Here is a 55,416-nt window from a genome sequence, read left to right on the forward strand (position 1 = left end):
GAAACGTCAGACCAGCATCATCCTACTCACGACCGGTTTCGAAGAAACCGGCCCGCAGGGACGACGCCGTCCACGCTTCTCTTTCTCGTATGAACTTATCAAAGAGCTGATCGGGCCGGAGCCAGATCTCGTACCCTTAGAGAACAGAAAGCAGCGCCGGGTTGCCCTGGCCCTTGCTTTATCTTCTCTGAGGAAGTCCGGTGGGGCTGGCCGTTCGTCTCGGCGCCCCGTCGGTGAGCGGCTGTCTAAGGGTAGCCGGCTCGCCTGTCAACTCGCCCGAGCCGGGAACCGTGCATCGGATCCGCATCGGTGGCGATCGACGCTTCGGAGCCGGGCCTGTTCGGCGGAGAGACCTGCCGTGAAGCCCCCTCCCCTGCGGTCGCGCCGAATGGCTTTCAGGCAGCGACGCCAGGGTCGCTGAATGCAGGAAGCCCGCGCTCCGGGTGGAGCGCGGGCTTCCGATCAGTCGAAGTGGATCAGGCCGTCAGCGCGGGGCGCGGTCGAGCCAGCCGATCGCGCGGCCGTCGCGGTTGCCGCCGCCGCCCGCCGGGCGCTGCTGGCGGTTGCCGTCGGCGCGCTGGCCGCCTTGGGGACGGTTCTGCTGGCCCTGCGGGCGACCCTGCCGGCCCTCGTGCCCGCCGCGGGCGTCCTGGCCGCCGCGGCCGTCATGAGCCCGCGGCTCGCGGTGCTCCTGCGGCCGGCCGGCGCCGTGGCGCGGCTGACCCTGGCCGCCGCCGGGACGGCCCTGGCGCTGGCCGGGCTGCTGGCCCTGGCGGCCGCCGCCGGGACGCTGGCCGCGCGGGCCGGGCTGGCGCCGGTCACGCTCGGCCTCGGCCACGGCCTGGGCGGCTTCCTCGCGGCTCGGGGGCACGAAGCCCTCGGGGATCGCCATCACCGGCACCTTCTGGCGGGTCAGGCGCTCGATATCGCGGAGGTAGGCCTTCTCCTCGTCGTTGCAGAACGAGATCGCCAGACCGTCCTTGCCGGCGCGCGCGGTGCGGCCGATGCGGTGGACGTAGGCCTCCGGCACGTTCGGCAGGTCGAAGTTGACGACGTGCGAGACGCCATCGACGTCGATCCCGCGGGCGGCGATGTCGGTCGCAACCAGCACCCGGCAGGTGCCGGCCCGGAAGGCGGCGAGCGCCCGCTCGCGCTGCGGCTGCGACTTGTTGCCGTGGATCGCCGCCGAGCCGATGCCGTCGCGCTCCAGGCCGCGCACCACGCGGTCGGCGCCGTGCTTGGTGCGGGTGAAGACCAGCACCCGGTCGATCGTCTCATCGCGCAGGATCGTGGCGAGCAGCGACTGCTTCGAGCCGGTCGGCACGAAGACGACCTTCTGGTCGACCCGCTCGGCGGTGGTGGCGACCGGGGTCACCGCCACCTGAACCGGGTTCTTCAGGTACTGGTCGGCGAGGCCGGCGATGTTCTTCGGCATGGTGGCCGAGAAGAACAGGCTCTGGCGCTGGGCCGGCAGCAGCTTCACGATGCGCTTCAGGGCATGGATGAAGCCGAGGTCGAGCATCTGGTCGGCCTCGTCGAGGACCAGGTACTCGACGCCATCGAGGGTGAGCGAGCGGCGGTCGATCAGGTCGAGGAGCCGGCCCGGGGTGGCGACGAGGACATCGACGCCGTTGGCGAGCGCCCGCTCCTGACGGCCGATGGTGACGCCGCCGAACACCACCGTGGTGGTGAGCTTCAGGAACTGGCCGTACTCCTTGAAGCTGTCGGCGATCTGGCTGGCGAGCTCGCGGGTCGGGGCGAGCACCAGCACGCGGCAGCTGCGGCGCGGCGCCGGCTTGGCCGCACCCTCGGTGGCGAGACGGTGCAGGATCGGCAGCGCGAAGGAGGCGGTCTTGCCGGTGCCGGTCTGGGCGATGCCGCACAGGTCCTTGCCCTGCATGGCCGGCGGGATCGCCTGCGCCTGGATCGGGGTCGGCGTGACGTAGCCGGCCTGGGCGAGCGCCTTCAGGAGCGGCGCCGCGAGGCCGAAATCGGTGAACTGGGTCAAGGGAATCTTCTTGGAATTTGGCAGCGGGATCGCCGCAAGGCGCGCGCCATGCGCAGCCCTCATCGCGATCCTATGTCGGGAGACCGCCCGCGTGATGGAGCGATCCGAAGGGATCAGCGATTAAGAGAGGGCCGGGCCTGCCGCGCAGGTGCCGCGGCGAAATCCGTCACGCAGCCCTCTCGAGCGGACCACGATCGGCCGCTGACGCTGCAATCCGCCATATGGCGTTGTGCGGGTGCGAAGTCAATCGGCGGACGCTGCGTCGCTCGCGCGGCAGCTTTGCGGCAGGCGCTTGCCCTGTGGTCCCGCGCGGTGATTGATACGCCCGGAGAGTTCTCTCGGCCGGAGCCGCCGTCATGTCCGCCCGCCACCCCGCCCTCGCCCGTGCGGAGTCCTTCGCCGCCGCTCACGGCCTGCGCCGGCCGCTGCTCCTCGCCCCGATGGCCGGGGCCTGCCCGCCGGCGCTCTCGCTCGCGGTGATGCGGGCGGGCGGGCTCGGGGCCTGCGGCGCCTTGCTCATGCAGCCGGCGGCGATCCTGGCCTGGGCCGATGCGGTGCGGGAGGCGGGCCCGTTCCAGATCAACCTGTGGATCCCCGATCCCGCCCCGGCGCGCGATCCCGCTTGGGAGGACGCCCTGCGCGCCTTCCTCGGCCGCTTCGGACCGGCGGTATCGCCGGAGGCCGGCGACGCGGCACCCCCCGACTTCGCTGCCCAATGCGAGGCGCTGATCGCGGCCCGGCCGCGCATCGTCTCCTCGATCATGGGGCTCTACCCCCCGGCCTTCGTCGCCCGGTTGAAGGCGCACGGCATCGCCTGGTGGGCCACCGTCACGACGGTGGCGGAGGCGCTGGCGGCCGAGGAGGCCGGGGCCGACGCTGTCATGGTGCAGGGTGCGGAGGCCGGCGGCCATCGTGGCGCCTTCGATGCAAGCAGGGCCGAGACCGGAGCGGTCGGCCTGATGGCCTTGCTGCCGGCGGTCGTCGATGCGGTGAGCGTTCCGGTCGTCGCCACCGGCGGCATCGCCGAGGCCCGCGGGGCTGCGGCTGCATTGCTCCTGGGGGCCAGCGCCGTGCAGATCGGCACCGGCTTCCTGCGCAGCCCCGAGGCCGGGATCCCGTCGGCCTGGGCCGACGGTCTCGGACGAGCGCGCCCGGAGGAGACCCGCCTCACCCGCGCCTTCAGCGGCCGCACCGGCCGCAGCCTCGCGACCGCCTACGTGGCGGCTGCGGCCGGGTCGGACGTGCCGGCCCCCGCCCCTTACCCGGTCCAGCGCGGCCTGACGCAGGCGATGCGCGAGGCCGCGGTGAAAGAGGGCGACCTCGCCCGGATGCAGGCCTGGGCCGGGCAGGCGGCGGGCCTGGCGCGGGCGGTGCCGGCGGGCGAGGTGGTCGGGGAGATCTGGGAGGGGGTCGAGGGGCTGTTGTGCTGAGCGGCAGCCCGGCTCGTCCCTATTCTTGCTCCAGGCAGGATTGGAAGGCCCGGATCGCGGCCTCCACGGCCTCGTCGTCGATGTGGCGATGGGTGACGAGGCGCAGCGTCCACAATCCAAGAGGTCTCGCCAGGACTCCCCGCGCCTCCAGCTTCCCGAGCCAGGCCGCGCTGTCGTGCCCGCTGCGCGACAGATCGACCTGCACGATGTTGGTCTGCGGGGCCGAGGCGCTCAAGGTCGGGCCGAGGCGGTTCAAGCCGGCGCCGAGCCGGTGCGCCCGGGCGTGATCCTCGGCGAGTCGATCCCCCATCGTCGCCAGGGCGTCCAGGCCATGGGCGGCGGCGATGCCGACTTGCCGCTAGGTGCCGCCACGTCGCAGCCGCAGGTGAGCCGGCTGATCGGGCAGCTCGAAGCGATCACCGGGCTGCCGCTGTTCGAGCGCAGCGGCAGCCGCCTCTCCCCCACCGTCGAGGCGGAGCGCTTCCATCACGAGGTCGAGCGGGCCTGCATCGGCCTGGCCAGCCTCGAAGCCGCGGCGGCCGATATCCGCCTGTTCGGGGCCGGCCGCCTGAGCGTCGCGGCCATGCCGCGCTTGGCCGGCGGGCTGCTCGCCCGCTCCGTCGCCCGGTTCAAGCTGGAGAATCCAGGGGTGACGGTCTCGATCCATGCCGGCGACGAGGGCACGGTGGGCAAGTGGATCGCCGAAGGCTTCTGCGATGCCGGCCTCACCATGCTGTACGGCGCGCAGGGCAGCGTGCAGGCGGATCCGCTGCTGAGCCTCGATTGCGTGGCGGTGCTTCCCCGGGGCCACCGGCTGGCGCGCCAGGCCGTCCTCGGCCCGGCCGATCTCGCCGGGGAGCCCTTCATCGAGCCGCCGGTCGGCAATCCCCTGCGCGTGCGGATCGACGCGGTGTTCGAGGCGGCCGGGATCCGGCGCTCGGTCGCGGCCGAGGCCGGTCTCGGCTCGGCGGTCTGTACCCTTGTCGCGGCCGGCATTGGCGTCAGCCTGATGAATCCCCTGGCGGCCTACGAGGAGGCGAAGGTCTCGCCGATCGAGATCCGCCGCTTCGCGCCCGCCCTGCCGGTGGTCTTCGCCCTCGTCTTTCCGCCCTTGCGGACGCAGGACCGCCTCGTGGCGGCCTTCAGCGCCTGCGCGCGGGCGACCCTGGTGAGCGAGCTGGCCGTGTTGCAGCCCGATCCCGGCGGACCGCCCTGACCCCGCCTCACTCCGCGGCCGCCAGCGGCTTCGCCACATCCTCCAGCGATTTCCGCTCCGCCGCCACGCCCCAGATCCCCGCCACCGCTCCGGCGGCGATCATCAGACCGGAGGCCAGGAGATACCCGCCGAGGATGGCGTTACGGGACTGGCCCTCGATCAGCACCCCGAACAAGGCCGGTCCCACCGCCCCGACCGAGGTGCCGACGGCGTAGAACAGCGCGATGGCGAGCGCCCGGATCTCCAGCGGAAACACCTCGCTCACCGTGAGATAGGCCGAGCTCGCCGCCGCGGAGGCGAAGAAGAACACCGCCATCCAGCATAAGGTCAGGGTCGTGGCCGTCACGATCTCCTGCTGGAACGCCCACCCGCTCAGGGCCAGCAGCACGCCCGACATCCCGTAGGTGAAGGCGATCATCGGCTTGCGGCCGACCGTGTCGAACAGCCGCCCGAGCAGCACCGGCCCGAAGAAATTGCCGGCGGCGAAGGGCAGGATGTACCAGCCGACGCCGTCCGCCGGCACGCGGTAGAAGTCGATCAGGATCAGCGCGTAGGTGAAGAAGATCGCGTTGTAGAAGAAGGCCTGGGCCGACATCAGCGCCAGCCCGACCCAGGCCCGCTGCCGGTAGGTCTTGAGGGCCGAGAACACCTCGGCGAGCGGGGTGTGGCTGCGCTGGCGCAGGCGCGCCTTCGGGAACGGGCCGTCGCTCAAGGTGTGGCCCTCGGCGCGGAAGCGCGCCTCGATCCCGGCCACCAGCGCCTCGGCCTCCTCGTGCCGCCCGTGGGTCATCAGCCAGCGCGGGCTCTCGGGGATCCAGGTCCGCAGGAACAGGATGACGAGGCCGAGGAAGGCGCCGAGCCCGAAGGCGACGCGCCAGCCGGTATCCGGCCCGAACAGGGCGGGATCGAGCACGACCAGCGAGGTGCCGGCGCCGAGCACCGCGCCGAGCCAGAAGCTGCCGTTGATGACGAGGTCGGTCCAGCCCCGGGCCCGGGCCGGGATCAGCTCCTGGATCGTCGAGTTGATCGCCGTGTACTCGCCGCCGATGCCGGCCCCGGTGAGGAAGCGGAAGAGGCAGAAGCTCCACAGGTTCCAGGACAGGCCGGTGGCGGCGGTGGCCGCGAGGTACACCGCCAGGGTGATGAAGAAGAGCTTTTTGCGCCCCCACCGGTCGGTGAGCCAGCCGAAGCCGACCGCCCCGAGCACCGCGCCGGCGAGGTAGCTCGACGTCGCGAGCCCGATCTCGGCGTTGGAGAAGTGCAGCGTCGGGCTCGCCTTGAGGGCGCCGGCGAGCGCCCCGGCCAGCGTCACCTCCAGCCCGTCGAGCACCCAGGTGATGCCGAGCGCCAGCACCACCAGGGTGTGGAACCGGCCCCAGGGCAGCCGGTCGAGCCGGGCCGAGACGTCCGTCTCGATCACGCCGCCGGGCGCGGTGCGAGGGCTGAGGGAACGCGTCATCGGGGCCTTTTTCGCGGGCGGGGCTCGTCCCGACAAGATGGCTCCCGGCGGCGCGATGGGAACCCGCAACAGGCCGGAAACATGGCCCGGCCGCCGAAGCCCTGCGGCGAGGCCCGGGCCCCGGCGCCCCTACCCTTTGGCGCCGACCGGCTTGAACACGCCCGTCGATGTCGCCACCACCCGCCCGGCCTCGTCGCGGATCTCGGCGTCGCAGAACAGGATCGACTGCCCGGCCCGCGCCACCCGGCCTTCCGCCAGGAGCACGCCGTGGCCGGGCGAGAGGAAGCGGGTCTGCATGTCGAGGGTCACCACCGGCCGGCCGGCGGTGAGCCGGGCCACCGTGCCCATGGCGATGTCGAGCAGCGTGCAGAGGATGCCGCCATGGGCGATGCCGAGATTGTTGCCGTGCCGCGGCCCCAGCTCCAGGCGCAGGCGGGTGCGCCCCTCGACGATCTCCAGCGCCTCGATGCCGCAGAGCCGGGCGAACGGAATGTCCGCTCCGTAGATCAAGCTGGTATCCGCCTCGTCCATCGATCCGCTCCGGTCCTCGCGTGCCGCACCTATGCGGAGAGTTCGCCGGCCTGGCAAATCGCGCTATGCTCCCGCCGCAGGGGCGGACGGCGTCGTCCGCCCAGGCAGGGCGAGCCCGCAAGGCCGCCCCCCTTTCGTGCGCCGGCGCCGACGCGCCGAACGCCCCGGCCTCCCGCGGCCGAGGCGCGATGCAAAGAGAATCCATGAGCGCTTCGCCCCCCTCCTCCTTCGTCCGCACCCGCTGGTGGTGGGTGCGTCACGCCCCCGTGCGGGGCGATGGCGGCCGCATCTATGGCGGCCAGGACATCGCGTGCGATTGCGGCGACGCCCATGTCTTCTCCGGCCTCGCCCCGGTGCTGCCCCGCGGCGCGGTCTGGGTTGCGAGCCATCTCGGCCGCACCCGCCAGACCGCCGAGGCCCTGTGGCAGGCCGGCGACTTCACGGTGGACGGCCGGGTGCCGCGCCTCACCGTCCTGCCGGCCCTCGCCGAGCAGGATCTCGGCGAATGGCAGGGCCGGGACCGGGCGCGCTTCTTCGCCGAGCGCCAGCCCGACGCCGCGAGCTACTGGTTCGCCCCCGCCGAGGAGCGCCCGCCGGGCGGCGAGAGCTTCTCGGAGCTGTACGCCCGGGTGACGGCGGCGGTCGACGAGCTCACCGCCGAGCATCGCGGCCGCGACATCGTGGCGGTGGCCCATGGCGGTACGATCCGGGCGGCGATCGCGCAGGCGCTGAACCTGTCGCCCCAGGGCGGCCTCGCCTTCGCGATCGAGAATTGCTCGCTCACCCGCCTCGACCATTACGCTAGCCCGGACGGGACTGGCTGGCGCGTCGGCATGGTGAACGCCCAGCCCTGGCTCGGGGCGGCGGAGGGGGCCGGGCCGGCGGCCTGAAGCGCGGCCATACCGGTTTTTCAGCGCCGGCCTGCCTGGGCGGCGGTTGACAACCGGGTCCCCTTGTCCGGACCATGCACCCGGGCGCCCTCGACGGCGTACCGCACGAACGAACGTCTTTGAATGAAGGACGGACCGGGTGAGGACAACGCGTCAGGCGGCGGCTCCGGCCGTGGTGGTGCCGAGCATGGCTCGGCAGGGGGCGGCCTGCGCGCAGCGGGCACCCGCGGGCAATCCGCACGGGCCCGGCCGCACCGCGGCGGCCCGCAGGGCGGCTGAGGATCTCGGCGGCACGGTCGCCGTCCGTCGGTACGAGCCGGCCCTCGCGGCGACGACCGCTCGGCCCCGGGCCCGGTCCCAGCCGCGAGGGCCGCACGCATGACGCTCCGCTGGCGCCGCCGCCCGGAGGGCTCGACCTGGGGCGATTTCGGCCCCGACGACGAGCTCGGCCGGCTCAACCTGCTGACCGCCGAGAAGGTGCGCCAGGGTGCGGCCGAGGTGCGGGAGGGTCTGACCTTCTGCCTCAGCCTGCCCCTCGACTATCCGGGCGGCAACGTCCTCAACCCGCGCCGTCACCCGCCGCAGATCCGCCCGACCATGCGGGCGAGCGGCCGGCCGAACATGAACTTCCTGGTCTGCGAGGAGGTGCCCGACGCCACCGACGTGATCAGCGACGACCTCGCGGTGCTCCACCTGCAATACTCGACGCAGTGGGACAGCCTCGCCCATGTCGGCTCGCTGTTCGACGTCGAGGGCGACGGCACCCCGCGGCCGGTCTACTACAACGGCTTCCGCGCCGGCTCCGACATCACCGGGCCGACGACGCCGGAAGAAGCGGGCGCGCCGTCCCGCGCCCAGGCCCTCGGCATCGAGCGGCTGGCCGAGCGCGGCATGCAGGGCCGCGGAGTGATGATCGATCTCCACGCGCATCTCGGCGACGCGCGGGTGGCGGTCGGCTACGACGGGTTGCGCCGCATCCTCGACGCGGACGGCGTCACGGTCGAGCCCGGCGACATGGTCTGCCTGCATACGGGCTTTTCCGAGCGGCTGCTCGGCATGAACCGCAACCCCGATCCGGCCGTGGTCCACGACCTCTGCGCCGGGCTCGACGGGCGCGACCGCAAGCTCCTGAACTGGATCACCGATTCGGGATTGGCCGCCCTCATCGCCGACAATTACGCCGTCGAGGTCCACCCGGCGATGCCGGCGGAGGGGTGCTGCGCCACCCTGCCGCTCCACGAGCACTGCCTGTTCCGCCTCGGGGTCAATCTCGGCGAATTGTGGCACCTCACCCCGCTCGCCACCTGGCTGCGGGCGCATGGCCGCCACCGCTTCCTCCTCACCGCGCCGCCCCTGCGGTTGCCCGGCGCGGTCGGCTCGCCGACGACGCCGATCGCGACCGTGTGATCGGGACACCATGAGGATCGGATGACCGTGCGGCTCTTCACGCCTGGGAGGCGGGATGGCGGTGGGAGCGGAACGTCGCACAGCCGGGGCGTGGTGGCGGGTATGAGCCGCGCCACGATGTTCTTCCCACCCACGACCTCATCCTGAGGTGTGGAGCGATCGAAGATCGCGGAGCCTCGAAGGAGGCCTCCAGAAATCGCGGAGGTTGCTGGAGGCCTCCTTCGAGGCTCCCTGCGGTCGCACCTCAGGATGAGGTCGCGGGTGGGACGAGGCGGTGATGCGCATCGCCGTCGATCCAGGCTGTTCTGGCACAATCACAACGAACCAACACGGGAGGACGATCATGAGCGAGATCGCGGTCATCGGGGCCGGGCTGATGGGGCACGGCATCGCCCTGGTCCTGGCGCTGGGCGGGCACCGGGTGCGGCTGACCGACAGCCGGCCGGAGACCCTGGAGCGGGTGCCGGGCCTGATCGCCTCCGCCCTCGACACCCTGCGCGAGGCCGGCGCCGTCTCGGCCGACTGGACGCCGGAGCGGGCGGCGGACGCCATCCGCCTCGAACCCGACCTCGGCGCCACCGTCGCCGGGGCACACCTCGTCATCGAGGCGATCACCGAGAACCCGGAGGCGAAGCGCGCGCTGTTTTCCGAGCTCGACCGGCTCTGCGGTCCCGAGACGCGGATCGCCAGCAACACCAGCTACCTCGACGTCTTCCCGCTGATCCCGGAAGGCCGGCAGGCGCGCGCCCTGGTGATGCACTGGTATACCCCGCCCTACATCGTCGACCTCGTCGACGTGGTGCCGGGCCCCCACACCGACCCGGCGGTGATCGAGGAGGCGCGCCAGCTCGTCCTCGGCCTGGGCCAGGTGCCGATCGTGCTCAAGCGCTTCATCCCGGGCTACGTCGCCAACCGGATCCAGTCGGCGATCTCGGCCGAGGTCTACCACCTGCTCGACGAGGGCGTGGCCTCGGCGCGCGAGATCGACGACGCGATCATCCACGGCTTGGCGCTCCGCATCCCGATCCTCGGCCACCTCGCCAAGGCGGATTTCACCGGCATCGAACTCTTACGCCACGCGCTTGCCAATGCGAGCTACAGCCCGCCGCCTTCGCGCACCCGCTCGGAGGCGATCGACGACTTGGTGGCCCAGGGGCGCACCGGCGTGATGGCCGGCAAGGGCTTCTTCGACTGGGGCGGGCGTGACCCGGCCGAGCTGTTTCGCGACCGCGACCGCCGCCTGCTCGCCCTCAAGCAGGCGATGAAGCAGGTCGGCCGGATGGAAGGCGAGTAGGTGCACCTCATACGACTCCCGACGCGGTCGGGAGTCGTATGAGAGACACTCAGCCCGTCGACCGGGGCCGCGGCGGCGCTATAACCGGGGTGTGTGAGTGCTCCGGAGGCGAGGCGGCGGCCATGTTCGAGTTCCCGGTCCTGTTCGGCGACATCGGTGGCACCAACGCGCGCTTCGCCGTGCAGGAGAAGCCGGGGGTCGAGCCCGTCGTGCTCGCCCATGAGAAGACCGCTGCCTATCCCGATCCGAGCGCGGCGATCCGCGCGGCCCTGGCGCAGAGCACGGTCGCCCCGCCCCGCTCCGCCATCCTGGCGGTGGCCGCCCGGGTCGACGGACCGGCGGTCCACCTCACCAACGCCCATTGGGTGATCGAGGGCGAGCGGATCGGCCGCGATTTCGGCCTCGCCAGCTGCCGGATCGTCAACGACTACGTGCCGGTGGCGGCCGGCGCCGCCGCCCTCGACCCGGCCGGGCGTGACCGCTCGATCCTTGAGCAGATCGGCCCGACCCTCTGCCCCGACGGTGGCGCGCGCCTGGTGCTGGGTCCGGGCACCGGATTCGGCGCCGCCGGCCTCGTGCCCTACGGTAACCAGCTCGCCATCGTGTCGACCGAGGCCGGCCACACCGATTTCGGGCCGAGCAATGCGGAAGAGTTCGAATTCTGGCCGCGCCTCGCCCGGATCGAAGGCCGCATCACCGTCGAGTCCCTGCTCTCCGGCCCCGGCCTGTCCCGGCTCCATGCCGGCCTCGGCGGCGGCGAGAGGGACGCGAAGGACATCACCGAGCGCGGGATGTCGGGCGAGGATCCGGCGGCGCGGCGGACGCTCCGGGTGTTCTCCAGGCTGCTCGGGCGCGTCTGCGGCGACCTCGCCCTCACCTTCCTGGCGACCGGCGGCGTCTATATCGGCGGCGGCATCGTGCCCCGGATCCTCGACCTGCTCAACGAGGGGGACTTCCGGCAGGCCTTCGAGCACAAGCCGCCCTTCTCCGACCGGATGAAACAGATCCCGACCTGCGTCATCACCATCGCCGACCCGGCGCTCGCCGGCCTCTCGGCGCTCGCCTGCCAGCCGGACCGGTTCGCGTATGACGGGCAGCATTGGACGGCGTGAGGAAAGCTCATCGGCAGTTCTCGCTCTGCCTCGGGGAGCCTGTTCGGTGAACTCGACAGGATTCATGCCCTCCTCGTCATTCCGGGGCCACGAATGCAGAGCCCGGAATCCAGAACCTCAGTTCGATGCGAGAGGGGCGAATAGCGTCCCACTCTATTCTGAACCATCCGCGGTTATGGATTCCGGGCTCCGCTGCGCGGCCCCGGAATGACGAGGAGGATGAACGATCTGTGATTCTGGCACCTCTCGCTGCTGATGCGCCCACGGGCCGGCCGGAGAGATCCCTCAATACCCCTTCCACAATCCCGGCGTCGCCAGCTCCACCAGATGCCCGTCCGGATCGCGGAAATACAGGCTGATGCCGCCGCGCGGCCAAGTCGTCCGTCCCTCGATCGGGATGCCGTGCGCGGTCAGGTGCCGCTCCCACGCCTCCAGCGCGCCGGCCGGGATCGAGAGCGCGAGGTGCAGCGGACCCGAGCCGTCATGCGGCGGGATGGTGCCCCCGGGTGTCGCGATCGGGTGGAGCGAGCCGCCGCGGGGAAACAGCAGCAGGACGCCGCGCCCGGCGACGTCGTAGGCCCGCATCCGGTGGTCCTCGTGGAGGCAGGGCAGGCCGATCGGCCCACCCCAGAACGCGGCCGCCCGCGCGAGGTCGTCGACGTAGAGGACCGTCTCGAGGATCCCGGCGATCTCCGGCATGGCGCCACCTCCCGACCGGGTGAACGCGCGGGCGGTCCCGGCGGTTACGCGGCGGCCGGGTTGACGGCCTCCTCCGCGAGCTCCGACAGGAGCTCGTCGGTGTTCTCCTCCTCGACCAGGGTCTCCTTGATCAGGCCCTCGGCCTCACCCAGGCCCAGCTGCTTGGCCCAGGCCAGAAGGGTGCCGTAGCGGGTGATCTCGTAATGCTCCACCGCCTGCGCGGCGGCGATCAGCCCGGCATCGAGCGCCTCGCTGCCGGAGAATTCCTGCATCACCTCCTCGCCCTCGGCGATGATGCCCTGGATCGCCTGGCAGGTGACGCCCTCCGGCTTCTCTCCGACGCTCCGGAACACCTGATCGAGACGCTTCACCTGCTCGCGGGTCTCCTCAACATGGACGCTGAGCGCGCCGCGCAGTTCCTCCGAGCGGGCGGCCTGCGCCATCTTCGGCAGCGCCTTCAGGATCGCGTTCTCGGCGAAGTAGGTGTCCTTCAGCTGGTGCAGGAAGAGCGCCCGAAGGTTCTTGTCGTCGGCCATGAGATGCTCCCGTGGGGTACCGATGTGCCCCGGCAACTCGCGGGCGGCCCGCTTCGTTCCTGATGGGATCACGGCCTTGCGACGGGCCCTGGTTCCGGGAACCGATCGTCGCCATTGTCATAGGTGAGGGGCGTGGATCCGAGGGAGACGACGCCATGACCACGATGTTCGAGGAGCGGGAACGGGCCGCCGAGGCGTTGTTCGCCCTGGACGAGGAATTGCGCTTCCTCGCTCTCGCCCGGCGCAACAAGATGCTCGGCGCCTGGATGTGCGAACGCCTGAACCTCGGCGGACGCGAGGCCGAGGCCTACAAGAGCCGGCTGGTCGAGGCGGGCTCGGTCCCCCCCGCCCCCGGCCGCACCGCGGACGAGGCCCTGGCCGAGCGGCTGCGCGCCGACCTCGCCGCCGGGGGCGTCGAGGCCGAGGCCGACGAACTGCCGGGGCTGATCGCCCGCTACGGTGCCGAGGCGGCCCGGACCGTGCGCGAGCAGGCCAGGGCGAGCTGATCGAGAGAGTTGATCAGAAGAAGGTCGGCCGCGCGCTGGCGGTGTGCTCCTTGAGCACGGCGCCGGTCGCGGTGTCGACCTCCTTCATCAGGACGTCGTAGCCCCACAGGTCGGCGAGGTGCTGGAGCACCCGCATCGCATCGTCCTTGTTGAGCAGGACGCGGTTGAGCACCTTGTGGTGCAGGATCAGCTTGCGGTCGCCCTCGAGGTCGACGTCGACCACCTCGATGTCGGGGTCGAGCCAGGCGACGTCGTATTGCCGGGCGAAGGCCCGGCGCAACTTCCGATAGCCGCGCTCGTCGTGGATCGCCTCGACCCGCAATTCCGGCTTGTCCGGATCGTCGGTGACGTGGAACAGCCGCAGCTGGCGCATCAGCTTCGGGCTGAGGAACTGCGCGATGAAGCTCTCGTCGCGATAGTTGGCCCAGACGTCGCGCAGCACGCCCATCGGGTCGCCGCTGCCGGCGATGTCGGGGAACCAGGCCCGGTCCTCCTCCGTCGGCTCGGTGCAGATGCGGGCGATGTCCGTCATCATGGCGAAGCCGATGGCATAAGGGTTGTGCCCGCCGTAATGCCGGTCGTCGTAGGTCGGCTGACGGATCACGTTGGTGTGCGATTGCAGGAATTCGAGGTAGGCCGCCTCGTCGATCTGCCCGGTCTCGGACAGCCGGGTCATGATCCGGTAGTGGTTGTAGGTGGCGCAGCCCTCGTTCATCACCTTGGTCTGGCGCTGCGGGTAGAAGTACTGCGCCACGTGTCGGACGATGCGCAGGATCTCGCGCTGCCACGGCTGGAGCCGCGGCGCTGCCTTCTCCAGGAAGTAAAGGATGTTCTCCTGCGGCAGCTCCAGCAGTGCCCGGCGGCGCTCGGCCTGCGGGTCCGGCCGGCCGGCCTGGGTCTTGGCCGGCAGGGTGCGCCAGAGGTCGTTGTACATCCTCTCCTGGTGCTCCTGGCGCTCGCGCTCGCGGCGCTGCTCGGAGGAGAGGTCGGGCCGCTTCTTGCGCGGATAGCGGTGGACGCCCTGGTTCATCAGCGCGTGGGCGGCGTCGAGCACCGATTCGACGGCGTTGTGGCCGTAGCGCTCCTCGCAGCGGGTGATGAAGGTCTTGGCGAAGTCCAGGTAATCGAGGATGCCTTCCGCGTCGGTCCACTGGCGGAAGAGGTAGTTGTTCTTGAAGAAGTGGTTGTGGCCGAAGGCGGCGTGGGCGATGACCAGCGTCTGCATCGTCGCCGTGTTCTCCTCCATGATGTAGGAGATGCACGGGTCGGAATTGATAACGATCTCGTAGGCCAGGCCCATCAGGCCGCGGCGGTAACCGGCCTCGTGCTGGGCGAAGTGCTTGCCGAACGACCAGTGCTTGTAGAACAAAGGCATGCCGATCGACGCGTAGGCGTCCAGCATCTGCTCGGCGGTGATGATCTCGATCTGGTTCGGGTACCAGCTCAGGCCGAGCTCCGGCCCGGCGATCGCCTCGCAGGCGTCGTGGATGCGCCGGATCGTGTCGAAGTCCCAGTCGTTGCCGGTGAAGAGCGGGGTGTTCTTGGTGATCACGGCCGGGCCGGCGGGCCGCGCGCCGAAGGTGGCGGAACTCATCGGGCGTCGAACCTCCCGGTGTCTCTCGAGCATTTTCCGACGAAGTGGGTACCGGTTCGTCGAAGAAAATGCGGCTGAACTGACTCTGGAGCATCCCCCGGCGGGATGCGAACCCTGAACCTGACCGGCGCGGCCCGCGCGGGGCCGCGCCTCGCTTACGGTGACGCCGTTTCCTGCCCGGCCTTGTTGCGGGCGAACAGCTCGCGGAAGACCGGGTAGATGTCGCGGCGGTGGTTGACCTTGCGCATCGCCAGCACCGAGTTGGTCTTCGCGACCGGCTCGTAGGTGCGCCACAGGGTGGTGCGGTGCTCGACGAAGCCCGCCCGCGGCCCGCCCTCGTCGCCGACCTCGAGATAGGCGAAGTACTGGCAGGCCGGCAGGATCGCGGAGCGCAGCAGATCCTGCGAGGTGGGGCCGTCGCTCGACACGTTGTCGCCGTCCGAGGCTTGCGCGGCGTAGATGTTCCAGTCCTCGGGGTTGTAGCGCTCGGCGATGATCCGCTTCATCTCGACCAGAGCCGAGGAGACGAGGGTGCCGCCGGTCTCGCGCGAGCCGAAGAACGTCTCCTCGTCGACCTCCTTGGCGTGGTCGGTGTGGCGAATGAAGACGATCTCGACGTGCTTGTAGCGCCGGGTGAGAAAGATATGGAGCAGGATGTAGAACCGCTTGGCGAGGTCCTTCATGTGCTCGGTCATCGAGCCCGAGACGTCCATCAGGCAGAACATCACCGCCTGGGCGACGGGGCGCGGATAGGGCTCGAAGCGCCGGTAGCGCAGGTCGATCGGATCGACGTAGGGAATGCGCTGCGAGCGGGTGCGCAGCCGCTCCAGCTCCGCCTTCAGCTCGTCGAGGATCACCGCGTCCGGCTGGCTCTCCTCCAGCGCCCGGATCTCCGCCTCCAGCGCCTCCATCTCGGCGGCCTTCGGCCGCTTGAGGGCGATGCGCCGCGACAGCGAGTTGCGCAGGGTACGCCCGAGCGCGAGGTTGGCGGGCGAGCCGGACACCGTGTAGCCGGCCCGGCGCAGGGTGGCGGTCTCGACCACCGCGAGGCGGCGCTTGGCGAGGTCGGGCAGCTCCAGGTCTTCGAGGAAGAGCTCCAGGAATTCCTCGCGGGTGAGGACGAAGCGGAACGTGTCCTCGCCGTCCGCCCCGCCGTCGCTGCCCTCGCCGCTGCCGCCGCCTCCCCCGCCGCCGCCCGGCGGGCGCTCGATCAGGTCACCCTCGATGTAGGTCTTGTTGCCGGGCAGGATGTGGTCGTTGATCCCGGTCGAGGGGTTGCGGGTGAATTTCGGCTCGCGCACGCCGTCGACCGGAACGGTGACGTTGCCGTCCTTGCCGAGGTCCTTGATGTCCTTCTCCCGGGCCGCCTCGCGCACGGCGCGCTGAGCCACGTCCCGGACCCGGCGCAGGAAACGCTGCCGGTTCGCCAGGCTCTTGCCGCCGGGATTGAGGCGTCGATCGATGATGTGCATCCGCTTCGCGCTCTCCGATCACGCCATCATACCGTATCGGGGCCGTCCCCCGCCACCGCTCCACTCGGGGGAGGCCGGACGGCCCGCGGGACACTTTTTCCCGCGGGCCGCGATGGTCTGCCTACGTTTTAGCCAGCCTGCTTGACGCGCATGTACCACTCGACCAGGCGGCGGACCTGGCGCTCGGTGTAGCCGCGGTCCCTCATCCGCTCGACGAACTCGCCGTGCTTCTTCTCGGTCTCGCTGTCCTTCTTCGAGCCGAAGGAGATCACCGGCAGCAGCTCCTCGACCTGGCTGAACATCCGCCGCTCGATCACCTCGCGGATCTTCTCGTAGGAGGTCCAGGACGGGTTGCGTCCGCCATGCTGGGCCCGCGAGCGCAGAGCGAACTTCACCACCTCGTTACGAAAATCCTTCGGGTTGGCGATGCCCGCCGGCTTCTCGATCTTGGTCAGCTCCTGGTTCAGGAGCTCGCGGTTGAGCAGCTGCCCGGTCTCCGGGTCCTTGAAGTCCTGGTCCTCGATCCAGGCATCCGCATAGTCGATGTAGCGGTCGAACAGGTTCTGGCCGTAATCGTGGTAGGATTCGAGGTAGGCCTTTTGGATCTCGTGACCGATGAACTCCGCGTAGCGCGGCGCCAGCTCACCCTTGATGAATTCCAGGTAGCGCTTCTCGGTCTCGGGCGGCAGCTGCTCGCGGCGCAGCGACTGCTCGAGGACGTACATCAGGTGGACCGGGTCGGCCGAGACCTCGGTGGTGTCGTGGTTGAAGGTGGCGGCCATCACCTTGAAGGCGAAGCGGGTGGAGATCCCGTCCATGCCCTCGTCGACGCCGGCGGTGTCCTTGTATTCCTGCATCGAGCGGGCGCGGGGATCGACCTCGCGCAGGGACTCGCCGTCATAGACCCGCATCTTGGAGAAGACGTTCGAGTTCGCGTGCTCGCGCAGGCGCGAGAGCACCGAGAACCGGGCCAGCATCTCCAGCGTGCCGGGGGCGCAGCGGGCGTTGGCGAGCTCGGACCCCGAAACCAGCTTCTCGTAGATCCGCTGCTCCTCGGTCACCCGCAGGCAGTACGGCACCTTGATGACGTAGATGCGGTCGATGAAGGCTTCGTTGTTCTTGTTGGTCTTGAAGCTCTGCCACTCGGCCTCGTTCGAGTGGGCGAGGATGATGCCGGTGAACGGGATCGCCCCGATATTCTCGGTGCCGACGTAGTTGCCCTCCTGCGTCGCGGTGAGCAGGGGGTGCAGCATCTTGATCGGCGCCTTGAACATCTCGACGAATTCGAGGATGCCCTGGTTCGCCCGGTTGAGGCCGCCTGAGTAGGAATAAGCGTCGGGATCGGCCTGGCTGAGGGTTTCGAGCTTGCGGATGTCGACCTTGCCGACGAGGGACGAGATGTCCTGGTTGTTCTCGTCGCCCGGCTCGGTCTTGGCGATACCGATCTGGCGCAGGCGCGACGGGTTGACCTTGACGACCTTGAACTTCGAGATGTCGCCGCCGAACTCGTCGAGGCGCTTGAGGCACCACGGGCTCATCAGGCCGGTGAGGCGCCGCCGCGGCACGCCGTAGCGCTCCTCGATCATCGCCCCCATCGTCTCGGGGTCGAACAGCACCAGCGGGCTCTCGAAGACCGGGCTCATCTCGTTGCCGGCCTTGAGCACGTAGATGGGATGGACCTCCATCAGGGCCTTGAGCCGCTCGGCCAGGGACGACTTGCCGCCGCCCACGGGACCCAGCAGGTAGAGGATCTGCTTGCGCTCTTCGAGCCCCTGCGCGGCATGGCGGAAGAACGAGACGATGCGCTCGATCGTCTCCTCCATGCCGTAGAACTCGGAGAAGGCAGGATAGGTCCGAATGGTCCGGTTCATGAAGATCCGGCCCAGGCGCGGATCCCGCGCCGTATCGATGAACTCCGGCTTCCCGATCGCGTCGAGAATGCGCTCCGGCGCACTCGCGTACATCAGGGGATTGTCACGGCAGGCTTCGAGATATTCGGACAGGGACAGCTCCGCGTCCCGGCGGGACTCGTAGCTGCGCGCGAAAGTTTGAAAGAGGTCGCTCGCTGACGGCATTGGCATTCCGGACCCTCACGACATCGCCAGGATCATCCTGTCCCGCCTCGGATGCAATCGATATCCCCATGTTTGTCGCAGCGCGGCGACGGAAGGAGGGGTGCGGAGGCGGCCAGGAGCCTGTATGCAGGCCGGCTGCGGGCAAGGCGCGTGCCGCGGCGGCCGGTAAAGTTGCAGATCCGCCAAGGCGAAAGCCGGTGACCCAACGGCTCTGTGCCGTAAAGGACACGCCTGTTCCGGTTTTTCCACACCCCCCGGAGCGCCGTCGGCAGCCCCGCGGGACTGAAGGAGGAACGCCGGCCGCGAGGTCAGCGTTCCCGCTTCGTTTCGCCCTACGGCAGGGTCCTGCGCACAGGGTGCCGGGCCGGGGCTCAGAGGTCGACGGAATCCTTCTTCGCGCCGTCCTTACCGTCCTTTGGGCCTTCCTTGGTGCCGGCGGCCCCGACCGTGAGCTTGATGGTCTGGGTGCTCAGGGCGCCGTCGGTGCCCTTGATCTCGACGGTGACCTCGTCGGTGCCGGTGAAGCCGGCCTTGCTCTCGTAGAACAGGGCCTGGACGTTGGCCTCGACGTTCGGGCAGCGATAGGTGGCCGGCGTCTTCACCTTGCCGGCGCGCTGGATCGTGGCGCCGTTCTTGGGCGCGCCCGTCACCTTCAGTTCGGGCTGCGGCCCGAGCGAGCAATCCTTCTTCAGGTTCGGCACCATCACGAGCCGGACCTGCTTGCCGGAGGCGACGGAGTGCTCGCGCACCTTGGCGGCCTGCGCCAGAGCGGGGCCTGCGGCCAGCACGGGCCCGGCGGCCATCAGGACGGCGAGCGCCAGGGTCGGGGGATAAGGGCTGGTCATGTGGCTCTCAAGCTCTCCGAGGGGATGCCGGCCGCATGTGGGGAGCGGCCCGGCCGCCGTCGAGGCCCGGAGCGCGGGTTCCGGAGCGGAAACCGTCCTGGTGCCTCTCGCGAAACTCCCGGTCACCGCCATGTCCCGCTGTGGCAGCGTCGGCGCGACGGGAGTTTCGTCTGCTGCTCTCAATGCAGGACCAGCATCACGAACAGGTTGAACAGCCCGAGCAGGGCCACGCCGCCGAGCCAGATCCAGTAGCCCCTGCCCTCGACCGGATAGTCGCCGATCATTTCAGTCCCCCCCAGGCCCGTCGCCGGCCGCCGCCTGCAGCACCGCCAGGGTCGCGCCGGTCACCCGGGCGATCTGGGCCGGCGTGAACTCGCCCGCAAGGGCCGAGGCGAGCCCGCGCTCGATCCGCGCCCGCTCGCCGGCATCGCCGATCGGGTCGGCCGGGATATCGCTCTCGCGCAGGCGGCAGGCGTCGCGAATCGTGTCGGCGGCGCGGGCCAGCACCTTGCGCTGATCGGGCGTCATGTCCCAGAGCGGCTGGCGCAGCCGCGCGATCACCCTCTTCGCGTCGCGGTAGTCGCGGTCGACGACCGGGATCGCCTCGATCTGGCTCACCAGCAGCACCAGTTCGAGCACGTCGGCGGTCGCTTCCGGGCAGGTGCGTACGACGCGCATCAGCCGCGCGATCAACTCGGTCGTCGGGGAAACGTGGCGGCGGGGCTCGGCCATGTGCCCGTAACGCCGGTCCGGGCGTTCGGTTCTGAAACGGAACAGAAAATAAAGCCGGTGGGACGAGGTGCGGAGCGATGCGGCTGCGACGCCGACCGTTGCAACGACGCATCTGACATCCTCCGGGTCATTCCGGGCTCCGCTTCGCGGCCCCGGAATGACCCGGAGGATGCGGTTTTCCGTCGAGCGGAAGCGGAGAAGACCGGAGAGATCGTGATGCGTTCCGGACTGCCGAACGATCGGCGCTGCCGTCACTCGCACGCGCCGGCGTCAAACCTGATCCGCTCTCCGCAACCTGGCCAACGACCGCCGGCACGCCCGCAACTCGTCCAGCACCGCGGTGAGGCTCGCCCGGTCCGCGCGCCCGAGCGGCGGCGGAGCGGTCTCGGGCTCCGGCTCGTGGTCTGATTCGACGAAGGCGGGGGCGACCTGCTCGCCGCGGCCGACCGCCTGGACGAAGCGCATGCCGCGCTCGCGCAGCACCCGCTGGGCGCCGCGGATCGTGTAGCCCTGGCCATAGAGCAGGCGGCGGATGCCGCGCAGGAGGTCGACGTCGTCGGGGCGGTAGTAGCGCCGGTTGCCGCCGCGCTTGAGCGGGCGGACCTGGGTGAAGCGGGTCTCCCAGAAGCGCAGCACGTGCTGGGGCAGGTCGAGGTCCTCGGCGACCTCGCTGATGGTGCGGAAGGCGCCAGGTTCTTTCTCAGGCAAAAGTTCTTTCTCGGGCAAAAGTCCCTTCTCGGGCAGAAGGGCGCGGCCGGGGGTGTCGGCTCCGCCGGACTCCGAGAGATCCTCGTCCTCGATCGGCGTCCCGGTCATCGGCCCGATCCTGAATCAGCCCGTGCGGCGCCCGGGCGGGCTCAACTGTCGTCGTCCTCCGGGGCGGCCTCGCCGTTGATCCGGGCCTTGAGGACGTTCGAGGGCTTGAACACCATCACCCGGCGCGGCTCGATCGCCACCTCGACGCCGGTCTTCGGGTTGCGGCCGACGCGCTTGCCCTTGTCGCGCACCACGAAGGAGCCGAACGAGGACAGCTTCACGGTCTCGCCGGAGGAGAGGCAGCCGCAGATCTCCGACAGCACGGTCTCCACCAGGGCGGCGGATTCCGTCCGCGACAGGCCGACCCGCTGGTAGACGGCCTCGCTCAGATCGGCCCGCGTGACCGTCTTGCCTGCCATCGTGCTGCTCCCCCGGGCGGCTGATTCACGAACAACGTATGTCTATGATCGCGCACGCTAATCGGCGATGCGCGCCGGGTCAACCGGGCGCCGGGCGGCTTCCCGTGTCCTTTGCCGGCCTCGCGCGGCCGTTCGCCCCGGTGGACCTACCAGCGGATCAACGCGCTGCCCCAGGTGAAGCCGCCGCCGATCGCCTCGATCATCACGAGGTCGCCGCGCTTGATCCGGCCGTCGCGGCAGGCGGCGTCGAGGGCCAGCGGGATCGAGGCGGCCGAGGTGTTGCCGTGGCGGTCGACGGTGAGCACCACCTTCTCGCGGGCGATGCCGAGCTTGTCGGCCGAGGCCTCGATGATGCGGCGGTTGGCCTGGTGTGGCACGAACCAGTCGAGATCGTCTGCGGTGGTGCCGGTGGCCTCGAAGGCCTGCGCGATCACGTCGGTGACCGAGCCGACGGCGAAGCGAAAAACCTCCTTGCCGACCATGCGCAGCTTGCCGGTCGTGCCGGTCGAGCCCGGGCCTCCGTCGACGTAGAGTTTTTCCCGGTGGCGGCCGTCGGCCCGGAGCTGGCTCGTCAGCACGCCGCGATCGCCCGAATGGCCCTCGCCGGGCTGGGCTTCCAGCACCAGGGCGCCGGCGCCGTCGCCGAACAGCACGCAGGTGGTGCGGTCCTCCCAGTCGAGCAGGCGTGAAAAGGTCTCGGCGCCGACGACGAGGGCGCGGGTGGCCGCACCCGTGGTCAGGAACTTGTCGGCGGTGGCGACCGCGTAGACGAAGCCGGCGCAGACCGCCTGGAGGTCGAAGGCGGCGCCCGTCTGGATGCCGAGCCCGGCCTGGATCTGCGTCGCCGTCGCCGGGAACGTGTGGTCCGGCGTCGAGGTGGCGCAGATCACGAGGTCGATCGTCGACGGATCGATGTCGGCGTCGCGCAACGCGGCCTCGGCCGCCTTGATGCCGAGCACCGAGGTGGTCTCGTCGGGCTCGGAAATGTGGCGCTGGCGGATCCCGGTGCGCTGGATGATCCAGTCGTCCGAGGTCTCGACCCGGGCGGCGAGGTCGTCGTTGGTGACGATGGTCCGCGGCAGGTAGGAGCCGCAGCCCCGCACCACCGAGCGAAGGCGGGTCATGGTGCGTCCTCCCTTAGGCCGAGGCGGTCTTCATGCTGAGGCTTGCGCCGGGGTCGCGTCGAGGCGCTCCCGGATCGTCCGCATCAGGTCGTGGCGGGCCATGTCGTAGGCGAGGTCGACGGCCGCGGCGAAGCCCTCGGCGTCGGCGGCGCCGTGGCTCTTGATGACGATGCCCTCGAGGCCGAGGAACACGCCGCCATTGGCCCGGCTCGGGTTCATCTTCTCGCGCAGCGCCCGGAAGGCGCCGCGGGCGAACAGGTAGCCGATCTTCGCCATCAGGGTCCGGCCCATCGCCCCTTTCAGGTACGCGGCGATCTGCTTGGCGGTTCCCTCGGCGGTCTTGAGCGCGATGTTGCCGGTGAACCCTTCCGTCACCACCACGTCGACGGTGCCGCGGCCGAGATCGGTGCCCTCGACGAAGCCGTGATAGGCGAGCCCCGCCAGGTCGCCCTCGCGCAGCATGCGCGCGGCCTCCTTGACCGCCTCGTTGCCTTTCATCTCCTCGGTGCCGACGTTGAGGAGCCCGACCGTCGGCCGGTCGAGGTCGAACACGATGCGGGCCATCGCGGCGCCCATCACCGCCATGTCGACGAGGTGGTTGGCGTCGGTGCCGATGGTGGCGCCGACGTCGAGCACCACGCTCTCGCCGCGCACCGTCGGCCACAGGCAGGCGATCGCCGGGCGCTCGATATGCGACATCGTCTTGAGGCAGATCTTCGACATCGCCATGAGCGCGCCGGTATTGCCGGCCGACACCGCGGCGTCGGCCTCGCCGTCGCGCACGGCCTGGATCGCCTTCCACATCGACGACTTGCCGCGGCCCGAGCGCACCGCTTGGCTCGGCTTCTCGTCCATGGCGACCGCCACGGTGGTGTGGCGGATCTCGACCGCGCCCTTCAGGCGCGGCTCGGCCGCGACCAGGGGAGTGAGCACCGCCTCGTCGCCGAACATCAGGAAGGTCGTCTCGGGGTGGCGCTCGCGGGCGAGCCCCGCACCGGGCACGACCGTCGAGGGGCCGTGATCGCCGCCCATCGCGTCGAGCGAGATGCGCACTCTCTGGGACATGGGGGTGTCGAACAGCCTCTCGGATCCGCCGGGGACGCGCGAACGAGGGGTCCGCGGCGCGGCGGAAAATAGCGACCCGGGCCCAGGCCGCAAACGAATTCTGAAGTCTTTTCGCGATGCGGCGGCTTCCGGGCGCCGTCAGTCGTCCTTGCCCTTCAAGCCTTGCAGCGCGGCAAAGGGCGTCTCTTCCGCCTCGGCCGCCGGCTCCTCGAAGGCGACGCCGTCTTTTCGCGGATACGGATCGAGGCCGAGCGCCAGGAACTCGGCGGCCAGGCTCCCGAGGTCGATACGGCCGTTGACGATCGGGTCGGGGATGTCGGCATCCTCGGCCGGCGTGCCCGCGAAGGCGTCCTGGGCGGCGAAATCGACGTCGACCTCCTCGCTCACGGTGCCGTCGAACGGCTCCAGCGTCACGACGCAGGTCTGGGTGACGGCCGCCTCGACGGTGCCGGTGACCTGGAGCCGGTGCAGCGAGCCCGAGAGCCGGAAGGTCCCGGTGAGCCGCGCGATTCCGGGCAAGCCGAAATCGCGGGCCAGAGCCGCGCGCTCCTCCTCGTTCGCCTCGACGGTGACGGGTTGGCCGGTCTTCAGGGTGCGCTCGACCAGGATCGGGCGGGAGAACGGGCCGACGCTGTCGGGGGTCATCAAGGGCTCCTTCTCGGATCCTGGGATTGGGAGGGGACGGGCGTGGCAGCCTGGACGGGCGCTCGCGCAGGCCGCCGGGCCCTCGTCAGCTGGAGATGCGTCGCGGCCCGCCCCGGTGCAAGAGCCGCCATGGGGCGACGGGCCTCTCCGGAGCGGGATGCGTCAGGCCGGGCCCGCGGCGAAGCCCGCCGGATCGGGCAGGACCGGGCCCGTCGCCATCAGGGCGTCGAGGTCGGTCGCGGCTAGCCCCGCATCGGCCGCCGCCACGTAGGAAGCGAGCCCTCGCGCCGCCTCCGGCTCCTCGCGCGCCAGCACGTTGCGGGCGAGCGCCGCCGCGAGCGCGTCGCGGTCGCCGGCATCGAGGGCGGCATCGTAGGCGCTCGCGCGGCCGTAGAAGGCCTGGGCCAGCTTCTTCATCCGCTTCGAGACGCCCATGTCGCCGACGCCGAGCTCGCGCAGGGACGAATCGAGCTGCGCGAACACCGAGTTGACGAGGTCCTGGGCGATGTCCGCCGCCGGGGCCGGCAGGCGGCGCAGGTGGCGCAGCACCAGCACGACGTGCAGGCACAGGGCCTCGAACCGGCCCTCCACCGTGTCGGGCACGCCGAGATCGAGGTAGAGCGCCGGCACCCGGGCCCCGGCATTGATCCGGACGTGCAGCGCCTCAATGGCGCGCCGGCGGGCATCCTCGCGGCGGAAGGGGTTTCGCATCATCGTGAGGTGTCTCGCCTTCCGCCATCGCCCCGCGCCGGCGGGGCCTCACTCGCATCCATCGTCGAACATCGGCGGCGCCAACCTTGGCCGTGCCTTGCCAACGCCACAACCCCGGGGTACGGCAGCGGTCGCTTCTCGCGCAAGGCCGCCATCCGGCCGGCCGACACACTGTCCCGCACCTGTTTCCCGAGGTCTCGATGCCGCGCCGCTTCACACCGTCGCTCCTCCGCCTCGCCGCGGCCGGCCTGATCGGTCTGTCGGCCGCGGGCTGCGTGATCGGCGAGGAATTCCGGCACGGCTACATCATCGACGATGCCGCCGTCGCCCAGGTGCGGCCCGGCGCCAGCGCCGAGCAGGTGCTCCAGCTCCTCGGCACGCCGACCACCGTCTCGACGGTCGGCAACAAGTCCTGGTACTACATCAGCCAGAACACCCAGCGCCCGGTGATGTTCATCGGCGAGCGCCCGAAGGACCAGCGCGTCCTGGCGGTGTACTTCAACGCCGGCTTCAAGGTCGAGCGCGTCGCGCTCTACGGCGAGCAGGACGGCAAGGTGTTCGACTTCATCTCCCGCACCACGCCGACCAGCGGCGGCGAGCAGGCCTTCCTCGGCCAGCTGATGCGCGGCCTGACCAAGTTCGAGCCGTTCGGCAACGCGCGGTAAGGGAGCGCGGGGCGCGCCCCGCCTCCCGGAATTCCAAAACTTGAACGACCGGCGGAGAAGGTCCGCCGGTCGCGATCGTGCGTCCGTCTGCGAGCGGATCGGCGCTCAGGAACGTGTCACGGCCGCCCGGTGAGCTAAGGTCTTCCGGTCAGCCAGGTCTTCGCCCGCACGAGGTCCGCCTGCGACAGGCCGTGGCCGGCGGGCAGCACCTCGTGGGTGACGGCGGCGCCGGCCTCCTTCAGCATCGCGGCGAGGCGTGCGGCGTTGTCGGCGGGCACGATCGGGTCCATCCGGCCCGACAGGATCAGCACCGGCTCCCCCGCGAGGCGCGCCGTCGGCGGGGCCGAGAGCGGCACCATCGCCCGCAGCAGCACGGCGCCGGCGAGCACGCCCGGATGCAGCAGCATCATTGCGGCGGCGATGTTGGCGCCGTTCGAGAAGCCGACGGCGAGCGGCGCGGCGATGCCGTATTCCGCCCGCGCCCCCGCCACGAAGCCGGCGAGGTCGCCGGCCCGGCGCACCAGGTCGTCCTCGTCGAACACGCCCTCGGCGAGGCGGCGGAAGAAGCGCGGCGCGCCGCCCTCCAGCACCTGGCCCCGGGGCGAGAGCAGGGCCGCCCCGGGCGACAGCGCCCGGCCGAGGGGCAGGAGGTCGTCCTCGTCGCCCCCGGTGCCGTGCAGGAGCAGGAGCGGCACCGCCTCCGGATCGGCGGCGGGCTCGAAGCGGTGCTGGAACGACAGGGCGGCCATCGGTCTCCTCCGAAAGCGGGGTTTCAGGTGAAGAGCTTCGCGACCCGCTGGGTCTCGCGGGCGAGGAGATGCGCGTCGCCGGCCACCGCCACGAAGCCGAACCCGGCCTCGAAATCGGCCCTGGCGCCGGCCTCGTTGAAGTTGAGCAGGCCCGCGGCCTTGCCGGCCCCGCGGATCCGCGGCAGGGCGGCGGCGATCGCCGCGCGGACCGGGGCCGCATTGGGCTGTCCGAGATGGCCCATGCTGGCGGCGAGATCGTTGGGGCCGATGAACACGCCGTCGACGCCCTCGACCGCGGCGATCTCGCCGGCGGCCTCCAGCGCCTCCCTGGTCTCGACCTGCACCACGACGCAGACCTCGTCGCCCGAACGGGCGTGGTAGTCCGGCCGCAGCCCGTAGCCGGTGGCCCGGGAGGTGCCGGCAAAGCCCCGGATGCCGTGCGGTGGGTAGCGCGTCGCGGCCACCGCCCGGCGCGCCTCCTCGGCGCTCTGCACGAAGGGGAACATCAGCGAGCGGGCGCCCTGGTCGAGCAGGCGCTTGACCATGACCGGCTCGTTCCACGGCACCCGCACCACCGGCTCGGCGGTGCCGCCCTCGGCCGCCCGCAGGTGGTCGACGACCTGGATCAGGTCGTTGGGCGAATGCTCCATGTCGATCAGCATCCAGGCGAAGCCGGCGCCGGCGGCGAGCTCCGTGATGCCGGGCGAGCCGGTGGTCATCCACAGGCCGGCCTGGCGGCGTCCCTCGGCGAGGCCGCGCTTGAACGGGTTGTCGAAGGATCTCATGGCGTGTTCTCCCCTCTCTCGACTGGTTTCATAGCCTCCATGTCATTCCGGGGCCGCGCAGCGGAGCCCGGAATCCAGACACTAAGGTGCCTCCGAAGAGAGCGGCCTCGTTCCGCCCCTTCCTGCACACTCAGCGCTTCTGGATCCCGGGCTCTCGCCAAGGCTCGCCCCGGGATGACCCTGTGAGGCGGAGACGGATGTGGAATTTTCTCTTGGTACCGTCGACTCTCACGCCGCCGGCGTCAGGTGCTTGAACATGTGCCCGCGCGCCTCGGCATCCAGCTCGGCCTTGAACGCGAAGCGGTCCTTGAGCGCGACCGCCTTGGCGGCGGCGGGACGCGCGGTGATCGCGTCGTGGTGGCGTTTCACGTTCGGGAAGCCCTCGAAGGCGCCCTCCCCCAGCACGAACGGCAGCATCCGGGCCCAGCCCCAGACCGCCATGTCGACGATGCCGTAGGCCTCGCCCACCATCCACTCGCGCCCGGCGAGGTGGCCGTCGAGCACGCCGTAATGGCGCTTCACCTCGTACTGGTAGCGGTCGTTCGCATAGGCCACCTTTTCGGGGGCGAAATGGCGGAAATGCACCGCCTGGCCCGAGAACGGCCCGATCCCGGTCGCCACGAACATCAGCCAGGACAGGAGCGCGCCGCGCTCCGCAGGCGGCGCCAGGAAGCGGCCGGTCTTCTCGGCGAGGTAGAGCAGGATCGCGTTCGAATCGAACACCACCGTGCCGTCGTCGACGATCGCCGGCACCTTGCCGTTCGGGTTGAGCTTTAGGAACTCGGGCGCGAATTGCTCGCCCTTGCGGGTATCGACCGCCACCGGCTCGTAGGGGAGCCCCGCCTCTTCCAGGAAGAGCGCGACCTTGGTCGGGTTGGGCGAGCCGTTGAAGTAGAAGGTGATCATCCGGGCCTCCGGGGAGCGGCGTCGAGCCGCGTGCCACAGGGCCCCAGATCCGGGCGCGGATCAATCGGACGACCTGAAACCCAGCGTTGCCGCGCAGGGCCTGGACTCCGGGCGCCGATCCGCCATGGTGCGGGATCGGATCCTCGGGAAGCCCCCATCCTGTTCCTCACCCCCGACGAATGGAGCGCGCTCCGGCTCAGCCTGCTGGTGGCGAGCGTGGCGACGCTGGCGAGCTTGGCCCCGGGCCTCGCCGTCGCCTATCTCCTCGCCCGCCTGGAGTTCCGCGGCCGGGCGCTCCTCGACGGGCTGGTCCACCTGCCGCTGATCCTGCCGCCGGTGGTGACCGGCTACCTGCTGCTCCTCGCCTTCGGGCGCCGCGGCTGGTTCGGGGCGGCGCTCGCCGAAATCGGCATCGTGTTCTCGTTCCGCTGGACCGGGGCGGCGCTCGCCTGCGCGGTGATGGGCTTCCCGCTGATGGTGCGGGCGATGCGGCTCTCCCTCGAGGCGGTCGATCGTAAGCTCGAACAGGCCGCCGGGACCCTCGGGGCCTCGCCCGCTTCGGTGTTCCTCGTCGTCACGCTGCCGCTCGCCCTGCCGGGGATCCTGGCCGGCGCGGTGCTCGCCTTCGCCAAGGCGATGGGGGAGTTCGGCGCCACCATCACCTTCGTGTCGAACATCCCGGGCGAGACCCAGACCCTTCCCTCCGCGATCTACACCCTGACCCAGGTGCCGGGGGGCGAGGCCGGGGCGCTCCGCCTCACCCTGGTCTCGGTCGCCCTGTCGATGGCGGCGCTCCTCACCTCGGAGTGGCTGGCCCGGCGGGCGCGGCGCAGGCTCGGGGCATGATCGGACATCCGGCATGATCGAGGTCGCGGTCCGGCACGTCCGCGGCGCCTTCGCGCTCGACGCGGCCTTCACCGCCGAGGGGCGGGTCACCGCCCTGTTCGGCCGCTCCGGCTCCGGGAAGTCGACCCTTGTCGACGTGATCGCCGGGCTCGTGCGGCCCGATTCCGGGCGGGTGGTGGTCGACGGCGTCACCCTCCTCGACACGGAGCGCGGCGTGCGGGTGCCGGTGCACCGGCGCCGGATCGGCTACGTGTTCCAGGAGGCGCGGCTGCTGCCGCATCTGAGCGTGCGCCAGAACCTGCTGTTCGGGCGCTGGTTCGCGCGCCATCGCTCCGGCGGTCCCAGCCTGGAGGCGGTGGCCGATCTCCTGGGCATCGCCCCCCTGCTCGACCGGCGGCCGGCCGGGCTGTCGGGCGGGGAGCGCCAGAGGGTGGCGATCGGCCGGGCGCTCCTCGCGCGTCCGCGGCTCCTCCTGATGGACGAGCCGCTCTCGGCCCTCGACGAGGCGCGCAAGGCCGAGATCCTGCCCTACGTGGCGCGCCTGCGCGACGAGGCGCGGGTGCCGATCGTCTATGTCAGCCACGCGATCGCCGAGGTGGCGCGCCTCGCCGACACGGTGGTGGTGCTCGATCGGGGCAGGGTCGCGGCCTGCGGCCCCACCACCGAGGTCCTGCGCCGGAGCGCCCTCTTCCCGGGCCGCGAGACGGCCGAGACCGGTGCGCTCCTGCACCTGCGGGTCGTCGCCCACGACGACGCCTTCGGGCTCACCCGCCTCGACGGTTCGCCCGGCCGCCTGACGGTGCCGCGCCTCGGCCTGCCGGTGGGAGCCGGCGTGCGGGTGCGGGTGCGCGCCCGCGACGTCTTGGTGGCCCGTGAGGCGCCGCGCGCCTTGAGCGCCCGCAACGTGCTGTCCGGCACCGTCACCGCGGTGACGCCGGGCGACGGGCCCCATGCCCGGGTTGAGATCGCCTGCGGCGATGCGAGCCTGGTCGCCGAGGTGACGCGGCTGGCCGTCCACGAGCTCGCCCTGGCGCCGGGCCTGCCGGTGGTGGCGATCGTCAAGAGCGTCGCTTTCGACGAGGAGACGATCGGGGCGGTGGAGATTTGACCGGAGGCCGCGAGCGTCGGGAGCAGGCACGGCTGGGAAGGAGGTGAAGGATGTGATCGGCTTCCCGATGCTCACAGTCACCACCGCGAAAAGCCCGACCGGATGGTTTCTGACCATCGCAATCGGGCTCATGTAGCGAGCAAGGTCACCTGATAAGAGGACCCGCGGGCGGCCACCCGCTGGCCCTCGCTCGCGACTGTAAGGTCGATAGGGCCACGGATCAATCGACGCTAGAGCACTTCACGATCGCGTTGCAATCGCGAAGCTCTCTAGGTCCTTGATTGTGCCGCATTTTCTTCGACGAACCGGCATCCACTTCGTCGGAAAATGCTCTAGTCGATCTCTCCCAGAGGACGCAGCTGCCAAAACGGAAGCGGCGGGCCTCTCGGCCCGCCGCTCCGTCACGTCAGTATGTCGTGCCGCTTAGCGGGCGCCCGGCAGGCGCTGGGCCATCGCCAGGTGCTGCTGCATCACCGGCAGGGCCTGCTGGACGTAAGCCCGCAGGGCCGGGTTCGGGCCCGACTGGGCGTAGGCCTGGTAGCTGGCGACGGTCATGCCATGGGCCTGCACCTGCATGCGGGCGTAGGTGCGGTCGAAGGCCGGGCCGGCCGGGGTGTCGGCGAGCTCGGCGAGCATCGCCTGCTGCTGCGGGCCGAGCGGGATGGCGCCGGTGGCCGCCGTGGTGGTCACGTCACCGTCGAAATCGACCGCGTTGGCGCCGACCTGGGCGCCGCGGGCCGCGCCGGTGCCGAGGCCCTGGAGGCCGCCGACCGGGCCGCCCTGAAGGGTGCCGCCGACCACGCCGGCCGCCGCCCCGGTGGCCGCGCCGACCGCGCCGCCCGCGATGGCGAAGGGCGCCTCGATCAGGCCGCCGATGCCGCCGCCATTGCCGCGGGCCACGTTCTCACGGCCGCCGAGCAGGGCGACGTTGGCGGCGCGGTGATCGCGGATCATCTCGCGGGCGTACTCGCGGATGCGCGGGTTGCGCGACTTGTCGAGGGCGATCTGGCTCGACTTGACCTCGAACGCGTTCGACATCAGCGCCATCGAGCGGAACTCGTTGAAGCCACCGACCTGCGCGAAGGCGGGGGTCGCGAGAGCAACGGCAAGGCCGGTCAGGGCAACGAGCTTCTTCATGTCTGATCTCCTGGAATTCTGTTCTTGAGCGTCACGTCCGGTCGTCGACCGAACATCGAGCCATGTGAGGGAAACGCCTCGGCAAGATCATTCTTGGCAAGGCGCATTCTTGGCAGGACGCTTTCGGGCTGGACAACGAGCGTTCGTGGATATTGTTCCAGCCGTTACGGCATCATTCGAGGCGCTCTCCCCTGGCCGGGAGGCGCCCGCCTCCGGTAAGACGGCGCCACGATGCCCCGGACGGTCCGGGGCGGACGCGATGCGGCCTCCCGTGACAAGCCCCACCTCCCTGCCGCTGATCCAGGTCCTGCGCGCGCTCGCTGCCCTGATGGTCGCGGCCGGCCACGCGCAGTTCGAGGTCGCGGGCGTCGCGGCCCGGGCGGGGGTGTCGTACGCGCCGGCGGCCTGGCTGCCCTGGCCGGCCGGGGTCGACGTGTTCTTCGTCATCTCCGGCTTCATCATCGTGCACGCGGCGGCGCCCCTGCACGGGCGATTGGGCGCGCGAAAAATCTTCCTCGCGCACCGGGTCGCCCGCGTGGTGCCGCTCTACTGGCTCGCCACCACGCTCTACCTCGCTCTCGCCTGGGCGAGGCCCGGCCTCCTCGGCGCGGATGCGGGAGGCCTGGCCTACCTCGCCGCCTCCTACCTGTTCTGGCCGATGGCCCGGGCCGACGGGGCGGTGCAGCCGCTCTACTCCCTCGGCTGGACGCTCAACTACGAGATGGCGTTCTACGCACTCTTCGCCCTCGCGCTGCCCCTGGGGCCGCGCCGCGCGGTGTTCGGGGTGCTCGCGCTCCTCGCCGGTCTCGTCGTCCTGGGGCAGGCGGCGGGACCGCTGCCGGTGGCGCCTGCCTTCTGGAGCGATCCGATCGTGCTCGAATTCGCCTGCGGGGCGACGCTCGCCCTCGCACGGCAGGAGGGCCGGCGCCTGCCAGGTCCGTTACGCCTGGCGCTGGCGGTCGCCGGCCTCGCCCTCCTGGCGCTGGCCGGCGAGGATCCCGCCCTGCCCCGCTGCCTCGCCTGGGGCGGGCCGGCCGCCTTGCTGGTCGCGGCCGCGGCTCTCGGGCCGTCGGGGACCGCCGGCGCCGGCTTGCGCCCGTTCGTCCTCCTCCGCCCGTTCGTCCTCCTGGGAGACGCGTCCTACGCGCTCTATCTCGCTCATCCCTTCGTCGTACGAGGCGTGCGCGTGGTCGCCGAGGCCGCCGGCCTCGCAGGCCCGCTCGGGCCCGCCACGCTGGCGGTCCTGATGCTGGTCCTCGCCGGCCTCGCCGCGCTCTTGCTGCACCGCATCGTCGAGCGGCCTCTCACCCGGGCGGCGCGGGCACTGCTCGAACCGGCATCCAAGCCGGAGCCGGCCGTGAATAAGGCCTGACAAGCCCAGTTCTCCCCTTGCGGGGGCGGCCTGAACCCGTTGACACTCCATCGGCGGCATGCTGTTTCGCTATGCGATACGCGCATAAGCGCGAGTGAGGAAACGCAGGGGTGACGCGCCGACATGGCCCAACCGACCACCCACGTTGAGGAGCGGCCCCGCGCCGGTGCCAAGGGCCAGGACATCGTCCTGTCCACCGAGGGGCTGACCAAGGAGTTCAAGGGCTTTCGCGCCGTCAACGGCGTGACGCTCGAGGTGACGCGCGGCACCATCCACGCGCTGATCGGCCCGAACGGCGCCGGCAAGACCACCTGCTTCAACCTGCTGACCAAGTTCCTGACGCCGTCGGCGGGCTCGATCCGGTACAACGGCCGCGACATCACCGGCATGAAGCCGGCGGACGTGGCGCGGCTCGGCCTGGTGCGCTCGTTCCAGATCTCGGCGGTCTTCCCGCACCTGACCGTCAAGGAGAACGTCCGCATCGCGCTGCAGCGGCGCAAGCGCGGCGACTCGTTCGACTTCTGGCGCTCCGAGACGGTGCTGCGGGCGCTCAACCAGGAGGCGCTGCAGCTGGTCGAGGCGGTCGGTCTCTCCGACTTCGCCGACATTCCGGCGGTGGAGCTCTCCTACGGCCGCAAGCGGGCGCTCGAGATCGCCACCACGCTCGCGCTCGAACCCGAGATGCTGCTCCTCGACGAGCCGATGGCCGGCATGGGCCACGAGGACGTCGACCGGACCGCGGCGCTGATCCGCCGGGTCTCGGCCAACCGCACCATCCTGATGGTCGAGCACAACCTCTCGGTCGTCGCCTCGCTCTCCGACCGCATCACCGTGCTGGCGCGCGGGCAGGTGCTGGCCGAGGGCAATTACGCCACCGTGTCGAAGGATCCCCGCGTGATTGAGGCCTATATCGGAGCCGGTCATGGCTGAGGCGGTGATGACGAAGCCGGTCGCGGCTGCTGCTGGCGCCGCCCCCCTCCTGTCGATCCAGGGGCTCGAAGGCTGGTACGGCGAGAGCCACGTGCTGCACGGCATCAGCTTCGACGTGAAGCCCGGCGAGGTGGTGACCCTGCTCGGCCGCAACGGCGCCGGCAAGACCACGACCCTGCGCGCCATCATCGGCATCCTGGGCAAGCGCAAGGGCTCGATCCGCTACGACGGCACCGAGACCATCGGCATGGCCTCGCGCAACATCGCGAAGCTCGGCCTCGGCTACGTGCCGGAGGAGCGCGGCATCTTCTCGAGCCTGTCGGTCTACGAGAACCTGATGCTGCCGCCGCGGGTGAAGCCGGGCGGGATGACGGTCGAGCAGATCTACACCCTGTTCCCGAACCTCAAGGAGCGCTCGGGCAGCCAGGGCACCAAGCTCTCGGGCGGCGAGCAGCAGATGCTCGCCATCGGCCGCATCCTGCGCACCGGCGCCAAGCTGATCCTGCTCGACGAGCCGACCGAGGGCCTCGCCCCGGTCATCGTGCAGCAGATCGGCCGCACGATCGCCCGGCTGAAGACCGAGGGCTACACGATCGTCCTGGTGGAGCAGAACTTCCGCTTCGCCCAGACCGTGGCCGACCGGCACTTCGTGGTCGAGCAGGGCCGGGTGATCGACATGATCCCGAACGCCGAGCTCGACGCCAACATCGACAAGCTGCACACCTATCTCGGCGTGTGATGCGGGCGCGGGTCCTCCTCACGGCCCTGCTGGCGGGCCTCGCCTCGATCGGCGTCGCGTCGGCCGGAACGCCGGTGAAGATCGGCGTGCTGAACGACCGCTCGGGCGTCTACGCCGACATCTCGGGCGAGGGCTCGGTCGTCGCCGCCCGCATGGCGGTGGAGGATTTCCGTTCCCTCGGCCACGATCTCGCGGTGGAGATCGTGGCCGGCGACCACCAGAACAAGCCCGCCGTCGGTGCGGCTCTCGCCCGTGCCTGGTACGACCGGGAGGGGGTGGACGCGATCTTCGACGTGCCGACCTCCTCGGTGGCGCTCGCCGTCCACCAGGTCACCCGCGAGCGCAACAAGGTCTTCGTCGATTCCGGCGCCGGCACCGCCGACCTCACCGGGCCGGATTGCTCGCCCAACACCGTGCACTGGACCTTCGACACCGTGGCGCTGGCGAACGGCACCGGCGGCGCCATGGTCAAGCGCGGCGGCGACACCTGGTTCTTCGTCACCGCCGACTACGCCTTCGGCGAGGCGGTGCAGCGCGACACCACGGCCTTGATCCTGCGCAACGGCGGCAAGGTGCTGGGCAGCGTCAAGATGCCGTTCCCGGCCTCGGACTTCGCGCCGTATCTCCGGCAGGCGCAGGCGTCGGGCGCCAAGGTGATCGGGCTGGCGAATGCCGGCGGCGACACGATCGGGGCGGTGCGCGAGGCGGCGCGGCTGAAGGTGACGGAGGGCGGCCAGGCGCTGGCCGGCCTCCTGATCTTCTCCTCCGACATCCACTCGCTCACCCCGAAGGTGGCGCAAGGCCTGGTCCTGACCGAGCCGTTCTACTGGGATCTCAACGACGGCACCCGCACCTTCTCCGACCGGTTCGCCCGCCGGTTCGCCGGTCGCAAGCCCACCGCCGCCCAGGCCGGGGTCTATGCCGGCGTGCTGCACTACCTGAAAGCCGTGGCGGCCCTGCGCGCCGTCGATGACGGCCGCCGGGTAGTGGCGAAGATGAAGGAACTGCCGACCGACGACCCGCTCTTCGGCAAGGGCAATATCCGGCCCGACGGCCGCAAGATCCACGACATGTACCTGTTCGAGGTCAAGAAGCCGGCCGAGTCGAAGGGCGAGTGGGACCTCTACCGGGTGCTCGCGACGATCCCCGGCAACGAGGCGTTCCGGCCCCTCGACCAGGGCGGCTGCCCGCTCGTCGTCAAGGCGGCGCAGGCGGAGGGGACGAGGCCCTGAAGCGTGGTCGCCGGCCCCGGCCGCGACCGTGATGCGGGAATGGACGAAGCCGCGCCTCGCGGTTTCGTCGAAGAAGGGGTCGACAAGGCCCCGAGCGAGAAGCGGGCGCAGCGCTCTTCGAGCGACGCGAAGCCCGCCCGTACAGCCGAAAAGTCGCTTCGCCGCCGCGTGCGGGCGGTGCCATCAGGGAGGATGTTTGATGCTGAAACGGTTGTTGCTCGCCAGCGCGCTCTGCGCCGCAGCCAGTGTCCAGGCGCTGGCGCAGACGCCGGTGAAGATCGGCGTGCTGAACGACCGCTCGGGCGTCTATGCCGACATCTCCGGCGAGGGCTCCGTCGCCGCCGCCCGCATGGCGGTGGAGGACTTCAAGGCCGCCGAGAAGGGCCTGAAGGTCGAGATCGTCGCCGCGGACCACCAGAACAAGCCGGATGTCGGCGCCTCCATCGCCCGGCAATGGTACGACCGCGACGGCGTCGACGCGATCTTCGACGTGCCGACCTCCTCGGTGGCGCTCGCCATCAACCAGGTCACGCGCGAGAAGAACAAGGCCTTCGTCAATTCGGGGGCCGGCACCGCCGACCTGACCGGGCCGCAATGCTCGCCCAACACCGTGCATTGGACCTACGACACGGCGGCCCTGGCGAACGGCACCGGCGGCGCCATGGTCAAGCGCGGCGGCAACACCTGGTTCTTCCTCACCGCTGACTACGCCTTCGGCCAGGCCTTGCAGCGCGATACCACCGAGGTCGTGACCAAGAACGGCGGCAAGGTGATCGGCGCGGTCAAGACCCCGTTCCCGACCGCCGACTTCTCGTCCTTCCTGCTCCAGGCCCAAGGCTCGGGCGCCAAGGTGATCGGGCTGGCCAATGCCGGCGGCGACACCATCAACGCCATCAAGCAGGCGGCGGAGTTCGGCATCACTGAGGGCGGCCAGGCCATCGCCGGCCTGCTGATCTTCTCCTCCGATATCCACGCCCTGACGACGAAGACCGCGCAGGGGCTGGTCCTGACCGAGCCGTTCTACTGGGACCTCAACGACGGCACCCGCACCTTCTCCGACCGCTTCGCCAAGCAGGCCGGCGGCAAGAAGCCGACCGCGGTGCAGGCCGGCGTCTATGCCAGCGTGCTGCACTATCTCAAGGCGGTCGAGGCACTGAAATCGGCCTCCGACGGGGCTAAGGTCGTGGCGAAGATGAAGGAGATCCCGACCGAGGATCCGCTCTTCGGCAAGGGTACGATTCGGCCCGACGGCCGCAAGATCCACGACATGTACCTGTTCGAGGTCAAGAAGCCGGCGGAGTCGAAGGGCCCCTGGGACCTCTACAAGACGCTGGCGACGATCCCCGGCAACGAGGCGTTCCGCCCGCTCAACCAGGGCAACTGCCCGCTGGTGAACAAGAGCTAGTTTTTTAAGTTTGGGCCGGCGGCGCGAGGGCGCCGCCGGCCTCCCCGAACCCGGCCCGGTCCCCACGTGAGTCGCCAGACCCCATGCCCACGATCCTCGGCGTCCCCATGCAGGCGCTCTTCGGCCAGCTCCTGCTCGGCCTCATCAACGGCTCGTTCTACGCCATCCTGTCGCTCGGGCTGGCGATCATCTTCGGGCTGTTGAACATCATCAACTTCACCCACGGCGCCCAGTACATGATGGGCGCCTTCGTCGCCTGGATGCTGCTGAACTACGCCGGCCTCGGCTACTGGTGGGCGCTGCTGCTGGCCCCGATCGTGGTCGGCATCTTCGGGGTGATCCTGGAGCGGCTCCTGATCTCGCGGCTCTACAAGCTCGATCACCTCTACGGCCTGCTCCTCACCTTCGGCCTGGCGCTGATCATCCAGGGCCTGTTCCGCAACGAGTACGGCGTGTCGGGCCTGCCCTACGCGATCCCCTCCGAGCTGTCGGGCGGCCAGCGCCTGCCCTTCATGTTCCTGCCGAACTACCGCGGCTGGGTCGTCGTCGCCTCGCTCGTCGTCTGCATCGCCACCTGGCTGGTGATCGAGAAGACCAAGCTCGGCGCGTACCTCCGGGCCGCGACCGAGAACCCGACCCTGGTCCAGGCCTTCGGGGTGAACGTGCCGCTGCTCCTCACGCTGACCTACGGCTTCGGCGTCGCGCTCGCCGCCTTCGCGGGCGTGCTCGCCGCGCCCGTCTATTCGGTGAACCCGAACATGGGCGCCGACATCATCATCGTGGTGTTCGCGGTCGTGGTGATCGGCGGCATGGGGTCGATCCTCGGCTCGATCGTCACCGGCTTCACCCTCGGGCTGATCGAGGGCCTGACCAAGGTGTTCTACCCGGAAGCCTCCTCGACCGTGATCTTCGTCATCATGGTGCTGGTGCTGCTGGTGAAGCCCGCCGGCCTGTTCGGCCGCACCGCCTGACCCGCCTCGCCTGAAGGAACGCGCCCATGTCCTCCGCCGCGGCGTCCACCGACGCCACCCCGATCGCCACCGCCCTGCCCGAGGGCCGGGACGCCAAGGCGTTCCACCGCCTCGTCTTCGTCATCATCGCGGTCCTGCTCGCGGTGCTGCCCTTCGTCTTGTATCCCGTCTTCCTGATGAAGGTTTTGTGCTTCGCGCTGTTCGCGCTGGCCTTCAACCTGCTGCTCGGCTACGGCGGCCTGCTCTCCTTCGGCCACGCCGCCTATTTCGGCATGGCGAGCTACGTCACCGCCTACACCGCCAAGGTCTGGGGCTTGACCCCGGAGCTCGCCATCCTCGGCGGCACCCTGATGGCGGCCTTGCTCGGCCTCGTCTTCGGGGCGCTCGCCATCCGGCGCCAGGGCATCTACTTCTCGATGATCACCCTGGCGCTCGCCCAGATGGTGTTCTTCTTCTCGCTCCAGGCGAAGTTCACCGGCGGCGAGGACGGCATCCAGGCGGTACCGCGCGGCCACCTGTTCGGGGTCATCAGCCTCGCCGACGACCGGGTGCTCTACGCCCTCGTCGCGGTGATCTTCTTCCTCGGGCTGCTCCTGATCTACCGCATCATCCACTCGCCGTTCGGGCAGGTGCTGAAGGCGATCCGCGACAACGAGCCGAGGGCGATCTCGCTCGGCTACCGCGCCAACCAGTACAAGCTCGCGGTCTTCGTGCTCTCGACCACGCTGGCGGGCCTCGCCGGCTCGACCAAGGCGATCGTGTTCCAGCTCGCCTCGCTGACCGACGTGCACTGGTCGATGTCGGGCGAGGTGGTGCTGATGACGCTGGTCGGCGGCATGGGCACGGTGTTCGGCCCGATCCTCGGCTCCTTCGTCATCATCGCGATGGAGAACTACCTGGCCCAGTTCGGCGCCTGGGTGACGATCATCCAGGGCTTCGTGTTCGTGATCTGCGTGCTGGTGTTCCGCGAGGGGATCCTGGGGCTCGTGGCGCGGACGCTGAAGCGGCCGCTCTAGCTACATCCGGGTTGGACCGAAGACGGCGCCGGTCCTGCGAGGGGCCGGCGCCGTTTTCATTTTTGACCCTTCGCTCCAGCTCGCTGACAGTACCTTTTCTCCGAAAGAGCCTGAAACCCTCCGCGTCATCCCGGGGCCGCGAAAGCGGAACCCGGGATCCATAACCGCTGACGGCTCAAGATAGAGCGGAACGCGAGTCGCTCTATTCTCCAACCTCAGCGGTTATGGATCCCGGGTTCTCGGCTGCGCCGAGCCCTGGGATGACGTAGAGATATAATCCGATCCACGGATGGTCGCCGCCATGGCATACTTCGTCTACATGATGGCGAGCGGACGGCATGGGACCCTGTATGTGGGTGTCACGAACAATATCGCCCGCCGCGTCTTCGAGCATCAGTCCAAGGCGAAGAACGGGTTTACCGCCCGCTACGACGTCGTTCGGCTCGTCTGGTACGAAGCCTACGACAGCATCAACGAGGCGATCACCCGTGAAAAATCTTTGAAGAAATGGCGGAGGGAGTGGAAGCTCCAGCTGATCGAGGACTTCAATCCGGGCTGGAGTGATCTCTATCCGACGTTGGCAGGCTTTTGACGTGGCCGACCGGGTTCCGTTCCCGCAACTGTCGCAGCTGTACCCTCGATGTCATCCCGGGGCTCGGCGAAGCCGAGAACCCGGGATCCATAACCGCTAACGTTTCAGGAAGAGGCGGAAAGCTGATCGCCTTGTCCGGCATCGTCCGCGGTTATGGATCCCGGGTTCCGCTGCGCGGCCCCGGGATGACATCGAGGGTGTCAGGCTCGTCGGGCGAACCGTCCACCCGAGCATTGGAACGGGAGGCTCCCCTCACCGCCCCCGCCCGTCCCGCCACTTCAGGAACTCCTGGTACAGCTGGTCGCGGTCGACCTCGCCCGCACCCCGGCGCTGGCCGAGGAACTGCGCCACCTCGCCGGGCGCCGCCGCGACCCGAGGGGCCGGAGCGATGCGGTTCTCCAGCCAATCCTTGGCCGCGGGGAAGCGGGGCCAGTCGGCGACCTCGGCGGTGAGGTTCACCTCGCGCCATTTCGGGTGCCGGGGGGCCTTGAGGAAGCTGTCGTACTGGCTGAAGAAGGCGTCGACGAAGCGGGCGATGCGGTTGTAGCGCTCGCTGCCCTTCGGCCAGTTATAGGCCGCCAGGATGGAGCCGACCGCGAGCGTGCGCACGGCGTTCCCCTCCGGCGCGAGGCGCGGATAGTCGGCGTGGGTCAGCTCGGCCGGCATGTAGCTCTCGGCGACGCCGCCCGCGAAGGGTACGTCGAGCAGGTGGAAGCGGTCGCCGCCCTGGAACTCGGCCAGCACCGCCACGGGCTTGGCGGCCACCGAGACCATGGCGGCGATCTCGCCCCGCTCCAGCATGCCGAGCGCCGTCGGCTGGTCGACATTGACCGGTTCGACCTCCAGGCTCAGGCCGGCGAACATCGCCCGGCCTGACGTGTCGGTGCCGCTGCCGCGCACGTCGAAGCTCACCTTCCGGCCGGCGAGCTGGCGGATGTCGGTGATCTCCCGCGCGGCCACGACGTGCAGCTCGTCGTTGAACAGCCGGGCGATGTAGGCGATGTGCGACTGGGCGTTGCCGACCCGCCTGTCCTTGCGCAGCTGGTCGAGGGTATCGGTGCGCACGAAGGCGATGTCGATCCCGCGCAGGTAACGCAGGTCGTAGGCGTTCTGCCCCGCGCCCTTGCCCATCACCGGCAGCACCCGCAGGTCCTTGACGCCGTCGAGCACGAAGGCGAGGTCGCTCGCCATGCGGAAATAGGTGCCGCCCGGCGTCCCCGAGATCACCGCCACGGTGTTGGCGTTGAGGTGGCTGCCGAGCGCCACGTCCTCGGCACTCTCCCGCGGGCCGGAGCCCTGCGCCCGCGGCTTCGGGGGGATGGCCCGGGCCGGCCGGGCCGGCGCCGGCGCGGCGGCGGGTGCGGGATCTGCGGGCTGCGCGCCGGCCTCGGGAGCGGTCCAGGGCAGCAGGAGGGCGAGCCAGAGCGCGGCGCGGCGGGTCATGCGGTGGTCTCCCCGTCCAAGCGTCATTCGCCGAAGTGGTCACCGGTTCGGCGGTGAAAACGATGCGAAAACAACACCCTCAGCAGAGCTGCACCTTGCCGCCCTGCTGAGGCGCGGATCACTCGCCGCCCCACGGGGCGGCGAGGGAGGGCACGAAGGGGGCCGGCAGGCCGGCCTGGCGGACCGGGTTGATCCAGCCTGGCTGCCCGCGATGCGCGGGGGCAGCCGGCGGCGCCTCCGCGGGGTCCCGGCTCGCGACCTCCTGGTTCGCCGAGCCCACGTCGAGCGGACCCTGATTCCCTTGCGCCTGGCGGTACAGGGCGCTCGCCTTCTCGGGATCGCCGCGCAGGCCGCGGACCTGCAGGGCGGCGAGCCGGTCGGGGTCGTAGGTCTCGGCGAGGAGCGCCGTGGCCTTCGCGCTGCCGCTGCGCACGCCGAGGGTGAGGAAGAGCCGCGCCCCGCTGATGTCGCCGCGCCCGAGCAGGACCGCGACCCGCGCCAGCAGGCGCTCCTCGTCGAGCGTCTCCGCGGCGCCCGCGCCCGCCGGCACCAGCACGGTCGAGGGCGGCGCTGCCGGCACGGCCGGGCCGGGGCGGGCCTGGAGAACCAGTGCGGGCTGGCGCGCCTTCGCGGCCCTGGACGCCGGGAGGCTGGCTTCGTCCCCGCGGTCGCGGCCGGCCTTCAGGCGGTCGAGGCGCCCGCGCGTCTCGGCGGCGACCCGCTCGGCGGCGAGCCGGCCCTGCTCGGCCCGGTCGCGGGCGCCGGCGGTCTGCGCCTCGCGGGCGACCGCCTCCGACTGGGCGACCTGGGCGGCGCGCAGCGCGACGGCGAGGCGGCGCAGGCCCGCCCGCATCATCGCCCGCTCCCGCGACGCGGCCTGGGCCTGCGCCTGGTGGGCGACCTGCGCGGCCTCGGCCGCGGTCTCCAGCACGGCGACGCGCCGGCGCGCCTCGGCGAGGGCCACCGCCAGCTGCTCGGACCGTGCCCGCTCCTCCGCGAGCGCCTGCCGACGCTCCTCCGCGACCTCCTCGGCGGCCCGGCGGGCCTCCTCGGCGGGCCCGGCCTGCGCCGTCGCACCGTCCGGCTCGTGCGCCTGCGCAGCCCGTGTCCGCAATTCTTCGACCTCGGCCCGGGCTGCGATCAGGTCGCGGCGCGCCGTCATCGCGGCGTCTGAGAGGGCGTTGGCGCGCGCCTCCTCCTGTTCCAGGCGCCGCCGGGCCGTGTCCGTCTCGGCCTCCGCCTGCCGCACCCGCCCCTCGGCCCGCCGCCGGACCTCGTCGAGGGCCTGCGTGTCCGCGCCGGCCCGCGCCGGCTCGGGGGTTTTGGGTGCCGTGCGGGCGGGATCGCCCGGCGGGCCCGCCGGGACGCCGACCCGACCGGCCTGGTCGCCCGTCGGACGGATCGACTCGGCCTCTTGTCGCGCCGGCTCCGCCGTTTGGCCGTTCCCTTGGCCGCCCCCTTGCCGGGCCAGGATGACGCGCGCCTGCATCTGGCGCGGCACGCCGGCCCGGTCGGCGTCGGAGACGTCGGTCCAGGCCTGGGCGGCGGGCGGGCGCGCCGCCGGCACGGATCCCGCCGGCGGCGGGCTTCCCTCGATCGTCAGCATCGCGCCGAGCACCCCCAGCGCCAGGCAACCTGCCAGGCCGAGCCAGAATTTCATGACGCGCCCCTCCGGCGTGAGCGGGCGGATCTCCACGGGGGAAAGACGCGCCGCCTCCTCGCGGCCGACATTGGGCCGTTGGGGCAGTCGGGAGCTATCTGCGCGATGGGGGGCGGTCGGGGGCGTTACCCTTCCCCGAAAGGCGTAAGCCGCACCTCCTCCTTTCGGATCAGGCGAGCGCCCGCCGGATCGCCGACCGGACCGGCTCCGGGGCCTCGAAGGGGAGGAAATGGGTGGTGCCCGGCACCGTCTCGACCGCGACCGATCCGCGGCTCTCGGCAAGCGCGCAGGTGCTGCCGGTCTCGGCCCGCAGGATGTCGGCCGGGCAGGACAGGCGGGCCAGCGCCCCCCAGGAATCGTGCCCTTGCGCCATGTAGCTCGACGCCTCCCAGGCCCCGGTGCAGGCGAGGGTCACGCCGTCCGGACCGTCCCGAAAACCGTCCGCGACGTAATCGGCGAGCGGCGCCTCCGGCCAGGTGCGGAACGCCCCGCGCCCGCGATAGGCCGCGAGCGCCGCCTCCCGGGACGGGAAGGTGCTGCGCCGCTTCAGGGCCCCGTCCGCGAGGCCGGGATGGCCCTCGCCGCGGCGCTCCGGCGGCGGGATCACCGGATCGAGGAGCACGAGGCGGCGCACCCGTTCCGGCCGCGCGGCGGCGGCGAGCAGCGAGGCGGTGCCGCCCATCGAGTGGCCGATCAGAACCAGCGGGGCCGCGTCGATCCGCTCCATGAGGGCGATCAGGTCGTCGGTGACGTCCTGCCAGTCGCTCCGCCCGGCGGGCTCCGCCGGCAGGGTGGTGCGGCCGTGGCCGCGATGGTCGTAGGCGAGGATCCGCCGGTCGGCGAGCGGCGCCAGCAGGCTGCGATAGGTGCGGGCGTTGAAGCCGTTGGCGTGCAGGAGGAGCGCGTCGAGGGGCCGGTCGGCCGGCCCGAATTCGAGCGCCGCGAGGTGCCCCCCGGCGGGGTCCCCGATGTCGATCGTCCGCCGCACGAGATCGCTGTCGCTCACGCCCTCATCCCCTTCGGTCGCGCCAGGGCGGTGCCGGCGGCGCCCAGCGCCATCAGCACCGCCGTGCCGAGGAAGACCGCCCGCATGCCGATATGCCCGCCAATGAGGCCGCCGAGCAGCGGCCCCACCACCTGCCCGACATATTGCGACGAGGTGGAATAGCCCAGCATCGTCCCGGCCACCCGGTCGGGCACCGAGTGGCGGATCACGCTGGCGATGCATGGCAGGAGGCCGCCGAGTGCCAGGCCCATGAGGAAGCGTAAGCCCACGAGCTGCCACTCGCTCGTCACCAGGGCCTGCGGCACCAGGAGCACCGCGGAGGCGGTCAGGCTTGCGGTGATGACGGTCCAGGGGCCGATCCGGTCGGCGAGGCGCCCGAGCCGCGGCGCCGACAGGATGCTGCCTAAGGCGGTCGCCGACATGGCGAGCCCCGCGACCAGGGTGACCCGGGCGGGATCGGGGGTGAGCTCGGCGACGTAGACGGTGATGATCGGCTCGACCGACATCACCGCCAGCATCAGCAGCATGCCGGTCGCCAGCATGGCGAGCGCCGGGCCCTTGTCCGGGATGCTGGCGAATCCGCCGCCCCCCCGGGCGGATTTCGGCGGGCGCGGCTCCTCGCGGATCAGGAACACCGTCGCCAGGAAGGCGAGGAAGATCACCCCGCCGGCGGCGAAGAAGGTGGCGCGGATGCCGATGACCGGCGGCAGCACCCCGCCGATCAGCGGCCCGACGAGGTTGCCCGCCATGATGCCCGAGGCCAGCGTCCCGAGCGCCCAGGCCGAGCGGTCCTTCGGCGTCTGCGTCGCGATCAGCACCGTCGAGCCCGAGGCGTAGCCGCCCAGCAGCCCCGCGAGCAGCCGCAGGCCCACGAGCTGCCAGACATCGCCCGCGAGCCCGATCAAGGACATCGCCACCGCCATGCCGAGGCTCGCCCGGATCAGCATCAGCTTGCGGCCGTAGAGGTCGGCGAGCCGCCCCCAGAGCGGCGCCACCAGGGCGGCGCTGAAGAAGGTCGCCCCGAACGCGACGCCGGACCATTGCACGATCGCCGCCTGGTCCTTGACACCCAGCTCCTCGACATAGAGCGGCAGGAACGGCAAGAGCAGCGTCATCGCCACGATGGTGGTGAAGGAGCCGAACACGCAGACCGCGAGGTTGCGCCGCCAATAGGCCTCCGCCGGCACCTCGGCCGGAGCCACGAGGCTGCTGTCGCGGGTCATCCTGGGTGTCCTCCTCCTCGTGCGTCCGCTGTAAAGACGCGGGTTCCCTCCTCTCCCCGCGGGCGGGGAGAGGGCTGCGTTCCCGTCCAGGGAACGCAGCAAGCGGAGGCGCAGCCGCAGCGGTGGTGAGGGGGGGCTTCCGGAGGAGCCCCAGCGGCGGCGCCCCCTCACCTTCGGCTGCCGCCTCGCTGCGTCCCCTGGACGGGGACGCATCGCCTCTCCCCGCCCGCGGGGAGAGGCGATGCGCGCAACTCGATCGTGAAGCGATAAGCCTCCCCGAGGAGAAGTCTCAGTCGCTCGTGCAGACTCGAATTTGGACCGTAGACGCGTCGCCGCCCGGCGCGAAGCCGCTACGGATGCGCGCCGTCATGCTCCCATGTCATGCCGACGGCCGCCACTCCGGCCAGGCCGTGACGCGGTGCACCAGGCGTCGGTCCCGCGCCACCTCGCCGAACGGCGCCAGGACCCACTCCCATTCGTGCGCCGCCGGCCCCGGATCGACCCCGTAGAGGAGGTCGATCCGCTCCACGACCCGCCCGTCCCGGTCCTCCTCGGTCTCGTCGCGGTCGGTGACGAGGCAGATGCGGGCCGGGAGTCCCGCCAGGGCGTCGAGATGGGCCGCGACGATGCGGCGCCCGAAGGCCTCCGGGTCGGTCCAGGGCCCGAGCCGGCCCGCCGCCTCGAGCCGCGCCACCGGCAGGATCGGCAGCTGCGACAGGAGGTTGGCCGAGACCACGAGGTCGGCCTCGCGGCAGACCGGCGGCAGAACCGGCCCGAACCCCTCCCCCCGGCCGAGCAGCAGGTCCCGCGTGCCGCTCAGGTCGTGGACGAGGCGCACGACGTTGCGGTGGCCTCGCGCCCGGAGGCGCCCCCGCCAGGGATGCACCGCATCGACCAGCACCACCCGCCGAAACGCGCCGGCGAGGTCGTTGATCGGCACGTCGTCGAGGAGGCCCGAGCCCAGCACCACGGCGGTGTCGCGCCGGGGCAAGTCGTCCACCGCCGCCCGCACCGCGTCCTTCGCCGCCGCGAGGTGCGGCGCCCAGGCCGCCCGGCAGCGCCGCGAGCGCGAGGCGAGCCGCACGCTGTCGCCGGCATAGCCGAGGCGCCGTGCCGCCAGCGAGGCCGGCTGGACGAGCCAGTGCAGGAGATCGACGAGCACTCGATCAGCGCCCAATCGCGTGGCAATCGGGCGCTGATCGAGATCCCTGATTGTGCCGCATTGTCTTCGCCCAACCGGAGGCCACTTGGTCGGACAATGCCCTAAAGCCCGCCGGCCTCCACCACGAACCGCGCCACCGCCTCGACGCCGTCGCCGTGGCGCAGGGACGCGAACACGTAGGGGCGCTGGCCCCGCATGCGCTTGGTGTCCTCCTCCATAACCCCTAGATCGGCGCCGACGAGGGGTGCGAGGTCGGTCTTGTTGATGACGAGCAGGTCCGAGCGGGTGATGCCGGGGCCGCCTTTCCGCGGGATCTTCTCCCCGCCGGCGACGTCGATGACGTAGATCGTCAGGTCGGCGAGCTCCGGCGAGAAGGTGGCCGCGAGGTTGTCGCCGCCGGATTCGAGCAGCACCAGGTCGAGGGCGGGGAAGCGCCGACGCATCTCCGCCACCGCCGCGAGGTTGATCGAGGCGTCCTCGCGGATCGCTGTGTGCGGGCAGCCGCCGGTCTCGACGCCCATGATGCGCTCTTCGTCCAGGGCGCCGGCCACGGTGAGGAGGCGCGCATCCTCCTTGGTGTAGATGTCGTTGGTGATGGCACAAAGGTCGTAGCGCTCGCGCAGAGCCTTGCACAGGCCCTCCATCAGGGCGGTCTTGCCTGACCCGACCGGGCCGCCGATGCCGACCCGCAAAGGTCCATGAGTGGACGTCATGGTGTGTTCGATCTCCGTGAGAATCAGTACAGCCGCCCGCCATTCGGCACCGGCCGCTCGGGCGCGATCAGCACCACGGCGCCCTCCCCGTCCGGCACCCCGAGGGTCAGGACCTCGGAGCGCACCGGGCCGACTTGGCGTGGGGGCAGGTTGACGACGCAGAGCACCTGCCGGCCGATCAGGGCTTCGGGCGCATAATGCACCGTCACCTGGGCGGAGGATTTTTTGAGGCCGAGCCCCTCGCCGAGATCGATGACGAGGCGATAGGCCGGCCGTCGCGCCTGCGGGATCGGCGCCGCCTCGACGATGGTGCCGACCCGCACGTCGAGTTTCAGGAAGTCGTCGATGGCGATCGGGGCCGGCGGCTGGGTCTCGTCCATGGGGTGTCCGGATTCGAGGAACGGTTCGCCGCAATCCCTAGCCCAGCGGGCGCGACCCGGCGAGCCGGCTCCTCACCCCACCGACATCGTCAGCGGCGGCTGCACCTCCGCCGGCAGCGGCGAGACGTAGCCCTCGGGACCCGTGCGGGCCTTCAGGTCCGCCTTCGCGGCCTCGCGCAAGCCTTCATCGGTCGCGAGCCGGGCGCCGAGCGCCGCCATGGCTTTGGCCACCTGCACCATCGCCTTGTGGGCCGCCGGTGTCTTGCCCTGAGCCACCACCTGCCAGGTGTGGAACGGCGTGCCGACCGCCACCGTGGGGGCGTGGGCCTGGACCGTCGGCACTACCCAGCTGACGTCGCCGACATCGGTCGAGCCGATCGCCGGGTTGCGGCGGGCGTCCAGCGGCACCAGGAAGTCGGCGAGCGGCGCGTCGGTCACCGGCAGCCCGATGGTGCGGTAGACCGCCGCGATGTCCTGCGGCGTCAGCGTGCCCTGGATCTCACGGGCGAAGGCGCGGTCGGCCTCGTCGAAATGGGGCGTGCCGAGATCCTCCATCACCCCGTGCAGGGCTTCCTCCAGCGGAGTATTGCCGACGAGGTTCGAGACCGCGCTGACGATGCGCATCTCCATCTGGGTCTCGGTCATCAGCGCGGCGCCCTCGGCGATCTTGCGCACGCGGGAGACGAGGTCGCGCATGCCCGGCAGGTCGCGGGCGCGGATCGAGTAGCGCACCCGGGCATGAGCCTGGACGACGTTGGGGGCGATGCCGCCGGTCTCGAGATAGGCGTAATGCACCCGCGCGTCGCTCGGCATGTGCTCGCGCATGTAGTTGACGCCGACATTCATCAGCTCGACCGCGTCGAGGGCCGAGCGCCCGAGATGCGGGGCGGCGGCCGCGTGCGAGGCGCGGCCGGTGAACACGAAATCGGCCCGGGTGTTGGCCAGCGAGAGCGGCGGCGTGACCTCCCAGAAACTCGACGGGTGCCAGGTCACGGCGGCGTCGGCATCCTTAAACAGGCCCTCGCGGACCATGAAGGCCTTGGCGGCGCCGCCCTCCTCCGCCGGGCAGCCGTAGTAGCGCACGCGGCCGGGCAGTCCGGATTCCGCGAGCCAGTCCTTCATCGCGGTCGCGGCCAGCAGTGCCGCCGAGCCGAGCAGGTTGTGCCCGCAGCCGTGGCCGTGGCCGCCGGCCTCGATCGGCGTGTGGGCGGCGACCCCCGCCTCCTGGCTCAGGCCCGGCAGCGCGTCGTACTCGCCGAGGAAGGCGATGACCGGGCCGCCCTCCCCGGCCTCGCCGATCACCGCGGTCGGGATGCCGGCCGCTCCTTCCGTCACGCGAAAGCCCTGGTGGCGCAGTTCGGCGGCATGGGCCGCGGCCGAGCGCGCTTCGGTGTAGCAGACCTCCGGGGTGCCCCAGACCTCGTCGGAGAGGGCGATCAGCCGATCCTTGTGGGCGTCGACCTGGCGCCAGACGGCGTTGCGGTTGTCCATGGGGTTCCTCCTGGGCGCAGCCATTGGGCCGCCTTCTACCCTTGAGCCTCATGCAGGTGTCCTGCCGGCTCAAGCGCGGCGGGAGCGGACGTGGGGCGCACGGCTGGAATAGCTCAAGCGCTGACTGGGTCGCACATAAATGGCCCAGGCTTTGCCTATCGCTGTCTCGTTAGCGCTGACAACTGGTGCTGATTTTTATGCAGCCGCTTGTAAGGACATGCGGCGGGCGCGATGCTGAGGCCGCCAGAGGCCAGCCAGAAGGGTGTTTGTCGATGACCGAGCGTGGCGTGACCGAGCATGACCTGCGCACCCTGATCGGCGAGGTGAAGGACGGAAGCCTGTCGCGGCGCAGCTTCGTGCGCCGGATGCTGGCGCTCGGCCTCACCGCCCCGATGGCCGGGATGATGCTGGCCCAGAACGGCGTCGCCTTCGCGGCGAACCCGTTGCGCGACGCCTACAAGCCGGCCAAGGCCGGCGGCGGCGGGCCGCTGAAGCTCCTGTTCTGGCAGGCCGCGACCCTGATCAACCCGCACTTCGCCATCGGCACCAAGGATCAGGAGGGCTCGCGCATCTTCTACGAGCCGCTGGCGGCCTGGGACGCCGACGGCAATCTCTTCCCGATCCTGGCGGCCGAGATCCCTTCGAAGGAGAATGGCGGCGTCGCCGCGGACGGTCTCTCGGTGACCTGGAAACTCAAGCCGAACGTGAAGTGGCACGACGGCAAGCCCTTCACCGCCGACGACGTGGTGTTCACGGCGGAATACGCCGCCAACCCGGCGACGGCCGCGGTCACCGGCGGCAGCTACGTCAACGTCAAGGTCGCGAAGGTCGACGACCTGACGGTGAAGCTGACCTTCAAGGAGCCGACGCCGTTCTGGGCCGACGCCTTCGTGTCCAGCGCCGGGATGATCATCCCCAAGCACGTCTTCGCGGATTACGCCGGCGACAAGTCCCGCGACGCGCCGGCGAACCTCGCCCCGGTCGGCACCGGCCCCTACAAGTTCAGCGAGTTCCGCCCCGGCGACATCCTGCGCGGCGTGCGCAACCCGGATTACCACGTGCCGAATCGGCCGTTCTTCGACTCGATCGAGATGAAGGGCGGCGGCGACGCGGTCTCGGCCGCCCGCGCGGTGCTGCAGACCGGCGAGTACGACTATGCCTGGAACATGCAGGTCGAGGACGAGATCCTCAAGCGGCTCGAAGCCGAGGGCAAGGGCCGGGTCAAGATGGATTACGGCGGCAACCTCGAATTCCTGCTGCTGAACGCCACCGACCCGAACGTCGAGGTCGACGGCGAGCGCGCCTCGCTCAAGACCAAGCACCCGGCCTTCTCCGATCCGGCGGTGCGCAAGGCCATGAACCTGCTCGTCAACCGGGCGGCGATCCAGCAATTCATCTACGGCCGCACGGGGCGGGCCACCGCCAACGTCTTCAACGGCCCGGCCCCGTTCGTCTCGAAGAACACCTCCTTCGCCTTCGAGCCCGACAAGGCGGCGCAGATCCTCGAAGACGCCGGCTGGAAGAAGGGCGGCGACGGCATCCGCGCCAAGGACGGCAAGAAGCTGAAATTCGTCTTCCAGACCTCGATCAACGCGCCGCGCCAGAAGACCCAAGCCATCATCAAGCAGGCCGCTCAGAAGGCCGGCATCGACATGGAGCTGAAGTCGGTCCCCGGCTCGGTGTTCTTCTCCTCCGACGTAGCGAACCCGGATACCTATCCGCATTTCTACGCCGACATGGAGATGTATACCTGGAACATGACCCAGGCCGATCCGGCGGTGTTCGCGCTGCAATACGTGTCGTGGGAGGCCGCCACCAAGGCCAACAAGTGGCAGGGCCGCAACATCTGCCGGATGCAGAACCCGGAGGTCGATGCCGCCTACAAGCAGGCGCAGGGCGAGCTCGATCTCGTCAAGCGCGCCGCCCTGTTCGTCAAGATGAACGACCTGGTGGTGGCCGACTACGTCCTGCCGCTGCTCCACCGTGCCCAGGTCTCGGCGATCAACGGCAAGCTCGAGGCGCCCGCGAGCGGCTGGGACAACTCGCTGGCCTTCCTGGCCGAGTGGTACAAGCAGGCGTAACGATCACCCGATGGGAGCCTACCTCCTCCGCCGCCTCCTCATCGCGATCCCGAGCCTGCTCGGGATCAGCCTGATCCTGTTCACCGTGCTGGCGCTGGCGCCGGGCGACCCCTTCGGCGAGCTCGCCACCAACCCCAACGTGCCGCCGGAGGTGCGCGAGGCCCTGCGGCTGAAATTCGGCCTCGATGACCCGATCCTGGTGCGCTACCTGCACTGGCTGACGGCGATGCTCCAGGGCGACTGGGGCTTCTCCTTCGCCAGCCGGGTCAACGTCGACGAGCTGATCCTGCAGCGCCTGCCGACCACGCTCTTCGTGGTCGGCTCGTCGCAGGTGCTGGCGCTGCTGATCGCCGTGCCGGTCGGCATCCTGGCGGCGATCCGGCCCTACTCGGTCTTCGACCAGGTGGCGAACACGCTGGCCTTCGTCGGCTTCTCGCTGCCGACCTTCTTCACCGGCCTCCTGTTCATCCTGCTGTTCAGCCTCACCCTCGACTGGCTGCCCTTCGTCTACCAGGCCGACATATCGGCGACGGGCTGGCGCTGGGCCTGGGAGCATGTCCGGCAGGCGATCATGCCGGTCTGCGTGCTCGGCTTCTTCCAGGCCGCGTCCTACACCCGCTACGTCCGTGCCTCGGTGCTCGACGTGGCGCGCCTCGACTACGTCACCACCGCCCGGGCCAAGGGCCTGTCGGACGGCACCGTCACGGTCCGCCACATCGCCCGCAACGCGCTGATCCCGGTCGTGACGCTGGTGGCGCTCCAGATCCCGGCGGTGTTCGGCGGCGCCATCGTCACCGAGCAGATCTTTCGCATCCCCGGGATCGGCTCGCTCCTCATCAACGCGATGCTCGCCAACGACACGCCGGTGGTGATGGCCGTCACCTTCGTGTTCGCCTGCCTCGTCGTCCTGTTCAACCTCGTCGCGGACCTCCTCTATGGCTGGCTCGACCCTCGCATCTCCTACCGCTGAGGCGGGGCCGGCCCCCGCTCCGGCGGCCTCGGGGCGGGACACCTGGCGGCGCTTCCGCCGCCACCGCCTCGCGGTCGTCAGCGTCGGGGTGCTGGGCCTGCTCGTGCTCGCGGTCCTCGTCGGCGGCTGGGTCTGGCCGGTGGCGATCGACGAGATCGACTTCGCGGCGACGCTCCAGGGCCCGTCCTGGGCCCACCCGCTCGGCACCGACGACCTCGGCCAGGACCTGCTCGCCCGGATGATCTACGGCGGGCGGATCTCGCTCGCCGTCGGCTTCGCCGCGATGGTGGTGGCGACCTTCGTCGGCGTGCTGGTCGGCGCGCTCGCCGGCATGTCGCGCCGCTTCCTCGATCCGGTGCTGATGTGGCTGACCGACCTGTTCCTGTCGCTGCCGCAGCTGCCGCTCCTGCTCTTGATCATCTACCTGTTCCGCGACCAGCTGAAGCAGCTCTTCGGGGTCGAGGGCGGCGTGTTCGTGATGATCGTCGCGGTCATCGGCGGCCTGCGCTGGATGCCGGTGGCGCGGCTGGTGCGGGCGCAGTTCCTGTCCCTGCGCGAGAAGGAGTTCGTCGAGGCGGCGCGCTCGCAGGGCGCGACCGCCTGGCACCTCGTCACCCGCCACATCCTGCCGAACGCGCTGGGTCCGGTGATCGTCGCGGCGACGATCGAGGTGTCGTCCGCGATCATCGCCGAATCGACCCTGTCGTTCCTGGGCCTCGGTTTCCCGCCGGACATCCCGACCTGGGGCCGGCTCCTCTACGACGCCAAGGACCACCTCGACGTGGCGCCGCACTGGGCGCTTTTTCCGGGCGCCGCAATTTTTTTGACCGTCCTGTCGATCAACTTCATCGGCGACGGGCTTCGCGACGCCCTCGACCCGCGGCGGGTGCTGTGAGGGCAGACGATCCGCTCATTCCAACTCTGGACCTCATCCTGAGGTGTCAGTCGATCGAGAATCGACTGACCTCGAAGGAGGGCTCCAGAAGGCTCCGCGTTTCCTGGAGCCCTCCTTCGAGGCTCCCGTTGGTCGCACCTCAGGATGAGGTCGCGGGCGGGACGATGCATCCGCAGGGTAATCCGCGATGACCACCCCGATCCTCTCGGTCCAGGACCTCACCGTCGCGTTCCGCTCCGAGCAGGCTTGGCGCCCGGTGGTGCACGGCGTCTCGTTCGAGATCGGCCCCAAGGAGACGGTCGCGCTGGTGGGCGAATCCGGGTCGGGCAAGAGCGTCACCGCGCTCTCGATCATGCGGCTCACCCCCCGCGACGCGACCCGCACCGGCGGCCGGGTGCTGCTGGAGGGCCGCGACCTGCTGCGCCTGCCCGATGCCGAGATGCGCCGGATCCGCGGCGACGACGTCGCGATGATCTTCCAGGAGCCGATGACGAGCCTCAACCCGGTGCTCACCGTCGGCTTCCAGATCGGCGAGGCGCTGCGGCTCCACCGCGGCCTGTCGCGCGCCGAGGCCGAGGCCGAGACGGTGCGCCTCTTCGACAAGGTGCGGATCCCGGCCGCCGCCTCGCGGGTGCACGATTACCCGCACCGCTTCTCCGGCGGCATGCGCCAGCGGGTGATGATCGCGATGGCGCTCGCCTGCCGGCCGAAACTCCTCATCGCCGACGAGCCGACCACGGCCCTCGACGTCACCATCCAGGCCCAGATCCTCGACCTGATCAAGCTCCTCCAGGAGGAGGAGGGCATGTCGGTCCTGTTCATCACCCACGACATGGGGGTGGTGGCCGAGATCGCCGACCGCACCGTGGTGATGGTCGACGGGCGCGCCGTCGAGACGGGCGCCACCGAGCAGATCTTCCGCCGCCCGACCCATCCCTACAGCCGCGCGCTGCTCGCCGCCGTGCCGACGCTCGGGGCGATGAAGGGGCAGCCGCACCCGGCCCGCTTCCCGATCGTCGACCGCGCCACCGGCGAGCCCGAGGCGGCCGTGCCGCTGCCCGACACGGTGCGCGAGGGCGCGCGCCCGGTGCTGGAGGTGAAGGGCCTGACCACCCGGTTCGACATCCGCGGCGGCCTGCTCTCGCGGGTGCGCGGCCGGGTCCACGCGGTCGAGAACGTCTCCTTCGCGGTGCGCGAGGGCGAGACCCTGGCCCTCGTCGGCGAATCGGGCTGCGGCAAGTCGACCACCGGCCGCTCGGTGCTGCGGCTGATCGAGCCGGTCGCCGGCTCGGTGCTCCTCGACGGCGAGGACGTGCTCGGCCTCTCGCCCGCCGCGCTCCGCGCCTGCCGACGGCGGATGCAGATGATCTTCCAAGATCCCTTCGCCAGCCTCGATCCGCGCATGAGCGTGGGGGCGGCGATCGCCGAGCCGCTGCTGATCAACCGCCTGTGCTCCCGGGCTCAGGCCCGCGAGCGCGCCGCCGACCTGCTGCGCCGGGTCGGGCTCAAGCCCGAGATGGCGAGCCGCTTCCCGCACGAATTCTCCGGCGGCCAGCGCCAGCGCATCTGCATCGCCCGCACGCTGGCGCTGGAGCCGCGGCTGATCGTGGCCGACGAGTCGGTCTCGGCCCTCGACGTCTCGGTGAAGGCGCAGGTGGTGAACCTGATGCTCGACCTGCAGGCCTCGCTCGGCCTCGCCTACCTGTTCATCTCGCACGACATGGCGGTGGTGGAGCGGGTGAGCCACCGGGTCGCCGTGATGTATCTCGGCGAGATCGTCGAGATCGGCCCCCGCGCGGCGATCTTCGGCGCGCCCCAGCACCCCTACACCAAGAAGCTGATCGCCGCCGTGCCGGTCCCCGATCCGGGCCGCCGGCGCCAGCTCCACGCGGTGCGCAGCGACGAGATCAAGAGCCCGATCCGCCCGGTCGACTACGTGCCGCCCGAGCGCCTCTACCGCGAGGTCTCGCCCGGGCACGTGGTGCAGGTCTGGGGATCGGAATGGGAGGCGCCGGCGGGCGGGATGGCGGCGGTGGCGTGAGGGCCCCGCTCCCTCCGCCCTTGTCCCTCTGCCCTTGCGAGAGCGATCCGGCACCCCATCTCGTCGGCTCGTGCCGGAGGGAGCCCCGATGTTCGACGCCAAGCGCCTGCTCGACCAGTTCCTCGGCGGCGGGCCGAGAGGGGGATATTCCGGCGGCTATCCCGGCCAAGGCTCCCACGGCCACGCGCCCTCTCCCCTCGATCAGGTCGCCCGCTCCCTCGGCGGTGGCGGCGGCAAGGCGGCGATCCTCGGCGGCCTCGCCTCGCTGGTCCTCGGCGGACGCCGCAGCCAAGGTGGGTTCGGCTCAGGCTTCGGCGCGCCGGGCATGGGCATGGGATCCACCGGCCGCCTCGGCGGCCTCGCGTTGATCGGCACCCTCGCCTACCAGGCCTACCAGAGCTGGCAAGCGAACCAGGGCCAGCCGAACCAGGGCCAGCGCGGATCCACTCCGCCTCGGCCCAGCGGCTTCATCCCCTCCGCCGACGAGGCGGCCCGGATGCTCGGCGGCACGCGCTTCGCGCCGTCCTCCCCGGCCGACGAGCAGGACCGGGCCCGCGCCCTCCTGATCGCGATGATCACCGCCGCCAAGGCCGACGGCCACATCGATCCGGAGGAGCAGGGCCGCATTTTCGGCGAGATGGACCGCCATGCCCTGGATGCCGACGACAAGGCCTTCCTGATGGACGCCCTGCGCGCGCCGGTCGACGTCGAGGCGGTGGCGCGCCTCGCCCGCAATCCCGAGCAGGCGAGCGAGATCTACGCCGCCTCCGTGATGGCGGTCACCGTCGATACGCCGCAGGAACGGGCGTATCTCGACCATCTCGCCCGGCGACTCGGGCTCGATCCGGGCTTCGCGCGCCACATCGAAGCCACGCTCACCGCGGCGTCTTCGCAAAGGTGAACACTTCGTTACGGCCGTTAACCATTCGCTAACCATCGGACGTGCCTGATGGGCTGGTAACGAGTCGTAAAGACGTGACCAGCCAGACCCAAACCCGCCCGCCGATCCGCTTCCGTGGCCGCTCGTTCCTGGCGGTCGTGTTAGCCCCAGAGGCGCCGATCGAGGATTGGCTCGCCGACCTCGACGCCCTTGCCAAGCGCTCTCCGGCGTTCTTCGCCGGCCGCGCCGTGATCCTCGACGTGACGGCCCTGGCGCCGAGCCGGGACGCGCTCCACGGCTTGGTGGCCGCCCTGAACGAGCGCGAGATCCCCATCATGGGTATCGAGGGCGCCCGGGCGGGCTCGCTCGGGCCCGGGATGCCGCCGCCGCTCAATGGCGGCCGGCCCTCCGGCGAGGTGGCGATGCCCGGCGAGGCGCCGGCCGCCGCGCCGGTCGAGCGGGTGACGGGCGCGAAGTCGCTGATGCTGGAGA

53 protein-coding genes (1 of these 53 only partly in view) are annotated in these 55,416 nt (G+C 70.7%); 24 read left to right on the forward strand and 29 right to left on the reverse strand.

The window, feature by feature from the left end:
• Positions 1-484 precede the first annotated feature (484 nt).
• Entirely contained in the window at positions 485-2,008 is a 1,524-nt protein-coding gene (locus ABZT49_RS09560) for a DEAD/DEAH box helicase (protein ID WP_355285671.1), read from the reverse strand.
• 356 nt (positions 2,009-2,364) lie between these two features.
• Here ABZT49_RS09560 and ABZT49_RS09565 point away from each other — a divergent pair, with 356 nt between their 5' ends.
• Positions 2,365-3,438 carry a nitronate monooxygenase gene (locus ABZT49_RS09565; protein WP_355285673.1) on the forward strand — a complete coding sequence of 358 codons (1,074 nt, stop codon included), beginning with the start codon at positions 2,365-2,367 and terminating at the stop codon, positions 3,436-3,438.
• A 19-nt stretch (positions 3,439-3,457) separates the two neighbouring features.
• Here ABZT49_RS09565 and ABZT49_RS09570 read toward each other — a convergent pair whose 3' ends face one another.
• Positions 3,458-3,748, reverse strand: a complete 291-nt coding sequence (locus ABZT49_RS09570) for a hypothetical protein (protein WP_355285675.1) — start codon at positions 3,746-3,748, stop codon at positions 3,458-3,460.
• On the opposite strand from ABZT49_RS09570, the gene ABZT49_RS09575 reads away from it, so the two are divergent.
• Positions 3,722-4,654 (forward strand): LysR substrate-binding domain-containing protein, encoded by a 933-nt coding sequence (locus tag ABZT49_RS09575; RefSeq protein ID WP_355285676.1) that lies wholly within the window; start codon positions 3,722-3,724, stop codon positions 4,652-4,654. The two genes, ABZT49_RS09570 and ABZT49_RS09575, sit on opposite strands and share 27 nt — an antisense overlap.
• A 7-nt stretch (positions 4,655-4,661) precedes the next feature.
• Here the strand turns inward: ABZT49_RS09575 and ABZT49_RS09580 are convergent, their stop codons facing one another.
• Together ABZT49_RS09580 and ABZT49_RS09585 are read right to left on the reverse strand one after the other, a co-directional pair.
• Positions 4,662-6,113 (reverse strand): MFS transporter, encoded by a 1,452-nt coding sequence (locus ABZT49_RS09580; protein ID WP_355285678.1) that lies wholly within the window; start codon positions 6,111-6,113, stop codon positions 4,662-4,664.
• 129 nt (positions 6,114-6,242) lie between these two features.
• Positions 6,243-6,644 (reverse strand): PaaI family thioesterase, encoded by a 402-nt coding sequence (locus ABZT49_RS09585; RefSeq protein WP_355285680.1) that lies wholly within the window; start codon positions 6,642-6,644, stop codon positions 6,243-6,245.
• Positions 6,645-6,847: 203 nt separating this feature from the next.
• Between ABZT49_RS09585 and ABZT49_RS09590 the strand changes: the two genes are divergently transcribed.
• The 4 genes from ABZT49_RS09590 (at position 6,848) to ABZT49_RS09605 (ending at position 11,347) form a co-directional block, all read left to right on the forward strand.
• On the forward strand, positions 6,848-7,534 hold the full coding sequence (locus ABZT49_RS09590; RefSeq protein WP_355285682.1) for a histidine phosphatase family protein: 687 nt from the start codon (positions 6,848-6,850) through the stop codon (positions 7,532-7,534).
• A gap of 378 nt (positions 7,535-7,912) precedes the next feature.
• Positions 7,913-8,941 (forward strand): cyclase family protein, encoded by a 1,029-nt coding sequence (locus ABZT49_RS09595; protein WP_355285684.1) that lies wholly within the window; start codon positions 7,913-7,915, stop codon positions 8,939-8,941.
• Positions 8,942-9,284: 343 nt separating this feature from the next.
• Complete coding sequence (locus ABZT49_RS09600) at positions 9,285-10,235, forward strand: 3-hydroxyacyl-CoA dehydrogenase family protein (protein WP_355285686.1); 951 nt, start codon at positions 9,285-9,287, stop codon at positions 10,233-10,235.
• Between the two features lie 122 nt (positions 10,236-10,357).
• Positions 10,358-11,347 (forward strand): glucokinase, encoded by a 990-nt coding sequence (locus tag ABZT49_RS09605; protein ID WP_355285688.1) that lies wholly within the window; start codon positions 10,358-10,360, stop codon positions 11,345-11,347.
• A gap of 285 nt (positions 11,348-11,632) precedes the next feature.
• Here ABZT49_RS09605 and ABZT49_RS09610 read toward each other — a convergent pair whose 3' ends face one another.
• Both ABZT49_RS09610 and ABZT49_RS09615 read right to left on the reverse strand, forming a co-directional pair.
• Complete coding sequence (locus ABZT49_RS09610) at positions 11,633-12,046, reverse strand: VOC family protein (RefSeq protein WP_355285690.1); 414 nt, start codon at positions 12,044-12,046, stop codon at positions 11,633-11,635.
• Positions 12,047-12,090: 44 nt separating this feature from the next.
• Positions 12,091-12,582 (reverse strand): ferritin-like domain-containing protein, encoded by a 492-nt coding sequence (locus ABZT49_RS09615; RefSeq protein ID WP_355285692.1) that lies wholly within the window; start codon positions 12,580-12,582, stop codon positions 12,091-12,093.
• A 155-nt stretch (positions 12,583-12,737) separates the two neighbouring features.
• Here ABZT49_RS09615 and ABZT49_RS09620 point away from each other — a divergent pair, with 155 nt between their 5' ends.
• The gene (locus tag ABZT49_RS09620) at positions 12,738-13,088 is read left to right on the forward strand and encodes a DUF1476 domain-containing protein (RefSeq protein WP_355285693.1); all 351 of its coding nucleotides are present in this window, start codon (positions 12,738-12,740) and stop codon (positions 13,086-13,088) included.
• A 13-nt stretch (positions 13,089-13,101) separates the two neighbouring features.
• Here ABZT49_RS09620 and ABZT49_RS09625 read toward each other — a convergent pair whose 3' ends face one another.
• From ABZT49_RS09625 to ABZT49_RS09675, 11 genes are all read right to left on the reverse strand, one after another.
• Positions 13,102-14,682 (reverse strand): SpoVR family protein, encoded by a 1,581-nt coding sequence (locus ABZT49_RS09625; protein ID WP_355285694.1) that lies wholly within the window; start codon positions 14,680-14,682, stop codon positions 13,102-13,104.
• Between the two features lie 155 nt (positions 14,683-14,837).
• Positions 14,838-16,154, reverse strand: a complete 1,317-nt coding sequence (locus ABZT49_RS09630) for a YeaH/YhbH family protein (RefSeq protein WP_355285696.1) — start codon at positions 16,152-16,154, stop codon at positions 14,838-14,840.
• Between the two features lie 128 nt (positions 16,155-16,282).
• Positions 16,283-18,235, reverse strand: coding sequence for a PrkA family serine protein kinase (locus ABZT49_RS09635; RefSeq protein WP_407943474.1), 1,953 nt, complete (start codon positions 18,233-18,235; stop codon positions 16,283-16,285).
• A gap of 365 nt (positions 18,236-18,600) precedes the next feature.
• A complete protein-coding gene (locus tag ABZT49_RS09640) occupies positions 18,601-19,074 on the reverse strand; it encodes a 4-aminobutyrate aminotransferase (RefSeq protein ID WP_355285700.1) in 474 nt (157 codons plus the stop codon).
• A 285-nt stretch (positions 19,075-19,359) separates the two neighbouring features.
• Positions 19,360-19,806 carry a hypothetical protein gene (locus tag ABZT49_RS09645; RefSeq protein ID WP_355285701.1) on the reverse strand — a complete coding sequence of 149 codons (447 nt, stop codon included), beginning with the start codon at positions 19,804-19,806 and terminating at the stop codon, positions 19,360-19,362.
• Between the two features lie 270 nt (positions 19,807-20,076).
• Complete coding sequence (locus ABZT49_RS09650; protein ID WP_355285703.1) at positions 20,077-20,622, reverse strand: MerR family transcriptional regulator; 546 nt, start codon at positions 20,620-20,622, stop codon at positions 20,077-20,079.
• Positions 20,623-20,663: 41 nt separating this feature from the next.
• Entirely contained in the window at positions 20,664-20,981 is a 318-nt protein-coding gene (locus ABZT49_RS09655) for an integration host factor subunit alpha (RefSeq protein WP_355285704.1), read from the reverse strand.
• Between the two features lie 146 nt (positions 20,982-21,127).
• A complete protein-coding gene (locus ABZT49_RS09660; protein WP_355285706.1) occupies positions 21,128-22,105 on the reverse strand; it encodes a beta-ketoacyl-ACP synthase III in 978 nt (325 codons plus the stop codon).
• A 30-nt stretch (positions 22,106-22,135) separates the two neighbouring features.
• A complete protein-coding gene (gene plsX, locus ABZT49_RS09665) occupies positions 22,136-23,170 on the reverse strand; it encodes a phosphate acyltransferase PlsX (protein ID WP_093569930.1) in 1,035 nt (344 codons plus the stop codon).
• A gap of 138 nt (positions 23,171-23,308) precedes the next feature.
• Entirely contained in the window at positions 23,309-23,815 is a 507-nt protein-coding gene (locus ABZT49_RS09670) for a DUF177 domain-containing protein (protein WP_355285708.1), read from the reverse strand.
• A 162-nt stretch (positions 23,816-23,977) separates the two neighbouring features.
• Complete coding sequence (locus ABZT49_RS09675; RefSeq protein WP_355285710.1) at positions 23,978-24,529, reverse strand: ubiquinol-cytochrome C chaperone family protein; 552 nt, start codon at positions 24,527-24,529, stop codon at positions 23,978-23,980.
• A gap of 197 nt (positions 24,530-24,726) precedes the next feature.
• Between ABZT49_RS09675 and ABZT49_RS09680 the strand changes: the two genes are divergently transcribed.
• Complete coding sequence (locus tag ABZT49_RS09680) at positions 24,727-25,191, forward strand: outer membrane protein assembly factor BamE (RefSeq protein WP_093569933.1); 465 nt, start codon at positions 24,727-24,729, stop codon at positions 25,189-25,191.
• Positions 25,192-25,325: 134 nt separating this feature from the next.
• Here the strand turns inward: ABZT49_RS09680 and ABZT49_RS09685 are convergent, their stop codons facing one another.
• From ABZT49_RS09685 to ABZT49_RS09695, 3 genes are all read right to left on the reverse strand, one after another.
• The gene (locus ABZT49_RS09685; RefSeq protein ID WP_355285712.1) at positions 25,326-25,940 is read right to left on the reverse strand and encodes an alpha/beta hydrolase; all 615 of its coding nucleotides are present in this window, start codon (positions 25,938-25,940) and stop codon (positions 25,326-25,328) included.
• Positions 25,941-25,963: 23 nt separating this feature from the next.
• Positions 25,964-26,725 carry an aldolase/citrate lyase family protein gene (locus ABZT49_RS09690; RefSeq protein ID WP_355285714.1) on the reverse strand — a complete coding sequence of 254 codons (762 nt, stop codon included), beginning with the start codon at positions 26,723-26,725 and terminating at the stop codon, positions 25,964-25,966.
• Positions 26,726-26,953: 228 nt separating this feature from the next.
• Positions 26,954-27,631 (reverse strand): glutathione S-transferase N-terminal domain-containing protein, encoded by a 678-nt coding sequence (locus ABZT49_RS09695; RefSeq protein ID WP_355285715.1) that lies wholly within the window; start codon positions 27,629-27,631, stop codon positions 26,954-26,956.
• Between the two features lie 156 nt (positions 27,632-27,787).
• On the opposite strand from ABZT49_RS09695, the gene modB reads away from it, so the two are divergent.
• Complete coding sequence (gene modB / locus ABZT49_RS09700) at positions 27,788-28,477, forward strand: molybdate ABC transporter permease subunit (RefSeq protein WP_355285753.1); 690 nt, start codon at positions 27,788-27,790, stop codon at positions 28,475-28,477.
• 13 nt (positions 28,478-28,490) lie between these two features.
• Positions 28,491-29,585, forward strand: a complete 1,095-nt coding sequence (modC, locus tag ABZT49_RS09705) for a molybdenum ABC transporter ATP-binding protein (protein WP_355285717.1) — start codon at positions 28,491-28,493, stop codon at positions 29,583-29,585.
• A 423-nt stretch (positions 29,586-30,008) separates the two neighbouring features.
• On the opposite strand, the gene ABZT49_RS09710 is transcribed toward modC, so the two are convergent.
• Entirely contained in the window at positions 30,009-30,722 is a 714-nt protein-coding gene (locus ABZT49_RS09710) for a DUF4142 domain-containing protein (RefSeq protein ID WP_355285719.1), read from the reverse strand.
• Positions 30,723-30,993: 271 nt separating this feature from the next.
• Here ABZT49_RS09710 and ABZT49_RS09715 point away from each other — a divergent pair, with 271 nt between their 5' ends.
• The 8 genes from ABZT49_RS09715 (at position 30,994) to ABZT49_RS09750 (ending at position 38,979) form a co-directional block, all read left to right on the forward strand.
• Complete coding sequence (locus ABZT49_RS09715) at positions 30,994-32,094, forward strand: acyltransferase (protein WP_355285721.1); 1,101 nt, start codon at positions 30,994-30,996, stop codon at positions 32,092-32,094.
• 123 nt (positions 32,095-32,217) lie between these two features.
• On the forward strand, positions 32,218-33,024 hold the full coding sequence (locus ABZT49_RS09720) for an ABC transporter ATP-binding protein (RefSeq protein ID WP_355285723.1): 807 nt from the start codon (positions 32,218-32,220) through the stop codon (positions 33,022-33,024).
• Positions 33,017-33,763, forward strand: coding sequence for an ABC transporter ATP-binding protein (locus tag ABZT49_RS09725; protein WP_355285725.1), 747 nt, complete (start codon positions 33,017-33,019; stop codon positions 33,761-33,763). The genes ABZT49_RS09720 and ABZT49_RS09725 overlap by 8 nt, the downstream gene beginning before the upstream one ends.
• Positions 33,763-34,995 (forward strand): ABC transporter substrate-binding protein, encoded by a 1,233-nt coding sequence (locus ABZT49_RS09730; RefSeq protein ID WP_355285727.1) that lies wholly within the window; start codon positions 33,763-33,765, stop codon positions 34,993-34,995. The genes ABZT49_RS09725 and ABZT49_RS09730 overlap by 1 nt, the downstream gene beginning before the upstream one ends.
• Positions 34,996-35,194: 199 nt before the next feature.
• Positions 35,195-36,400, forward strand: a complete 1,206-nt coding sequence (locus ABZT49_RS09735) for an ABC transporter substrate-binding protein (protein ID WP_355285729.1) — start codon at positions 35,195-35,197, stop codon at positions 36,398-36,400.
• Between the two features lie 83 nt (positions 36,401-36,483).
• On the forward strand, positions 36,484-37,371 hold the full coding sequence (locus ABZT49_RS09740) for a branched-chain amino acid ABC transporter permease (protein ID WP_093569944.1): 888 nt from the start codon (positions 36,484-36,486) through the stop codon (positions 37,369-37,371).
• 26 nt (positions 37,372-37,397) lie between these two features.
• Positions 37,398-38,387 (forward strand): branched-chain amino acid ABC transporter permease, encoded by a 990-nt coding sequence (locus ABZT49_RS09745; RefSeq protein WP_355285731.1) that lies wholly within the window; start codon positions 37,398-37,400, stop codon positions 38,385-38,387.
• 301 nt (positions 38,388-38,688) lie between these two features.
• Positions 38,689-38,979 carry a GIY-YIG nuclease family protein gene (locus tag ABZT49_RS09750; RefSeq protein ID WP_355285754.1) on the forward strand — a complete coding sequence of 97 codons (291 nt, stop codon included), beginning with the start codon at positions 38,689-38,691 and terminating at the stop codon, positions 38,977-38,979.
• A gap of 252 nt (positions 38,980-39,231) precedes the next feature.
• On the opposite strand, the gene ABZT49_RS09755 is transcribed toward ABZT49_RS09750, so the two are convergent.
• The 8 genes from ABZT49_RS09755 to ABZT49_RS09790 all read right to left on the reverse strand — a co-directional run bounded on the left by ABZT49_RS09755 (position 39,232) and on the right by ABZT49_RS09790 (position 48,057).
• Positions 39,232-40,422 carry a TAXI family TRAP transporter solute-binding subunit gene (locus ABZT49_RS09755; RefSeq protein WP_355285732.1) on the reverse strand — a complete coding sequence of 397 codons (1,191 nt, stop codon included), beginning with the start codon at positions 40,420-40,422 and terminating at the stop codon, positions 39,232-39,234.
• A gap of 118 nt (positions 40,423-40,540) precedes the next feature.
• Complete coding sequence (locus ABZT49_RS09760) at positions 40,541-42,082, reverse strand: hypothetical protein (RefSeq protein ID WP_355285734.1); 1,542 nt, start codon at positions 42,080-42,082, stop codon at positions 40,541-40,543.
• Positions 42,083-42,251: 169 nt separating this feature from the next.
• Positions 42,252-43,088, reverse strand: a complete 837-nt coding sequence (locus ABZT49_RS09765; protein WP_355285736.1) for an alpha/beta hydrolase — start codon at positions 43,086-43,088, stop codon at positions 42,252-42,254.
• The gene (locus ABZT49_RS09770; RefSeq protein ID WP_355285737.1) at positions 43,085-44,311 is read right to left on the reverse strand and encodes an MFS transporter; all 1,227 of its coding nucleotides are present in this window, start codon (positions 44,309-44,311) and stop codon (positions 43,085-43,087) included. The genes ABZT49_RS09765 and ABZT49_RS09770 overlap by 4 nt, the downstream gene beginning before the upstream one ends.
• Positions 44,312-44,690: 379 nt before the next feature.
• The gene (locus ABZT49_RS09775) at positions 44,691-45,473 is read right to left on the reverse strand and encodes a hypothetical protein (RefSeq protein ID WP_355285739.1); all 783 of its coding nucleotides are present in this window, start codon (positions 45,471-45,473) and stop codon (positions 44,691-44,693) included.
• Positions 45,474-45,574: 101 nt separating this feature from the next.
• Positions 45,575-46,186 (reverse strand): urease accessory protein UreG, encoded by a 612-nt coding sequence (ureG, locus tag ABZT49_RS09780; RefSeq protein ID WP_355285740.1) that lies wholly within the window; start codon positions 46,184-46,186, stop codon positions 45,575-45,577.
• Positions 46,187-46,209: 23 nt separating this feature from the next.
• A complete protein-coding gene (locus ABZT49_RS09785; RefSeq protein ID WP_355285742.1) occupies positions 46,210-46,566 on the reverse strand; it encodes a tRNA-binding protein in 357 nt (118 codons plus the stop codon).
• A gap of 72 nt (positions 46,567-46,638) precedes the next feature.
• Positions 46,639-48,057 (reverse strand): M20 family metallopeptidase, encoded by a 1,419-nt coding sequence (locus tag ABZT49_RS09790; protein ID WP_355285744.1) that lies wholly within the window; start codon positions 48,055-48,057, stop codon positions 46,639-46,641.
• Between the two features lie 287 nt (positions 48,058-48,344).
• On the opposite strand from ABZT49_RS09790, the gene ABZT49_RS09795 reads away from it, so the two are divergent.
• The 6 genes from ABZT49_RS09795 to minC form a co-directional block, all read left to right on the forward strand.
• Positions 48,345-50,138, forward strand: coding sequence for a peptide ABC transporter substrate-binding protein (locus ABZT49_RS09795; protein ID WP_355285756.1), 1,794 nt, complete (start codon positions 48,345-48,347; stop codon positions 50,136-50,138).
• Positions 50,139-50,148: 10 nt separating this feature from the next.
• Complete coding sequence (locus tag ABZT49_RS09800; protein ID WP_093569959.1) at positions 50,149-51,108, forward strand: ABC transporter permease; 960 nt, start codon at positions 50,149-50,151, stop codon at positions 51,106-51,108.
• Entirely contained in the window at positions 51,074-52,003 is a 930-nt protein-coding gene (locus ABZT49_RS09805; RefSeq protein ID WP_093569960.1) for an ABC transporter permease, read from the forward strand. The genes ABZT49_RS09800 and ABZT49_RS09805 overlap by 35 nt, the downstream gene beginning before the upstream one ends.
• A 187-nt stretch (positions 52,004-52,190) precedes the next feature.
• On the forward strand, positions 52,191-54,044 hold the full coding sequence (locus ABZT49_RS09810) for an ABC transporter ATP-binding protein (protein ID WP_355285746.1): 1,854 nt from the start codon (positions 52,191-52,193) through the stop codon (positions 54,042-54,044).
• A gap of 88 nt (positions 54,045-54,132) precedes the next feature.
• A complete protein-coding gene (locus ABZT49_RS09815; RefSeq protein ID WP_355285748.1) occupies positions 54,133-54,945 on the forward strand; it encodes a tellurite resistance TerB family protein in 813 nt (270 codons plus the stop codon).
• A 74-nt stretch (positions 54,946-55,019) separates the two neighbouring features.
• On the forward strand, positions 55,020-55,416 hold the 5' portion of the coding sequence (gene minC, locus ABZT49_RS09820) for a septum site-determining protein MinC (RefSeq protein WP_355285750.1). It continues 308 nt past the right edge of the window; 397 of the gene's 705 nt are visible here — the first part of the coding sequence; the start codon lies at positions 55,020-55,022; its stop codon lies beyond the right edge, outside the window.

The organism is Methylobacterium sp. EM32 (assembly GCF_040593685.1).
GTDB lineage: Bacteria > Pseudomonadota > Alphaproteobacteria > Rhizobiales > Beijerinckiaceae > Methylobacterium.

What these genes read in the sequence shown, in the direction of transcription:
- ABZT49_RS09565 (WP_355285673.1), top strand. Translation starts at nt 2,365, where the DNA reads ATGTCCGCCCGCCACCCCGCCCTCGCCCGTGCGGAGTCCTTCGCCGCC.
- ABZT49_RS09570 (WP_355285675.1), bottom strand. Translation starts at nt 3,748, where the DNA reads ATGGGGGATCGACTCGCCGAGGATCACGCCCGGGCGCACCGGCTCGGC.
- ABZT49_RS09580 (WP_355285678.1), bottom strand. Translation starts at nt 6,113, where the DNA reads ATGACGCGTTCCCTCAGCCCTCGCACCGCGCCCGGCGGCGTGATCGAG.
- ABZT49_RS09585 (WP_355285680.1), bottom strand. Translation starts at nt 6,644, where the DNA reads ATGGACGAGGCGGATACCAGCTTGATCTACGGAGCGGACATTCCGTTC.
- ABZT49_RS09590 (WP_355285682.1), top strand. Translation starts at nt 6,848, where the DNA reads ATGAGCGCTTCGCCCCCCTCCTCCTTCGTCCGCACCCGCTGGTGGTGG.
- ABZT49_RS09595 (WP_355285684.1), top strand. Translation starts at nt 7,913, where the DNA reads ATGACGCTCCGCTGGCGCCGCCGCCCGGAGGGCTCGACCTGGGGCGAT.
- ABZT49_RS09600 (WP_355285686.1), top strand. Translation starts at nt 9,285, where the DNA reads ATGAGCGAGATCGCGGTCATCGGGGCCGGGCTGATGGGGCACGGCATC.
- ABZT49_RS09605 (WP_355285688.1), top strand. Translation starts at nt 10,358, where the DNA reads ATGTTCGAGTTCCCGGTCCTGTTCGGCGACATCGGTGGCACCAACGCG.
- ABZT49_RS09610 (WP_355285690.1), bottom strand. Translation starts at nt 12,046, where the DNA reads ATGCCGGAGATCGCCGGGATCCTCGAGACGGTCCTCTACGTCGACGAC.
- ABZT49_RS09615 (WP_355285692.1), bottom strand. Translation starts at nt 12,582, where the DNA reads ATGGCCGACGACAAGAACCTTCGGGCGCTCTTCCTGCACCAGCTGAAG.
- ABZT49_RS09620 (WP_355285693.1), top strand. Translation starts at nt 12,738, where the DNA reads ATGACCACGATGTTCGAGGAGCGGGAACGGGCCGCCGAGGCGTTGTTC.
- ABZT49_RS09625 (WP_355285694.1), bottom strand. Translation starts at nt 14,682, where the DNA reads ATGAGTTCCGCCACCTTCGGCGCGCGGCCCGCCGGCCCGGCCGTGATC.
- ABZT49_RS09630 (WP_355285696.1), bottom strand. Translation starts at nt 16,154, where the DNA reads ATGCACATCATCGATCGACGCCTCAATCCCGGCGGCAAGAGCCTGGCG.
- ABZT49_RS09635 (WP_407943474.1), bottom strand. Translation starts at nt 18,235, where the DNA reads ATGCCAATGCCGTCAGCGAGCGACCTCTTTCAAACTTTCGCGCGCAGC.
- ABZT49_RS09640 (WP_355285700.1), bottom strand. Translation starts at nt 19,074, where the DNA reads ATGACCAGCCCTTATCCCCCGACCCTGGCGCTCGCCGTCCTGATGGCC.
- ABZT49_RS09645 (WP_355285701.1), bottom strand. Translation starts at nt 19,806, where the DNA reads ATGGCCGAGCCCCGCCGCCACGTTTCCCCGACGACCGAGTTGATCGCG.
- ABZT49_RS09650 (WP_355285703.1), bottom strand. Translation starts at nt 20,622, where the DNA reads ATGACCGGGACGCCGATCGAGGACGAGGATCTCTCGGAGTCCGGCGGA.
- ABZT49_RS09655 (WP_355285704.1), bottom strand. Translation starts at nt 20,981, where the DNA reads ATGGCAGGCAAGACGGTCACGCGGGCCGATCTGAGCGAGGCCGTCTAC.
- ABZT49_RS09660 (WP_355285706.1), bottom strand. Translation starts at nt 22,105, where the DNA reads ATGACCCGCCTTCGCTCGGTGGTGCGGGGCTGCGGCTCCTACCTGCCG.
- plsX (WP_093569930.1), bottom strand. Translation starts at nt 23,170, where the DNA reads ATGTCCCAGAGAGTGCGCATCTCGCTCGACGCGATGGGCGGCGATCAC.
- ABZT49_RS09670 (WP_355285708.1), bottom strand. Translation starts at nt 23,815, where the DNA reads ATGACCCCCGACAGCGTCGGCCCGTTCTCCCGCCCGATCCTGGTCGAG.
- ABZT49_RS09675 (WP_355285710.1), bottom strand. Translation starts at nt 24,529, where the DNA reads ATGATGCGAAACCCCTTCCGCCGCGAGGATGCCCGCCGGCGCGCCATT.
- ABZT49_RS09680 (WP_093569933.1), top strand. Translation starts at nt 24,727, where the DNA reads ATGCCGCGCCGCTTCACACCGTCGCTCCTCCGCCTCGCCGCGGCCGGC.
- ABZT49_RS09685 (WP_355285712.1), bottom strand. Translation starts at nt 25,940, where the DNA reads ATGGCCGCCCTGTCGTTCCAGCACCGCTTCGAGCCCGCCGCCGATCCG.
- ABZT49_RS09690 (WP_355285714.1), bottom strand. Translation starts at nt 26,725, where the DNA reads ATGAGATCCTTCGACAACCCGTTCAAGCGCGGCCTCGCCGAGGGACGC.
- ABZT49_RS09695 (WP_355285715.1), bottom strand. Translation starts at nt 27,631, where the DNA reads ATGATCACCTTCTACTTCAACGGCTCGCCCAACCCGACCAAGGTCGCG.
- modC (WP_355285717.1), top strand. Translation starts at nt 28,491, where the DNA reads ATGATCGAGGTCGCGGTCCGGCACGTCCGCGGCGCCTTCGCGCTCGAC.
- ABZT49_RS09710 (WP_355285719.1), bottom strand. Translation starts at nt 30,722, where the DNA reads ATGAAGAAGCTCGTTGCCCTGACCGGCCTTGCCGTTGCTCTCGCGACC.
- ABZT49_RS09720 (WP_355285723.1), top strand. Translation starts at nt 32,218, where the DNA reads ATGGCCCAACCGACCACCCACGTTGAGGAGCGGCCCCGCGCCGGTGCC.
- ABZT49_RS09725 (WP_355285725.1), top strand. Translation starts at nt 33,017, where the DNA reads ATGGCTGAGGCGGTGATGACGAAGCCGGTCGCGGCTGCTGCTGGCGCC.
- ABZT49_RS09730 (WP_355285727.1), top strand. Translation starts at nt 33,763, where the DNA reads ATGCGGGCGCGGGTCCTCCTCACGGCCCTGCTGGCGGGCCTCGCCTCG.
- ABZT49_RS09735 (WP_355285729.1), top strand. Translation starts at nt 35,195, where the DNA reads ATGCTGAAACGGTTGTTGCTCGCCAGCGCGCTCTGCGCCGCAGCCAGT.
- ABZT49_RS09740 (WP_093569944.1), top strand. Translation starts at nt 36,484, where the DNA reads ATGCCCACGATCCTCGGCGTCCCCATGCAGGCGCTCTTCGGCCAGCTC.
- ABZT49_RS09745 (WP_355285731.1), top strand. Translation starts at nt 37,398, where the DNA reads ATGTCCTCCGCCGCGGCGTCCACCGACGCCACCCCGATCGCCACCGCC.
- ABZT49_RS09750 (WP_355285754.1), top strand. Translation starts at nt 38,689, where the DNA reads ATGGCATACTTCGTCTACATGATGGCGAGCGGACGGCATGGGACCCTG.
- ABZT49_RS09755 (WP_355285732.1), bottom strand. Translation starts at nt 40,422, where the DNA reads ATGACCCGCCGCGCCGCGCTCTGGCTCGCCCTCCTGCTGCCCTGGACC.
- ABZT49_RS09760 (WP_355285734.1), bottom strand. Translation starts at nt 42,082, where the DNA reads ATGAAATTCTGGCTCGGCCTGGCAGGTTGCCTGGCGCTGGGGGTGCTC.
- ABZT49_RS09770 (WP_355285737.1), bottom strand. Translation starts at nt 44,311, where the DNA reads ATGACCCGCGACAGCAGCCTCGTGGCTCCGGCCGAGGTGCCGGCGGAG.
- ureG (WP_355285740.1), bottom strand. Translation starts at nt 46,186, where the DNA reads ATGACGTCCACTCATGGACCTTTGCGGGTCGGCATCGGCGGCCCGGTC.
- ABZT49_RS09785 (WP_355285742.1), bottom strand. Translation starts at nt 46,566, where the DNA reads ATGGACGAGACCCAGCCGCCGGCCCCGATCGCCATCGACGACTTCCTG.
- ABZT49_RS09790 (WP_355285744.1), bottom strand. Translation starts at nt 48,057, where the DNA reads ATGGACAACCGCAACGCCGTCTGGCGCCAGGTCGACGCCCACAAGGAT.
- ABZT49_RS09800 (WP_093569959.1), top strand. Translation starts at nt 50,149, where the DNA reads ATGGGAGCCTACCTCCTCCGCCGCCTCCTCATCGCGATCCCGAGCCTG.
- ABZT49_RS09805 (WP_093569960.1), top strand. Translation starts at nt 51,074, where the DNA reads ATGGCTGGCTCGACCCTCGCATCTCCTACCGCTGAGGCGGGGCCGGCC.
- ABZT49_RS09810 (WP_355285746.1), top strand. Translation starts at nt 52,191, where the DNA reads ATGACCACCCCGATCCTCTCGGTCCAGGACCTCACCGTCGCGTTCCGC.
- ABZT49_RS09815 (WP_355285748.1), top strand. Translation starts at nt 54,133, where the DNA reads ATGTTCGACGCCAAGCGCCTGCTCGACCAGTTCCTCGGCGGCGGGCCG.